General features: G+C 71.6%; 50 protein-coding genes and 1 tRNA gene (1 of these 51 running past the window's edge). 25 read left to right on the top strand and 26 right to left on the bottom strand.

Going from position 1 to position 56,687, the window contains the following annotated elements:
- The 3 genes from FNH09_RS08840 to FNH09_RS08830 form a co-directional block, all read right to left on the bottom strand.
- Window positions 1-885, bottom strand: the 5' portion of a protein-coding gene (locus tag FNH09_RS08840) for a hypothetical protein (protein WP_162468291.1). Its footprint begins 84 nt before the window's first position; 885 of the gene's 969 nt are visible here — the first part of the coding sequence; the start codon lies at window positions 883-885; its stop codon lies beyond the left edge, outside the window.
- Between the two features lie 203 nt (window positions 886-1,088).
- Window positions 1,089-2,129, bottom strand: a complete 1,041-nt coding sequence (locus tag FNH09_RS08835; protein WP_162468290.1) for an alcohol dehydrogenase catalytic domain-containing protein — start codon at window positions 2,127-2,129, stop codon at window positions 1,089-1,091.
- On the bottom strand, window positions 2,126-3,286 hold the full coding sequence (locus FNH09_RS08830; protein WP_162468289.1) for an enolase C-terminal domain-like protein: 1,161 nt from the start codon (window positions 3,284-3,286) through the stop codon (window positions 2,126-2,128). The genes FNH09_RS08835 and FNH09_RS08830 overlap by 4 nt, the downstream gene beginning before the upstream one ends.
- Before the next feature lie 297 nt (window positions 3,287-3,583).
- Between FNH09_RS08830 and FNH09_RS47570 the strand changes: the two genes are divergently transcribed.
- A complete protein-coding gene (locus FNH09_RS47570) occupies window positions 3,584-4,564 on the top strand; it encodes an SCO2400 family protein (protein WP_202919620.1) in 981 nt (326 codons plus the stop codon).
- Window positions 4,565-4,598: 34 nt separating this feature from the next.
- Here FNH09_RS47570 and FNH09_RS08820 read toward each other — a convergent pair whose 3' ends face one another.
- Window positions 4,599-5,057 carry a MarR family winged helix-turn-helix transcriptional regulator gene (locus FNH09_RS08820; protein ID WP_152886190.1) on the bottom strand — a complete coding sequence of 153 codons (459 nt, stop codon included), beginning with the start codon at window positions 5,055-5,057 and terminating at the stop codon, window positions 4,599-4,601.
- A gap of 108 nt (window positions 5,058-5,165) precedes the next feature.
- Between FNH09_RS08820 and FNH09_RS08815 the strand changes: the two genes are divergently transcribed.
- Complete coding sequence (locus tag FNH09_RS08815) at window positions 5,166-6,188, top strand: NADP-dependent oxidoreductase (protein WP_152886189.1); 1,023 nt, start codon at window positions 5,166-5,168, stop codon at window positions 6,186-6,188.
- A gap of 79 nt (window positions 6,189-6,267) precedes the next feature.
- Here FNH09_RS08815 and FNH09_RS08810 read toward each other — a convergent pair whose 3' ends face one another.
- A complete protein-coding gene (locus FNH09_RS08810) occupies window positions 6,268-7,413 on the bottom strand; it encodes a serine hydrolase domain-containing protein (protein WP_152886188.1) in 1,146 nt (381 codons plus the stop codon).
- Window positions 7,414-7,787: 374 nt separating this feature from the next.
- On the opposite strand from FNH09_RS08810, the gene FNH09_RS08805 reads away from it, so the two are divergent.
- Entirely contained in the window at window positions 7,788-8,627 is an 840-nt protein-coding gene (locus tag FNH09_RS08805) for an EI24 domain-containing protein (RefSeq protein WP_152886187.1), read from the top strand.
- A 416-nt stretch (window positions 8,628-9,043) separates the two neighbouring features.
- Here the strand turns inward: FNH09_RS08805 and FNH09_RS08800 are convergent, their stop codons facing one another.
- Both FNH09_RS08800 and FNH09_RS08795 read right to left on the bottom strand, forming a co-directional pair.
- The gene (locus tag FNH09_RS08800) at window positions 9,044-10,015 is read right to left on the bottom strand and encodes an aldose epimerase family protein (protein ID WP_152886186.1); all 972 of its coding nucleotides are present in this window, start codon (window positions 10,013-10,015) and stop codon (window positions 9,044-9,046) included.
- Between the two features lie 15 nt (window positions 10,016-10,030).
- A complete protein-coding gene (locus tag FNH09_RS08795) occupies window positions 10,031-10,921 on the bottom strand; it encodes an SGNH/GDSL hydrolase family protein (protein WP_152886185.1) in 891 nt (296 codons plus the stop codon).
- A 255-nt stretch (window positions 10,922-11,176) separates the two neighbouring features.
- On the opposite strand from FNH09_RS08795, the gene FNH09_RS08790 reads away from it, so the two are divergent.
- Window positions 11,177-11,671, top strand: a complete 495-nt coding sequence (locus tag FNH09_RS08790) for a DUF3145 family protein (protein ID WP_162468288.1) — start codon at window positions 11,177-11,179, stop codon at window positions 11,669-11,671.
- A 324-nt stretch (window positions 11,672-11,995) separates the two neighbouring features.
- Here the strand turns inward: FNH09_RS08790 and FNH09_RS08785 are convergent, their stop codons facing one another.
- The 5 genes from FNH09_RS08785 to FNH09_RS08765 all read right to left on the bottom strand — a co-directional run bounded on the left by FNH09_RS08785 (window position 11,996) and on the right by FNH09_RS08765 (window position 16,940).
- Complete coding sequence (locus FNH09_RS08785; protein ID WP_162468287.1) at window positions 11,996-13,267, bottom strand: beta-ketoacyl-ACP synthase II; 1,272 nt, start codon at window positions 13,265-13,267, stop codon at window positions 11,996-11,998.
- 85 nt (window positions 13,268-13,352) lie between these two features.
- A complete protein-coding gene (locus FNH09_RS08780; RefSeq protein ID WP_029384719.1) occupies window positions 13,353-13,601 on the bottom strand; it encodes an acyl carrier protein in 249 nt (82 codons plus the stop codon).
- Between the two features lie 101 nt (window positions 13,602-13,702).
- On the bottom strand, window positions 13,703-14,704 hold the full coding sequence (locus FNH09_RS08775; protein WP_152886184.1) for a ketoacyl-ACP synthase III: 1,002 nt from the start codon (window positions 14,702-14,704) through the stop codon (window positions 13,703-13,705).
- 22 nt (window positions 14,705-14,726) lie between these two features.
- Window positions 14,727-15,647, bottom strand: a complete 921-nt coding sequence (locus FNH09_RS08770; protein ID WP_162468286.1) for an acyltransferase domain-containing protein — start codon at window positions 15,645-15,647, stop codon at window positions 14,727-14,729.
- An 87-nt stretch (window positions 15,648-15,734) separates the two neighbouring features.
- Window positions 15,735-16,940, bottom strand: a complete 1,206-nt coding sequence (locus tag FNH09_RS08765; protein WP_162468285.1) for a helix-turn-helix domain-containing protein — start codon at window positions 16,938-16,940, stop codon at window positions 15,735-15,737.
- A 95-nt stretch (window positions 16,941-17,035) separates the two neighbouring features.
- Between FNH09_RS08765 and FNH09_RS08760 the strand changes: the two genes are divergently transcribed.
- Window positions 17,036-17,692, top strand: a complete 657-nt coding sequence (locus FNH09_RS08760) for a pirin family protein (protein ID WP_152886205.1) — start codon at window positions 17,036-17,038, stop codon at window positions 17,690-17,692.
- Between the two features lie 26 nt (window positions 17,693-17,718).
- Here FNH09_RS08760 and FNH09_RS08755 read toward each other — a convergent pair whose 3' ends face one another.
- Window positions 17,719-18,540: a serine hydrolase domain-containing protein gene (locus FNH09_RS08755; RefSeq protein WP_152886183.1), complete on the bottom strand. Its 822-nt coding sequence runs from the start codon at window positions 18,538-18,540 to the stop codon at window positions 17,719-17,721.
- Window positions 18,541-18,669: 129 nt separating this feature from the next.
- On the opposite strand from FNH09_RS08755, the gene FNH09_RS08750 reads away from it, so the two are divergent.
- A complete protein-coding gene (locus FNH09_RS08750) occupies window positions 18,670-19,155 on the top strand; it encodes a MerR family transcriptional regulator (RefSeq protein WP_152886182.1) in 486 nt (161 codons plus the stop codon).
- Window positions 19,156-19,174: 19 nt separating this feature from the next.
- Here FNH09_RS08750 and FNH09_RS08745 read toward each other — a convergent pair whose 3' ends face one another.
- The 3 genes from FNH09_RS08745 to FNH09_RS08735 form a co-directional block, all read right to left on the bottom strand.
- Complete coding sequence (locus tag FNH09_RS08745) at window positions 19,175-20,047, bottom strand: DUF4429 domain-containing protein (RefSeq protein ID WP_152886181.1); 873 nt, start codon at window positions 20,045-20,047, stop codon at window positions 19,175-19,177.
- A 66-nt stretch (window positions 20,048-20,113) separates the two neighbouring features.
- Window positions 20,114-21,331 (bottom strand): alpha/beta hydrolase, encoded by a 1,218-nt coding sequence (locus tag FNH09_RS08740; protein ID WP_162468283.1) that lies wholly within the window; start codon window positions 21,329-21,331, stop codon window positions 20,114-20,116.
- 127 nt (window positions 21,332-21,458) lie between these two features.
- Window positions 21,459-22,112 carry a TetR family transcriptional regulator gene (locus FNH09_RS08735; protein ID WP_152886180.1) on the bottom strand — a complete coding sequence of 218 codons (654 nt, stop codon included), beginning with the start codon at window positions 22,110-22,112 and terminating at the stop codon, window positions 21,459-21,461.
- A 94-nt stretch (window positions 22,113-22,206) separates the two neighbouring features.
- On the opposite strand from FNH09_RS08735, the gene FNH09_RS08730 reads away from it, so the two are divergent.
- Window positions 22,207-23,832 carry an MFS transporter gene (locus FNH09_RS08730; RefSeq protein WP_152886179.1) on the top strand — a complete coding sequence of 542 codons (1,626 nt, stop codon included), beginning with the start codon at window positions 22,207-22,209 and terminating at the stop codon, window positions 23,830-23,832.
- Between the two features lie 307 nt (window positions 23,833-24,139).
- On the top strand, window positions 24,140-24,466 hold the full coding sequence (locus FNH09_RS08725) for a small hydrophobic protein (protein ID WP_152886203.1): 327 nt from the start codon (window positions 24,140-24,142) through the stop codon (window positions 24,464-24,466).
- 127 nt (window positions 24,467-24,593) lie between these two features.
- On the opposite strand, the gene FNH09_RS08720 is transcribed toward FNH09_RS08725, so the two are convergent.
- Both FNH09_RS08720 and aceE read right to left on the bottom strand, forming a co-directional pair.
- Window positions 24,594-25,358, bottom strand: a complete 765-nt coding sequence (locus FNH09_RS08720) for a potassium channel family protein (RefSeq protein ID WP_152886178.1) — start codon at window positions 25,356-25,358, stop codon at window positions 24,594-24,596.
- A 78-nt stretch (window positions 25,359-25,436) separates the two neighbouring features.
- Window positions 25,437-28,169: a pyruvate dehydrogenase (acetyl-transferring), homodimeric type gene (gene aceE / locus FNH09_RS08715; RefSeq protein WP_162468282.1), complete on the bottom strand. Its 2,733-nt coding sequence runs from the start codon at window positions 28,167-28,169 to the stop codon at window positions 25,437-25,439.
- A gap of 363 nt (window positions 28,170-28,532) precedes the next feature.
- On the opposite strand from aceE, the gene FNH09_RS08710 reads away from it, so the two are divergent.
- From FNH09_RS08710 to FNH09_RS08685, 6 genes are all read left to right on the top strand, one after another.
- Window positions 28,533-28,970, top strand: coding sequence for a DUF3052 family protein (locus FNH09_RS08710; RefSeq protein ID WP_162468281.1), 438 nt, complete (start codon window positions 28,533-28,535; stop codon window positions 28,968-28,970).
- Between the two features lie 154 nt (window positions 28,971-29,124).
- Entirely contained in the window at window positions 29,125-29,583 is a 459-nt protein-coding gene (locus FNH09_RS08705; protein ID WP_152886176.1) for a peroxiredoxin, read from the top strand.
- A 112-nt stretch (window positions 29,584-29,695) separates the two neighbouring features.
- Window positions 29,696-30,271, top strand: coding sequence for a TerD family protein (locus FNH09_RS08700; RefSeq protein WP_162468280.1), 576 nt, complete (start codon window positions 29,696-29,698; stop codon window positions 30,269-30,271).
- A gap of 105 nt (window positions 30,272-30,376) precedes the next feature.
- Window positions 30,377-30,952 carry a TerD family protein gene (locus FNH09_RS08695; protein WP_152886175.1) on the top strand — a complete coding sequence of 192 codons (576 nt, stop codon included), beginning with the start codon at window positions 30,377-30,379 and terminating at the stop codon, window positions 30,950-30,952.
- 201 nt (window positions 30,953-31,153) lie between these two features.
- Window positions 31,154-32,299 carry a DUF475 domain-containing protein gene (locus FNH09_RS08690; RefSeq protein WP_162468279.1) on the top strand — a complete coding sequence of 382 codons (1,146 nt, stop codon included), beginning with the start codon at window positions 31,154-31,156 and terminating at the stop codon, window positions 32,297-32,299.
- A gap of 109 nt (window positions 32,300-32,408) precedes the next feature.
- Window positions 32,409-33,146: a TerD family protein gene (locus tag FNH09_RS08685; protein ID WP_152886174.1), complete on the top strand. Its 738-nt coding sequence runs from the start codon at window positions 32,409-32,411 to the stop codon at window positions 33,144-33,146.
- 207 nt (window positions 33,147-33,353) lie between these two features.
- Here FNH09_RS08685 and FNH09_RS08680 read toward each other — a convergent pair whose 3' ends face one another.
- Window positions 33,354-34,157: a TerD family protein gene (locus FNH09_RS08680; protein WP_152886173.1), complete on the bottom strand. Its 804-nt coding sequence runs from the start codon at window positions 34,155-34,157 to the stop codon at window positions 33,354-33,356.
- Window positions 34,158-34,359: 202 nt separating this feature from the next.
- Here FNH09_RS08680 and FNH09_RS08675 point away from each other — a divergent pair, with 202 nt between their 5' ends.
- The 3 genes from FNH09_RS08675 to FNH09_RS08665 all read left to right on the top strand — a co-directional run bounded on the left by FNH09_RS08675 (window position 34,360) and on the right by FNH09_RS08665 (window position 38,916).
- A complete protein-coding gene (locus FNH09_RS08675; RefSeq protein ID WP_152886172.1) occupies window positions 34,360-35,526 on the top strand; it encodes an HpcH/HpaI aldolase/citrate lyase family protein in 1,167 nt (388 codons plus the stop codon).
- A gap of 97 nt (window positions 35,527-35,623) precedes the next feature.
- Window positions 35,624-38,110, top strand: a complete 2,487-nt coding sequence (locus FNH09_RS08670; protein ID WP_152886171.1) for a phosphoribosyltransferase — start codon at window positions 35,624-35,626, stop codon at window positions 38,108-38,110.
- Window positions 38,110-38,916: an HAD family hydrolase gene (locus tag FNH09_RS08665; protein ID WP_152886170.1), complete on the top strand. Its 807-nt coding sequence runs from the start codon at window positions 38,110-38,112 to the stop codon at window positions 38,914-38,916. Before FNH09_RS08670 ends, FNH09_RS08665 begins: the two co-directional genes overlap by 1 nt.
- A gap of 264 nt (window positions 38,917-39,180) precedes the next feature.
- Here the strand turns inward: FNH09_RS08665 and FNH09_RS08660 are convergent, their stop codons facing one another.
- A complete protein-coding gene (locus FNH09_RS08660; RefSeq protein ID WP_152886169.1) occupies window positions 39,181-39,402 on the bottom strand; it encodes an FmdB family zinc ribbon protein in 222 nt (73 codons plus the stop codon).
- Window positions 39,403-40,076: 674 nt separating this feature from the next.
- On the opposite strand from FNH09_RS08660, the gene FNH09_RS08655 reads away from it, so the two are divergent.
- The 3 genes from FNH09_RS08655 (at window position 40,077) to FNH09_RS08645 (ending at window position 45,063) form a co-directional block, all read left to right on the top strand.
- Window positions 40,077-42,278: a transglycosylase domain-containing protein gene (locus tag FNH09_RS08655; RefSeq protein WP_152886200.1), complete on the top strand. Its 2,202-nt coding sequence runs from the start codon at window positions 40,077-40,079 to the stop codon at window positions 42,276-42,278.
- Between the two features lie 49 nt (window positions 42,279-42,327).
- Window positions 42,328-43,596, top strand: coding sequence for a polysaccharide deacetylase family protein (locus FNH09_RS08650; RefSeq protein WP_152886168.1), 1,269 nt, complete (start codon window positions 42,328-42,330; stop codon window positions 43,594-43,596).
- A gap of 159 nt (window positions 43,597-43,755) precedes the next feature.
- Window positions 43,756-45,063 carry an amidase domain-containing protein gene (locus FNH09_RS08645; protein WP_162468278.1) on the top strand — a complete coding sequence of 436 codons (1,308 nt, stop codon included), beginning with the start codon at window positions 43,756-43,758 and terminating at the stop codon, window positions 45,061-45,063.
- Between the two features lie 100 nt (window positions 45,064-45,163).
- Here FNH09_RS08645 and FNH09_RS08640 read toward each other — a convergent pair whose 3' ends face one another.
- Window positions 45,164-46,555, bottom strand: a complete 1,392-nt coding sequence (locus FNH09_RS08640) for a coiled-coil domain-containing protein (RefSeq protein WP_162468277.1) — start codon at window positions 46,553-46,555, stop codon at window positions 45,164-45,166.
- 220 nt (window positions 46,556-46,775) lie between these two features.
- Between FNH09_RS08640 and FNH09_RS08635 the strand changes: the two genes are divergently transcribed.
- Window positions 46,776-46,847 (top strand) — tRNA-Val (locus FNH09_RS08635).
- Between the two features lie 133 nt (window positions 46,848-46,980).
- Here FNH09_RS08635 and FNH09_RS08630 read toward each other — a convergent pair.
- The gene (locus FNH09_RS08630) at window positions 46,981-47,331 is read right to left on the bottom strand and encodes a hypothetical protein (RefSeq protein WP_162468276.1); all 351 of its coding nucleotides are present in this window, start codon (window positions 47,329-47,331) and stop codon (window positions 46,981-46,983) included.
- Between the two features lie 149 nt (window positions 47,332-47,480).
- The gene (locus tag FNH09_RS08625) at window positions 47,481-48,383 is read right to left on the bottom strand and encodes a ketopantoate reductase family protein (RefSeq protein ID WP_152886167.1); all 903 of its coding nucleotides are present in this window, start codon (window positions 48,381-48,383) and stop codon (window positions 47,481-47,483) included.
- A gap of 119 nt (window positions 48,384-48,502) precedes the next feature.
- On the opposite strand from FNH09_RS08625, the gene FNH09_RS08620 reads away from it, so the two are divergent.
- Window positions 48,503-48,733: a DUF2277 domain-containing protein gene (locus tag FNH09_RS08620; protein ID WP_152886166.1), complete on the top strand. Its 231-nt coding sequence runs from the start codon at window positions 48,503-48,505 to the stop codon at window positions 48,731-48,733.
- Between the two features lie 469 nt (window positions 48,734-49,202).
- On the opposite strand, the gene FNH09_RS08615 is transcribed toward FNH09_RS08620, so the two are convergent.
- The gene (locus FNH09_RS08615; protein WP_162468275.1) at window positions 49,203-49,820 is read right to left on the bottom strand and encodes a VTT domain-containing protein; all 618 of its coding nucleotides are present in this window, start codon (window positions 49,818-49,820) and stop codon (window positions 49,203-49,205) included.
- A 419-nt stretch (window positions 49,821-50,239) separates the two neighbouring features.
- Window positions 50,240-50,884, bottom strand: coding sequence for an HNH endonuclease family protein (locus FNH09_RS08605; protein ID WP_152886164.1), 645 nt, complete (start codon window positions 50,882-50,884; stop codon window positions 50,240-50,242).
- A 397-nt stretch (window positions 50,885-51,281) separates the two neighbouring features.
- On the opposite strand from FNH09_RS08605, the gene FNH09_RS08600 reads away from it, so the two are divergent.
- Window positions 51,282-51,863, top strand: coding sequence for a TMEM165/GDT1 family protein (locus tag FNH09_RS08600; protein ID WP_152886163.1), 582 nt, complete (start codon window positions 51,282-51,284; stop codon window positions 51,861-51,863).
- Window positions 51,864-52,087: 224 nt separating this feature from the next.
- Window positions 52,088-52,756, top strand: coding sequence for an HAD-IA family hydrolase (locus FNH09_RS08595; RefSeq protein WP_152886162.1), 669 nt, complete (start codon window positions 52,088-52,090; stop codon window positions 52,754-52,756).
- Window positions 52,757-53,036: 280 nt separating this feature from the next.
- Here FNH09_RS08595 and FNH09_RS08590 read toward each other — a convergent pair whose 3' ends face one another.
- Window positions 53,037-54,362: a peptidoglycan-binding domain-containing protein gene (locus FNH09_RS08590; RefSeq protein WP_338017513.1), complete on the bottom strand. Its 1,326-nt coding sequence runs from the start codon at window positions 54,360-54,362 to the stop codon at window positions 53,037-53,039.
- A gap of 162 nt (window positions 54,363-54,524) precedes the next feature.
- Here FNH09_RS08590 and FNH09_RS08585 point away from each other — a divergent pair, with 162 nt between their 5' ends.
- Window positions 54,525-56,561: an MDR family MFS transporter gene (locus FNH09_RS08585; RefSeq protein ID WP_152886161.1), complete on the top strand. Its 2,037-nt coding sequence runs from the start codon at window positions 54,525-54,527 to the stop codon at window positions 56,559-56,561.
- Window positions 56,562-56,687 lie beyond the last annotated feature (126 nt).

Genomic DNA, 56,687 nt, shown 5'->3' with positions numbered 1-56,687 from the left:
GAGCAGGTCCAGGGCCAGGCGGCCGCGCCGCACGCGTTCCCGTGCGGTGGACAGGGTCAGATCCCTCAAATGGTGCCCGTACGGGTAGATTCCGGGCGCCTTGGACAGGCCGAACTTGAGGTAGAGCGGTGCGCCGCGCCGGATCAGCTCGGCGACCTCGTACATCCGGACATACCCGCCGAGATCGTCGGGGGCCTCGATGTACATGTCCATGGGGGCGGCCGACACCCGGCGGATCTCGGTGAGGTGATCGAGCGTCAGATCGCTGGGCACGTTGACCGAGTCGGCGCCCAGCCCCTCGTAGACCGCGTACGCGGCCGGGTTGACCGGGCCGATGAGCGCGGACACCTTCAGGGTGGTGTCCGCCGGGATGATGCCCGCCAGGCGCGCCCGGTGCAGCGTCCACAGCACGCCCTCGTCGGCGACGAGGAGGCATTTGACGCCCAGCTCGGTGGCCCGGACGGCGTCCTCGACGCAGCCGGCGACGGCGTCGTGGCCGCGGGCGCGGGTGCCGCCGCCGCGCGAGTCGGTGCGCACCGAGCCGCCGATGTCCCAGGTGCCGCGCGGGCCGGTGAACAGGCAGAGCTCGATGTCCCGTTCACCGGTCGCGTCGACCATCTCGGTGATCTCGGCGTCGGTCAGCATCCACACGCCGCTGCCCTGGCTGATCCGGTGGACCGGTACGTCCAGGCGCGAGGCCTCCTTCAGGACGACGGCCAGCGCCTCGGGACCCTCGCAGGAGGGGATCTCGGTGCGCCAGCGGCCACCGCCCGGGAAGCTGTGGGGCGAGGCGTCGGCGGGGTCGAGGGCGGGTGCGCCCAGGCCCAGTGCGGCAAGCGCCCGCTCGCCGGGGCGACGGGCTGCCGTGGCGGAAGCGTCGGTCACAAGCTGTCCTTCTTGTTCGGTATTTCGGACGAGGTTCGCGGCTCTAGGCGTGGAAGGGCGGGATGTACGCCGGCCCGAGGGCCGTCAGGTTGCCCTCGGGCCGGCGTACGGCCGGGGGTGGAGCCGGCGGGGGTGGTGCGGGGGTCTGTGTGCCGCCGTACGGCCACGGGAGGCGCGGAGTGGACTCCGGCCCGTCCGCGGCCCTAGGGGCGCAGCAGGACCTTGCCGACCTTCGGGTCGCCGGACCCCACCAGCTCGATCGCCGCGGAGAACTCGGTGAGCGGCAGCTCGTGCGTGACCAGCGGCAGCGGATCGAGCAGCCCGGCCGCGAAGACCCGCACCGTGTGCGCCCAGGCGTCCGGCGGCGCACCGAAGACGGTGTGCACCTCCAACTGCCGTACGACCAGGTCGGTGGGGTCGAGACCGTCGGCGCCCGGCGCCGGGATCCCGGTCAGGACCAGCCGCCCGCCGCGCCGCAGCAGCGACGCGGCGGTCCGCGCGGCCGAGGCCGACCCCGCCGTCTCGATCACCACGTCGAAGTCGGCGGGCAGCTCCTGGTCCTTCGTGCGGAAGTCGGTGGCCCCGAACTGCCGGGAGAGCGCCTCCCGGTCGTCGCGGGTGCCGACCACCAGCAGCTCGCCCGGCGAGCCCGCCCGCAGGAACTGCACGGCGAACATGCCCAGCGTCCCGGTGCCGACCACCGCGACCCGCTCGCCCGGCCGCGCGTTCGCCTTGATGGCGGCGGCCGCGATGCAGGCGGCCGGCTCCAGCAGCGCGGCGGCCGTCAGGTCCGCGTCGTCCGGCAGGGCGTGCAGCAGCCGGGCCGGCAGGGTGAGGGTGGCCGCCATGGCCCCCGGCTGGGTGAAGCCGGTCTCCTCGTACCCGTCGGTGCACAGCGTCGTCTCGCCCGCGTGGCAGCGGTCGCACACCTGGCAGTTGCGGAAGCCCTCGCCCACGACCTTGCGGCCGACCAGCGACTGCGGCACCCCGGCGCCGACCGCCTCCACGGTCCCCGACCACTCGTGACCGGGGGTGAGCGGATAGCGGACGTACCCCTCGGGCCGGTTGCCCTGGTACACCTCGCGGTCGCTGCCGCAGATCCCGGTGGCGTGGACGCGTACCAGCGCCTCCCCGGCCTCCGGCCGGCGCGGCTCGTGCGCGGTGATGCGGTGCTCGCCGGGCGCCTCCACGACCACGGCGGCGCTCTGCGCGGTGTTCCCCGTGGCGTTCCCCGGGGTGCTCACTGCTGCGCGCCCTTCGGCTTGCGCTGCTCCCAGCCCTCGGCCCACAGGTCGAAGCGGGCCTGCTGCTGCGGGAACTCGGCGGCGGCGTCGACGTCCAGCTCGACGCCGAGGCCCGGCGCGTCGGAGAGGTGGAAGTACCCGTCGACGACCTGCGGGGCGCCCTTGACGACCTTCTTGATCTCCGAGTCCGCGAAGTCGTTGAAGTGTTCGAGGATCTTGAAGTTCGGGGAGGTGAAGCCGACCTGGAGGGAGGCGGCGGTCAGCACCGGCCCGCCGACGTTGTGCGGGGCGACCAGCATGTAGTGGGTCTCCGCCGTCGCGGCCAGCTTCCGGGTCTCCCAGATGCCGCCGATGTGGCCGACGTCCGGCTGGATGATGTCGACGGCCTGGCTCTCGAACAGCTCCCGGAACTCGATCCGGTCGTGGATGCGCTCACCGGTGGCGACCGGGATGTCGACCTTGGCCGCGATCTTCTCCAGCGCCTTCAGGTTCTCCGGCGGGCAGGGCTCCTCCAGCCAGGCGGGCTTGAAGGGGGCCAGCTCGCGGGCGAGGCGCACGGCCGTCGCGGGGGAGAAGCGGCCGTGCATCTCCAGCATCAGCTCGGCGTCCGGCCCGATGGCGTCCCGGACCGCCTCGATCAGCGAGACGGCGTACAGGCTCTGCTCGTGGTCCAGCTCGAAGTGCCCGGTGCCGAAGGGGTCGATCTTCAGCGCCTTGTACCCGCGCGCCACGACCTCCTGGGCGGCCTTGTGGTACGCCTCGGGCGTGCGCTCCGTGGTGTACCAGCCGTTGGCGTAGGCCTTGACCTTGTCGGTCACCTTGCCGCCGAGCAGCTGCCACACCGGCACGCCCAGCGCCTTGCCCTTGATGTCCCAGCAGGCCATCTCGACGACCGCGATGCCCGACATCACGATCTCGCCCGCGCGCCCGTAGTCGCCGTACTTCATGCGGCGCACCAGGTCCTCGACAGCGAACGGGTCGGAGCCGAGAATGTGGTTGGCCTCGGCCTCGCGCAGGTATCCGATGAGAGCGTCGGTGTGGCCCAGCATCCGGGTCTCGCCGACTCCGGTGATCCCCTCGTCGGTGTGCACCTGGACGTAGGTCAGGTTGCGCCACGGCGTCCCGACCACGTGTGTGCTGATTCCGGTGATGCGCACGACAGTTGCCCCTTGCTGCTTCGTCGGCTCGGTTGGCTGGCGTTTCGATGTGTTCGATATTTCGTCACACGTTCGAAATGCTGGCGTGACAGTAAGGACGGGGCGGTCGGGGTGTCAATGGGTCGGACGCATAACGGTTTCGATAGTTTCGAAGTCCACTTTCGGGGCAATGCCGGATGCTTCCCGTCGCCTCGGGCGCTTCGCACGGCATCTCACACGGTTAAACCTGTTCTCCCACAAAAATTCCACAGCACCCCCTAGGAACGCCGCCCTCCGGGAACTTAGTCTTCCCGCGTCATGGACTACTGCCACTCGTGCCGACGGCACCTCAACGGCGCCTTCGTGTGCCCGGGGTGCGGCACCCCTGCCGACCAGCTCCGCGCGGACGCGGACGACAACGACACCGGTGATGCCGGCGAATCGTTCCGCGAGGGTGCGCGCGAGCGCGACGGTGCCGGTTCGCAGCCGGAACCGGGCGGCCGCGCCGCCCGACGCCGGGAACAGGGCCGCGGGGGCCGCAGGCGCGGGCGGTACGAAGCGGGGCGGCCCGACGCCGGGCCGTCCGGCGAACCCGGCCGCCGGGCCGGCGAGGCGGAGCCCGCCGACGGTCACGGCTTCGAACCGGAGCACGACGAGCGGGACCACTGGGCGGACGGCGCCGGACCGTCCGACGGCCCCGGGTACCCGACGGACGACACCGGGCGGACCGAAGGGGCCAAGTACGACGACGCGGACGACGAGTACGACGAGTACGACCCGGCGGAGCCGGACCACGAGCCCGTCGTCAGCCGTCGCGATCGCAAGGCGGCCGCCCATCGACGGCGCCGTCGGCGCACCCTGCTGATAGCCACCGGCTTCGTCCTCGCGGCCGGCGGGCTGAGCCTCGCCGAGCTCGGTGTCGACGCGCCGGGCTTCTCCTCCGAACAGCCCGCGGCCGCGGTGGACCCCTCGACCCGGGGCGGCGCGTCCGACGGGGCGTCGGCGTCCGTGTCGGCCCGCACCCGCGACAGCGCGGCCACCCCCACGGTCTCGGCCCAGGCCTCCCGCTCGGCCGCCGCGGCGGCGTCGAAGTCCCCGAGCGCCGGCGCGTCCAGGTCCACCGCACCGGCCGACGGGAACAGCACCTCCCTGGCCTCGGCCGCGCCGACCGGCTCGTCGTCCTCGGCGGCGGCCCCCACGGCGGACCCGAGCGCGTCGGCCGAGCCGACGAGCGCGGACCCGGCGCCCGACCCGACCCCTTCGGAGACGTGCAGCCAGTTCCTGTGGTGGTGCACCTGAGGCTCGGGGCCGCACCGGCCGCCCGCCAGGCTCCCTAGGTCGACTTCTGCCGGGTTCCCGGTTCCAGCATGCGGCGCAGCAGTCCCCGCAGCACCACCCGTTCCTCCTCGCTCAGCCCCGCCAGTGGTTCGCGGGCGAAGTGCAGGGACTCGCGCAGGCTGCGGGCCACCTGTATGCCCTCGTCCGTGGCCGCCGCCAGCTTCACCCTGCGGTCGGCGGCGTCCGGCCGCCGCTCCACCAGGCCTCGGGATTCGAGGCGGTCGACTATTCCGGTGACGTTCGACGGCTCGCACTTCAGCTTCTGGGCCAGCTTGCGCATGGGCAGCGGCTCCAGCGAGAGCAGGTTCAGCAGCCGGGCCTGGGCGCCGGTCAGGGCGTGGTCACCGGCGGCGGCCTCGTAGTCCTCGTAGAACCGGGCCACGACCTCGCCGATCAGCTCGACTACGTCCATGGTCAGGGCGTCGGGGCGGGGCGTTCGCGGTGAGGTGGGCATGCCTCCGAGGGTACTCCGTTACTTGACATCATGAAATATTCAGGCGCATGGTTGTTTCAGGTACTGAAGTATTTGACCGTGTGAAGCACCGAGGAAGGCCCAGGTCTCATGCCCGACACCCCCACGCTCCCCGCCACCAGCCGTGAATGGCACCTGCTCAGCCGCCCGGTCGGCTGGCCCAAGCCCGAGGACTTCGCCCTGGTCGAGGCGGAGATCCGGCAGCCCGGCCCCGGCGAGGTGCTGGTGCGCAACGCCTACGTGTCGGTCGATCCGTACATGAGGGGCCGCATGAGCGCGGCCAAGTCCTATGTCGCCCCCTTCGAGCTGGGCAAGGTCATGCAGGGCGGTGCCGTCGGCGAGGTCGTCGCCTCGGGTGCCGAGGGCATCGCCCCGGGCGACCACGTGCTGCACTTCGGCGGCTGGCGCGAGTACGCCACGGTCTCCGCCGAGCAGGCCGTCAAGGTCGACCCCGAGGCCGCGCCCCTGTCGACGTACCTCGGCGTCCTCGGCATGACCGGCCTCACCGCCTACGCCGGACTGCTGCGCACCGCCTCCTTCAAGGAGGGCGACTCGGTGTTCGTGTCCGGGGCCGCGGGCGCCGTGGGCAGCCAGGTCGGGCAGATCGCCAGGCTCAAGGGCGCCTCCCGGGTCATCGGCTCGGCCGGGTCCGACGACAAGGTCAAGCTGCTCGTCGAGGAGTACGGCTTCGACGCGGCCTTCAACTACAAGAACGGCCCGGTCTCCGAGCAGCTGCGCGAGGCCGCCCCCGACGGCATCGACGTCTACTTCGACAACGTCGGCGGCGACCACCTGGAGGCGGCCATCGGCTCGCTGAACCAGGGCGGCCGGATCGCGATCTGCGGCATGATCTCCGTCTACAACAACACCGAGGCCGCCCCCGGCCCGAGGAACCTGGCCCGGCTCATCCAGACCCGCGGCCGGATCGAGGGCCTCCTCGTCGGCGACCACTACGACCTTCAGCCGCAGTTCGTCCAGGAGGTCGGCGCCTGGGTCCGCTCCGGCGAGCTCAAGTACGCCGAGACGGTCGTCGAGGGCATCGAGAACAACCTGGAGGCGTTCCTCGGGGTGCTGCGCGGCGACAACACCGGAAAGATGATCGTCAAGCTCTGACCGGCGAACCGGGCCGCGCCCCCGCAGGGCGAGGAAGGCCGCGCCCCCGGAGCCGGGGCGCGGCCTTCGCGCGGGTGCGTCACACGGCCAGCGCCGCCCGGTGCACCGCCGCCGCCAGCCCGGCGTTCTCCGGCGCGGCCCCGCCCGGGAAGGCGTTGCGCCGCCGGGTGTAGCCGTACGCCAGGCCGCTGCGCGGGTCCGCGAAGGCCTGGCTGCCGCCCGCCCCGCTGTGCCCGAACGCCCCGGCGCCCAGGAACGGGTGCCAGGTGTCCGCGGTGGCCTGGAAGCCCAGCCCGTACGACTTGTGGGCACGGGCCACCAGGTCGTACCCCACGGAGTGGAACTGCCCGAACTCCGCCGCCGTGTCCTCCTTCAGCAGCGGCGCCTTCCCGTCGATCTCGCTGACGGCCGCCGCGTACAGCCCCGCCAGCCCGCGCGCCGAGGCCACCCCGCCGACCGAGGCCGGGCCCTTGGCGCGGATCTCCGGCCGGTTCGGCAGCAGCGCGAGGTCGGTCGGCTCGGCCGTGTGCGTGTTGAAGGCGATGGACGCCAGCGTGTGCGGCCCCTGCGGCGACGCGTCGAGCAGGGCCTGCTGTTCGGCGGTCGGGAGCATCGGCTGCACGGTGCGGAAGCGCGGTTCGTGGGCCGCGGGCAGGCCCAGGAAGAAGTCCAGCCCGTACGGGGCGCGGATCCGCTCCTCGTACACCTCCTGGAGCGTGCGGCCGGTGGCGCGGCGCACCACCTCGCCCGTCAACGCGCCGATGACCAGCGCGTGGTAGCCGAAGGCGGTGCCCGGCCGCCAGAACGGCCGCTGGTCGGCGAGCCGTTCGGCGATCAGCCGGTCGTCGGCGAGCTCGGCCGCGCTGAAACCGGTGTCCGTGCCGACCAGGCCCGCCCGGTGCGCGAGCAGGTCCCGCAAGGTCAGCGACCCCTTGCCCTCGGAGCCGAACTCCGGCCAGTAGTAGGTGACTTTGCGGTCCAGTTCGAGGGTGCCCTCCTGCACGAGGAGCGCCACGACCAGATGGGCGGCCCCCTTGGTCGAGGAGTACACGCCGTAGAGGGAGTCGGGGTCGTTGCCCGCCCACAGGTCGACGACCCGCCGCCCGTGCACGTACGCGGTCAGCTGCCCCTCGTAGTCGGGCCGTTCCGCGGCGACGAGCGCCGCGAACTCCGCCCGCACCGCCTCGAAGCCGTCCGCGACGGTGCCGTGGATCTCCTGCGTCATGCGCTCTCCTCCAACTTCAGCCGCTGTGCGCGTGTGCCATGGTGATCAATGCCCGTCCGAGCTGGGGGGACTCCCCCCTTCGGGTCGTATCGGAAGTCGCCTCCGGGTGGCCCCGGAAGCCGTTCTCGGGCGGTCGCGCAGCAGGCGCTCGACGCACGCGCGCCTGTTGCGGGCTTCCCGGGATCGGTACGGCGGGACGTACCCGTTCGACTCAACAGCGACGGAAGGGCGTTGGTGTCGCCGATGCCCCGTATGGCGTACGCGCACGGCCGTGCCGGGGCCGGCGCCGGTCCGGGGGAGCGGCCGGGCGTTCGGTACCGGACGGTGACGCTCTGGCCGGAGGCCGATCGGGATTCACCCGATAGAGTTCGAGCATGCGCGATCTCGGGGTGGGTTTCAGCTATCTCCTGAAGGGCCAGCGCTGGGTGGCCCGGCACGGAAAGCAGTACGGCTTCGGCCTGCTGCCCGGTCTGATCACCCTCGTCCTCTACACGGCGGCGCTGGTGGCCCTGGCCCTGTGGGGCGAGGACCTCGTCTCCTGGTCGACCCCGTTCGCGGACGACTGGTCGAGCCCCTGGCAGGGCCTGTTCCGCGGCTTCCTCACCGCCGTGCTGTTCGCGCTCGGTCTGCTGCTGGCGGTGCTCACCTTCACCGCGGTCACGCTCCTCTTGGGCCAGCCCTTCTACGAGAACCTCTCCGAGAAGGTCGACCGTGACGTCTCGCCCGACGGCACCGCCCCCGAGTCGCAGCTGCCGCTCTGGCGCGAACTGTGGATCTCGGCGCGCGACAGCCTGCGCATCGTGGTGCGCGCCCTCGTCTGGGGCGTCCTCCTCTTCGCCCTCGGCTTCCTGCCCGTGGTCGGCCAGACGGTCGTCCCGGTGCTCGGCTTCTTCGTCACCGGCTTCTTCCTCACCGAGGAACTCGCCGCCGTCGCCCTCCAGCGCCGTGGCGTCGAGCTCCGCGACCGGCTCGCCCTGCTGCGCTCCCGCAAGACCCTGGTCTGGGGCTTCGGCACCCCGCTGGGCCTGGCCTTCCTGGTGCCGTTCGTCGCGGTGTTCCTGATGCCGGGTGCGGTCGCGGGCGCGACCCTCCTCGCCCGCGACCTGCGGGGCGAGGAGATCACCGACGGCGCGGCCCGCGAGAGCGAGGAGATCGCCGACGGCGCGACCCGCGAGAGCGAGGAGTCCCACCGGGCGCAGAACGCCACCCGCTGACCCGCCGCCTCCCGCGGCACGGCCGCGAGCGCCCGCCCGCCCGAGGTCGTACCCCGTACCACCCCCGTCACCGCCCCGTCGCCGCGTACACCGCCGGCGCCGGGGCGCCCTTGTCGTGCGCCCACGCCCGCCGTGCCGGGCGCGGCCCGTCCCGCTTGCCGCGGTCACGACGGAGGTTCCGCAGCGTTTCTTTCGAGATTTGGGATAGAAGGCGGTCTCGTGGGTATTTGTGAAGGGTTGGTACGAACTTCGCCTCGTCCGCTCGATTGCCGACCGCGGAGCGAGTACGACGGTTAACGTCTGATCCGGGCGCTTACGTCCCGGGCCCTCGGGGCCTCGGGCTCCGGCGCCCCCGAAGCAGCCCCGGTCCGGTGACCTGACCTCCGGACCGGGGCTCATTTCCTTACCGGGGCCGGTCAGCGGGTCGAGAACGCGTACACCGTCGTCGAGCGGTACACCGCATCCGGCCGCAGCTCGGTGCTGGGGAACTCCGGACGGTTCGGGGAGTCCGGGAAGTGCTGCGTCTCCAGCGCGACCCCGTCGCCGGGCGCGAACGGGGCCTCCAGGTGGTCCGCGGTGTACAGCTGCATCCCCGGCTCGGTCGTCGCCACCGTCAGCACCCGCCCGGACCCGGGGTCGTGCAGCTCGGCCACCTCCTCGACGGCCTGCGTCACCCCCTTGTCCAGGACGAAGTTGTGGTCGTAGCCGGTGCCCACCTTGCGGGCCGCGCGGAAGTCGAACCGGGTGCCCGTCACGTCCTCCAGCACACCGGTCGGGATCAGGTCCGCGTCGACCGGCGTGTAGCGCGAGGCGGCGATCCGCAGCTCGTGTCCCCCGGTGCCCCCGGTCCCGCCCAGGTCGAAGTAGCTGTGGTTGGTGAGGTTGACCACGGTCGGCTCGTCCGTGGTGGCCTCGTAGGCGATCCGCAGCGCCCCGGACGCGTCCAGGGTGTACGTCGCCGAGACCTCCAGCCGGCCGGGGAAGCCCTCCTCGCCGTGCGGGCTGACCCGGCTCAGCCGCACCCCGTGCTCGACCGGCGTGACGTCCCACACTCGCTTGTCGAAGCCACGCTCACCACCGTGCAGCGAGTTCGGCGGGGTGTTGGGCTCCAGCGCGTACGTCAGCTCGCCCAGCGGGAAACGGCCGCCCGCGATCCGGTTGGCGTACCGGCCGACCAGCGCGCCGAGATACGGTCCAGGGTGCGTCAGATAGCCGTCCAGGTCGGCGAACCCCAGCACCACGTCCCCGGGGCGCCCGTCCCGGTCGGGGACCTCCAGGGACTGCACGATCCCGCCGTACGACAGGATCCGCACCCGGGTCCCGGCCCGTTCCAAGGTCCAGACATGGACCGGGGTGCCGTCGGGAAGTGTGCCGAAAAGTTCGCTCATGTGGGAAACCCTAGGTCACGGTTCCCGCGCCGTGACGGTGCGGTAGGCGATCTCCGCGAGCCGCGCCTGCCCGTCCGTGCTCGGGTGGAACCAGTCCCAGTGGCTGAGCTGGCCCGTGTCGAAGCGGTAGTCGTACACCGCGTTCCCGTCGAAGCGGCATCGGGTGTCCTTGACGCAGACCTCCTCCAGCACCCTGTTGTACGCCTCCACCCGGCGCTGCACCGTGTCGCGCCGCGCCGTCGCCGCCGCGTCCAGCGCGTCCGCGTCGCCCAGCATGGAGGGACACAGGCCGAGCCGCCAGATCTGCCTGCCGAGCGGGTTGGAACGGCCCTGCGACCACAGTCGCTTCAGGTTCGGCACGCTCGCCACGTACACCTGCGTCCTCGGCAGCTCCTCGCGCAGGGCGCGCAGCGAGTCCTCGAAGTCCGCCCGGAAGTCCGCGATCGGCGTCATGCCCGAAACGGTGGACCGGCAGGCGTCATTGGCCCCCACCATCACCGTCACCAGCTGCGGCCGCCGGGCCGCCGCCCGTCCGAGCTGCGCGGGCAGGTCCGCCATCCGGGACCCGGTCACCGCGTAGTTCCAGCTGTGCTCGGCCGCGCCCGCCGCCCCCAGCAGCCGCACGGCGAGGCTGTCGACCTTCGCCGAGCTGCCCGTCGCCCAGGACACCTCCGGGCAGTCCGACAGCACCGCGCAGGCGTCGAAGCCACGGGTGATGGAGTCGCCGACCGCCGCCACCGAGTCCGGGCTGCGGTCCCACACCGGGGTGGGCGACGGCTTCGCCCGGGCCTGCGAACCGCCCGACCCCGGCGGGTCGCCGCCGACCGTGTCGCACCCCCCGGCACCCAGGACGGTCGCCGCCACCACGGCGACGACGGCCCGCACCCGGCTGCTTCGCTTCCGCATCCTCGGCCATCCCCTCGGTCGTCCCGTACGTCCTCCCCCTCCATCACAACGTGCGAGGGTTCCCGGCCGGCCCGGTGCAACGCCGCACCGCGTACAAGCGTCCCCCTGGGTGAATGGCAGACGATTGTGGGCACCGGGACCGACGGTACGTCACACTCCTTGCGCCGCCGCACGGTAGCCTCGCCATCAACGTGGCCGATGTGCCACTGAGCATGGCCCCAGTAGCAAGATGTCCCGCTCTGCCCGGAGGTCCCGGTGACGACACGTGGAGTTCTGTACGTGCACTCCGCGCCGCGCGCGTTGTGCCCGCATGTCGAGTGGGCCGTCGCCGGGGTGCTCGGTACGCGCGTCAACCTCGACTGGATCCGGCAGCCCGCCGCGCCGGGCACCTGGCGCTCGGAGTTCTCCTGGCAGGGCGAGGTCGGCACCGCCTCCAAGCTCGCCTCCGCCCTGCGCGGCTGGCAGATGCTGCGCTTCGAGGTCACCGCCGAGCCCTGCCCCACCGCCGAGGGCGAGCGCTACAGCTGCACCCCCGACCTCGGCATCTACCACGCGGTCACGGGTATGCACGGCGACATCCTCATCCCCGAGGACCGGCTGCGCGCGGCCCTCCAGCGCTCCCAGCGCGGCGAGACCGACCTGGAGGCCGAACTCGCCAAGCTGCTCGGCAAGCCCTGGGACGACGAGCTGGAGCCGTTCCGGTACGCGGGCGAGGGCGCGCCGGTGCGCTGGCTGCACCAGGTGGTCTGACCCGCGGCTCGCGCCGCTCCGCTGCAGTGCCCGCCGCCCCGGCGCGGCACCCGTCAGGTACGCCGTCACGTACGTTCGTCGCGCCCGCCGCACGCGGGCCCGGTACGGCGGTCTGTCGCGCGGCGCCACGCGGGTGCGGCAGCGCGCAGCGCACCCGCCCCGCGGCTTCCCGGGGCGCCCCGCGCACGACGGACGGCATCCGTGCCCGGCTCCGCACCCGCCCCGCGCGGCGCGCCCCGGAACGGACCGCGGCCCGCCGCCCGCGCCGGAGCGCGGGGGACGGGCCGTCGGAGGTCCTCGAAGTCAGCTGCGAGGACGGTGGGTTCAGATCGTGCGGAACGCCAGCACCACGTTGTGGCCGCCGAAGCCGAACGAGTCGTTCAGCGCGGCGATCCGGCCGTCGACGGGGAGCTTGCGCGCCTCGCCGCGGACGATGTCGGCGTTGGCCTCCGCCTCCGGGTCGAGGTTCTCCACGTTGATGGTCGGCGGCGCCACCCGGTGGTACAGGGCGAGGATGGCCGCGACGGACTCGACACCGCCCGCGCCACCGAGCAGGTGACCGGTCATCGACTTGGTCGCCGAGACGGCCATGTGGTCCGCGTCGTCGCCGAAGACCTTGCGCAGCGCCTTCAGCTCGGCGATGTCACCGGCCGGCGTGGAGGTGGCGTGCGCGTTCACGTGCACGATCTCCGCCGGGTCCAGGTCCGTGCTGTCCAGCAGGTGCTGGAGGGCGTGCGAGATGCCGCGGCCCTCCGGCTCCGGCTGCACGATGTCGTGGCCGTCGGCGGAGATGCCCTGGCCGACCGCCTCCGCGTACACCCGGGCACCGCGCTTGGCGGCGTGCTCGGCGGACTCCAGGACGATCACGCCGGCGCCCTCGCCGAGGACGAAGCCGTCGCGGTCGACGTCGTAGGGACGCGAGGCGCCCTGCGGGTCGTCGTTGTTCTTGGACATCGCCATCATGTTGCCGAACGCGGCGATGGGCAGCGGGTGGATCGCCGCCTCCGTGCCACCGGCGACGACGACGTCGGCACGGCCGGTACGGATCATCTCGATGGCGTAACCGATGGCCTCGGCGCCCGACGCGCAGGCGGAGACCGGCGTGTGCACACCCGCGCGGGCGCCCACGAGCAGACCCACGTTGGCGGACGGACCGTTCGGCATGAGCATCGGCACGGTGTGCGGGGAGACGCGGCGGACGCCCTTCTCCTTGAGCACGTCGTACTGGTCGAGGAGGGTCGTCACACCACCGATGCCGGAGGCGATGACGGTCCCGAGGCGGTCGGGGTCGACCGCGCCGTCCTCACCCGCGCGAGCGGTGAAGCCGGCGTCGGCCCAGGCCTCCTGGGCCGCGATCAGCGCGAACTGCGCCGAACGGTCGAGACGGCGGGCCTGCGGCCGCGGGATGACCTCGGTGGGCTCCACGGCGACCGGGGCCGCGATACGGACAGCCTGGTCGGCCGCCCATTCCTTCTCCAGGGGCTTGACGCCGGAACGACCGGCGATCAGGCCCTCCCAGGTAGAGGCTGCGTCGCCACCCAGCGGTGTGGTTGCGCCGATACCGGTGACGACCACGGTGCGATTGGTCGGGCTCACGGGAATTCTTTCTCCAACGGATACGAGGATTCAGCGGCGCCACCGCCGGGTGGCGGGGCCGGCAGCTCCCGGCCTAAGGGGTTGCTCAGGCCTGGTGCTTGAGGATGTATTCGGTCGCGTCACCGACGGTCTTGAGGTTCTTGACGTCCTCGTCGGGGATCTTGACGTCGAAGCGCTCTTCGGCGGCGACGACGACCTCGACCATGGACAGCGAGTCGACGTCCAGGTCGTCGGTGAAGGACTTGTCCAGCTGGACGTCCTCAACCGGGATCCCGGCGATCTCGTTCACGATCTCCGCGAGACCGGCGACGATCTCTTCCTGAGTGGCGGCCATGTCGGCGCTCCTTCGTAGATGTTCCAGAGGGTGTGGCTCCCACCGCGTGTGCGGCGGGTGTTGCGTTTCCCGTACCGGATGCATGATCCGGCACGGAGTGCCTAGGGGAGGGTAACGACCGTCGCGGCGTACACGAGACCCGCCCCGAAGCCGATGACGAGCGCGGTGTCGCCGCTCTTCGCCTCTCCGGTCGCCAGGAGCCGCTCCATCGCGAGCGGGATCGAGGCGGCCGAGGTGTTGCCGGTGGTGCGCACGTCACGCGCGACCGTGACGGTCTCCGGCAGCTTGAGTGTCTTCACCATCGAGTCGATGATCCGCTCGTTGGCCTGGTGCGGGATGAAGACGTCCAGTTCGTCCGAGGTGATCCCGGCCGCCTCCAGCGCCTGCTGGGCGACCTTCGCCATCTCGAACACGGCCCAGCGGAACACCGCCTGGCCTTCCTGGGTGATCGCGGGGAACTTCTCGACCTCGCCGGTGCGGTAGTCCGTCCACGGCACGGTCTGCTTGATGGTCTCGGACTTGTCGCCCTCCGAGCCCCACACGGTCGGGCCGATGGCCGGCTCCTGGGAGGGGCCCACGACGACCGCGCCCGCGCCGTCACCGAACAGGAAGGCCGTGGCCCGGTCCTCCAGGTCGGTCAGGTCTGACAGCCGCTCGACCCCGATGACCAGGACGTACTCCGCCGAACCCTCGACGATCATGCCCTTGGCGAGGGTCAGTCCGTAGCCGAAGCCCGCGCAGCCGGCCGAGATGTCGAAGGCGGCGGCCTTGGCGGTGCCCAGCTTGTGGGCGATCTCGGTGGCGACGGCCGGGGTCTGCTTGAAGTGCGAGACGGTCGAGACGACGACGGCGCCGATCTGCTCGGCGGAGATCCCGGCGTCGGCGATTGCCTTGCCGGAGGCCTCGACGGACATCGCGGCGACGGTCTCCTCGTCGGAGGCCCAGTGTCGGGTCTCGATGCCGGAGCGCGAGCGGATCCACTCGTCGGACGAGTCGATCGTCTCGAGGATCACCTCGTTCGGCACGATCCGGGTGGGACGGTAGCCGCCCACGCCGAGGATGCGCGCGTACGGGGCGCCCTTGCTGGGCTTGATCTTCGACATGATCGGTCGGCTCCTCGGGTCGTCAGGCATGCTCGGCGATGAGTTCGCGAGCCGCGTCCAGGTCGTCGGGGGTCTTCAGGGCCAGCGTCGTGACGCCGGGCAGCGCGCGCTTGGCCAGACCGGTCAGCGTGCCGCCGGGGCACACCTCGATCAGCGCGGTCGCGCCGAGCTCCTTGAAGGTCTCCATGCACAGGTCCCAGCGGACCGGGTTGGCGACCTGGCCGACCAGCCGGGCGACGACCTCGTCGCCGGTGGCGACGGTCCGCCCGTCCTTGTTGGACACGTACACGATCTTCGGGTCGGCCGGCACGAGCTCCTTCGCGGCCTCGGCCAGCTTCTCGACCGCGGGGCCCATGTGGTGCGTGTGGAAGGCACCGGCCACCTTGAGCGCGACGACCCGGCGCACGCCCTCGGGCTTGTCCGTCTCCAGCGCGGCGAGCTGCTCCAGCGTGCCCGCGGCCACGATCTGGCCCGCGCCGTTGACGTTGGCCGCGGTCAGGCCCAGCTTCTCCAGATGCGGGACGGTCGCCTCGGGGTCGCCGCCGAGCAGCGCCGACATGCCGGTCTCGGTGATCGCGGCGGCCTCGGCCATGGCCAGGCCGCGCTTGCGCACGAGGCTCAGCGCGGTGGTGTCGTCGAGGACACCCGCGAAGGCCGCGGCGGTGATCTCGCCGACGCTGTGGCCCGCGACCGCGCCCGGGGCGAGGTCCGTGACGGCACCGAGTGCCGAGGCGGACAGCAGTCCGGCGGCGACCAGGAGCGGCTGCGCGACAGCCGTGTCCCGGATCGCGTCCGCGTCGGCCTGCGTGCCGTAGTGGGCGAGGTCCAGCCCGATGGCGTCCGACCACGCGGCGAGGCGGTCGGCGGCACCGGGCAGTTCGAGCCAGGGGGTCAGGAAGCCGGGCGTCTGAGCGCCCTGGCCGGGAGCGACGAGTACGAGCACTCTCACACTCTCTCTTGGGGACGGCCACGGCCGCCCGTGGGGACAGGGACGAAGAACAGCAGGGGGTTTTGTAGGCCTTCGACAAACCTAGGTCTGGGGATCTCCATCGACCAGACGCCCCAGGATCAGCGCGATCCTCAGTGTGAACGCGGATCGTACATCGGATGGCGACCAGCCGGTGACGTCCGTCACACGTCGGAGCCGGTAGCGCACGGTGTTGGGGTGCACGAACAGCATCCGTGCGGCCCCCTCCAGGCTGCTCGCCTGCTCCAGGTAGACGCTCAGCGTCTCCAGCAGCGCGGAGCCGGCCTCCTCCAGCGGTCTGTAGATCTCCTCCACCAACTGCTCGCGCGCACCGGGGTCGCCGGCGATCGCGCGCTCCGGGAGCAGATCGTCCGCCAGCACCGGACGCGGCGCGTCCTGCCAGGCCGAACACGCCTTCAGCCCCGCCGCGGCGGCCTGCGCGGACCGGGTTCCGGCCAGCAGGTCGGGGACGACGGGACCGGCCACGACCGGTCCCTGCGCGAACGGCCCGATCAGCGACTTGGCCACCGCGAGGGGGTTGTCGCTGCCACCGGCGATCACCACGAGCCGGCTGCCCAGCACCCCGGTGAGCACCTGGAGCTTGGCGTGCCGGGCGGCCCGCCGGATGGCCTCCACGGTCAGTTCGGAGTCGCCGTCCGGGGCGGTCCCCAGCACCACGCACACATGTTCCGGCGCGTTCCAGCCCAGCGCGGCGGCCCGGCTCACCGCGCCCTCGTCGGCCTCGCCGCTGAGCACGGCGTTGACGACGAGCGACTCCAGACGCGCGTCCCAGGCACCGCGTGCCTCGGCGGCCTGGGCGTAGACCTGGGCGGTGGCGAAGGCGATCTCACGGGCGTAGACGAGCAGCGCCTCGCGCAGCACGCGCTCGTCCCCCGGGGCCGCCACCTCGTCGATCGCGCTCTCCATCACCTCGATGGTGGTGCGCACCATCTCGACGGTCTGGCGCAGGGTGATGGCCCGGGTCAGTTCGCGCGGCGCGGTCCCGAACACATCGGTGGAGATCGCCTGGGGGGCGTCGGGATGCCGGAACCACTCGGTGAAGGCGGCGATGCCGGCCTGCGCGACGAGCCCGATCCAGGAGCGGTTCTCCGGGGGCATGGCCCGGTACCACGGCAGCGTCTCGTCCATCCGGGCGATGGCCTGGACGGCGAGGGTCCCGGCGGACTTCTCCAGCCGCTTGAGGGTCGCGGCGTGCGTCCGGACGTCGTGCGCTGCGGTGCTGGACTTGCTGGTTTCGGGTTCGGGCACGGGACAAGACTGCCTTATCGGGACGCCGACGTGTGCCGCCGGGTCGGGCGCGCGGTCCGCGGCGGGTCCCGCGCGGGGCTACCGTGGTGGTCGTGATGGACGTACGGCGCGCGGGCGAGCGCTACCGCGGAGGGGATCCGCGGGCCGGGATCGAATCCCGGCACGCCTTCTCCTTCGGCCCCCACTACGACCCCGGCAACCTGCGCTTCGGCGCGGTGATCGCCTGCAACGAGGAGCGGCTCGCCCCGGGCGCCGGCTTCGACGAGCACCCGCACAGTCACACGGAGATCGTGACGTGGGTGGTGGAGGGCGAGCTGACCCACCGCGACTCCCTCGGCCGCGAGACGGTGGTGCGCGCCGGGGACGTCCAGCGCCTGAGCGCGGCCTCCGGTGTCCGGCACGTGGAGCGCAACGACGCCGCCGCCCCGCTGACCTTCGTCCAGATGTGGCTGGCCCCGCGCGAGGCGGGCGGCGACCCGGTCTACGAGATCGTCCGCGGCATCGCCGACTCCACCCCCTACGCGGTACCGGAGGCGGGCGCGATGCTGCACGTACGGCGGCTGGCCGCGGGGGAGCGGACGGCGGTGCCGGACGCGGCCCATGTGTACGTCCATGTCGTACGCGGCGCGGTACGGCTGGACGGCGCGGACCTGACGCCGGGCGACGCGGCGCGGATCACCGACGCGAAGGACCTGGAGGCGGTGGGGGTGACGGCGGCGGAACTGCTGCTCTGGGAGATGGCGGCGGCCTGACCGGCCGCCGTCTCCGGCCGACCGGGTCAGCGGGTGAGCTCGGCGAGCACCGCGTCGGTGAAGGGGGGCCACGCCTCGACGGACCAGGGGCCGAAGGGCCGGTCGGTCAGGGCGGCGCACGCGATCCCCGCGTCCGGGTCGATCCACAGGAACGTACCCGACTGCCCGAAGTGCCCGAACGTCCGCGGCGAGGACGAGGCGCCCGTCCAGTGCGGCGACTTGCCGTCCCGGATCTCGAAGCCGAGGCCCCAGTCGTTGGGGTTCTGGTGGCCGTAGCCCGGCAGGACGCCCTTCGTGCCCGGGTACTGCACCGTCATCGCCTCGGCGACGGTACGCGGATCGAGCAGCCGCGGCGCCTGCACCTCCGCGGCGAACCGCAGCAGGTCCGTCACCGTCGACACCCCGTCCTTCGCCGGGGAGCCGTCGAGGCCGGTGTCCGTCATGCCGAGCGGCTCCAGCACCGCCTGCCGCAGATACTCGGCGAACGGGATGTCCGTGGCCTTCGCGATGTGCTCCCCGAGCACCTCGAAGCCCGCGTTGGAGTACAGCCGCCGCTCCCCGGGCGCCGACATCACCCGGTGCTCGTCGAACGCCAGCCCCGAGGTGTGGGAGAGCAGATGACGGACCGTCGACCCCGCGGGGCCGGCCGGCTCGTCGAACTCGATCGCCCCCTCCTCGTACGCGACCAGCGCGGCGTAGGCGGCGAGCGGCTTGGTGACCGAGGCCAGCGGGAAGCGCCGCCCGACGGGTCCATGGGACCCCAGGACCGTGCCGTCGGCCCGTACGACACCCGCCGCAGCGGTGGGAACCGGCCAGTTCTCGATCGACGCCAAGCTCTGTGCAGACATGCCGTCGAGCCTAAGCCGCCCGGCGCCCCGGCCCGGGACCCACCCCACCGGATGGATCACGCCACACCCGTCGCCTTCTTACCGGTTCGGCTTGCCTGGAGTGCGCTCGAAGGCCATAGCGTGGAGGTCATGACGGTGATGCAGACCACGCCCGCGGCCACCGAGCAAGCCCCCACCTCCGCAGACAGCTGCTCCGCCCCGCCGCCACCGCATCCGCGCCCCGACGGCCGGGACAGCTACACCATCAGTGAGGTCGTCGCGTTCACCGGGCTGAGCGCGCACACCCTGCGCTGGTACGAGCGGATCGGCCTGATGTCCCACATCGACCGTTCGCACACCGGCCAGCGCCGCTACAACAACCGGGACCTGGACTGGCTCGGCCTGGTCGGCAAGCTGCGGCTGACCGGCATGCCGGTCGCCGACATGGTCCGGTACGCGGAGCTGGTGCGCGAGGGCGAGAACACCTACGACGAGCGGCGCGACCTGCTGGTGGCGACCCGGCACGACGTCCTGGCCCGGATCGCCGAGCTCCACGACACGCTCGCGGTGCTCGACCGGAAGATCGCCTTCTACACGGAGGCCGGGCACGGCCACGCCGCGGAGCGGGCGGGCTGACCGCCCCCGCCGGGGAGCGTCAGAACTCCGCGAGCAGCTCCGCCTTCTTCACCGAGAACTCCTCGTCCGTCAGCAGCCCCGCCCGGTGCAGCTCGCCGAGATGACGGATCCGCTCGGCGATGTCGGCGGGATCGCGGCGCGGCGCCGGGACGGCGAGCGCGGCCGCGGGCACGGCGGGCGCGGCCGGCGGCCCGCCGGCGCGCACCGCGGCCAGCACGGCCGCGGCGAACGGCAGCGACTCGTGCACCGGCCCGTACCCCAGACCGAACACCACCGCCGCCGGGTCCTGGTCGGCCTGCGCGGCCTGCTGCTCGGCCGGGTCCCGCAGCAGCAGCCGCAGATGCCCCTCGAAGACCTCGGGGGAGCGCCACTCGACCCCGGTCAGCCCGCCGACCGGGAAACTCTGGTCGCCGGCCTTCCACTTCGCCGAGGACGCGCCCGTCCAGAACCAGCGGAAGGCCACCGTCCGGCCGTCGAAGGACGCCTTCGCGTCGTACGCCTTGAACTGCCGCGGCGCCTCGGGCGCGGGCACCAGATGGCGTTCGGCCGGGCCGGACTCGGTCAGCAGGGCGCGCAGTTCGTCGGCGTAGTACTCGGCGAGCGTCGCGCGCTCGGCAGGCAGCACCAGCCGGTAGGGGTCGGAGCCCTCCTTGAGCTGTCCGTCGGCCGCCTCCATCAGCGGGTCGGCGCCCGGGCGGGGCTCGGCCCGCAGCACGACCGTGCCGCGCTTGCCGGGGGTGAGGGTCACCGCCTCGATCGCCGTGAGCGGGACGCGCCGTTCGCCCAGCGCCTGGAAGAGCTTCGGTGTGCGGATCCCCCGTTCGTAGCGGATGAGCACGGAGTCGGACTCGAACTCCCAGGCGGCATGAAATCCGGCCAGTACGTCACCCATGCGGCTCATCGTATGCGGCACGAGCTCCTCCGTCGCCTCCCCGGGCAGACCGCGATTTCTACGTCTCTACGCGCGTTCTGCCGTTGCCTTGCCGGGCAGACCCGCCCGGCACCCCTTGTCGTGGTCGGCGCACCGGACCGACCGGTACGCGCCCGTGCCGATGTCGGCGAGGTTGCGCAGGCTGTCCGTGCCCGGCTCGAAATAGCCGCTGTGCCCCTGCGCGTCACGCGCCGACAGCACCCGGGCGCCGAACGCGGGGGACACCGGGTCGGCGCCGTGGCCGAGGCCCCCGACCTCCAGGTGCGGCACGTCCTGCACCCAGTCGCTCGCGTCCCGCATCGCCCACACCCGGGCGGAGGTGCCCAGGTGGGCGACGCTGGGCACCCGCATCCCGGGGCTGGCGGCCACGGCTATGTCGACCACCCGGCGGGGCATGTCGCGCGCGGCGACCCCGCACAGCACGGAGCCGTAGCTGTGGCAGAACATGGCGACCGGCGCGTTGCCGGGCAGCGCGCGCAGCAGCGCGTTCAGCCGGACGGCGCCGTCCTCGGCGCGCATCGCGGTGGCCGAGTCGATGCCGAGTCCGGCGGGCGCGGTGTAGTCGGCCCAGGCGATCACCGCGGTACGGACCGCGGGACGCACGGCCCGCTCGGCGTGGTGGAGGGACTTGGCCATGCCGACGGGCGCCGAGTACCTGCGGTTGGTGCGCTGGAAGGTGAGCAGGTCGGTGTCGACGCCGGGGACGACGACCGAGATCCGTTCGGCCCTGGTGAGATCCCCGAACACCTCGGCGGCGCGGCCGGAGCTCTCCGGGTCGAAGGCGAGGATCTGGCGGCCGCCGCTCATCATCGACTCGAAGCGGTGCATCCTGCGGCCCGCCTCCTGCTGCCCCGCCGGGCTGAGCCGGCTGTCGTGCATGCGCGCGTGCTCGACCTCGCGGGCCTGGCCGAGCGCGACCCGGTTGGCGCGGTAGCGCAGCCGGACCGGGGCGCCGTTCATGTTGCCGACCGCGAGCGGGTAGCGGGTCGCGAGCCTGTTGCGCTCCCGCGGGGTGAGCGAGGCGAAGAACCGGGACAGCCTTGCGGGGGCCGCGTGAGGGTCGGGCAGCCGGTGTCCGCCGATGCGCCCGTGCTCCCAGGCCGTCAGGGAGGACTGGAGAGCGGTCGTCTCCCGCTGCTGGCGCAGAGCCGTCCAGCCGGTGGTCGCCAGCATCACGAACACGACGGCCAGAGCGAGCAGCGCGCGCCAGACGTTGAGTTGCGGGGAGGTGCCGAAGGAAGTCACTGGGAGGACACACTAGGAGAACGAGCGGGCCACGCGGTAACCGAGTGACAGGGATCACGTTTCGATGGGAGTGGCGATGCTCGCAGGTGACCTCGGGCACCATCGAGGCGATGTCCGGGCCGGGTTCTCAGGCGAGGTCGGCGGGGCGGCGCCAGTGTCCGGTGAGCGCCACACCGACCTGGTCGAGGTAGCGGGCCGTCAGCTCCCGGATCGCCCGCGGGCTGAAGTCCTCGCCCGTGCTCCACTGGCGTTCCGTCACCCGGATCACCCCGCCGAAGACGGCCACCGCGAGCCGGGGCCGCGGATCGGTGTCGAGGTCGAGTCCCTCGCGTTCGGCCAGCACGCGCGCGATGCGCTCCTCCGTCTCCGCGGAGCGGCGCAGATGGGCGGCGAGCAGGGCGGGCGTCGACTCGATCGTCCGGTACATCCGTACGTACAGCTCGACCGGTACGACGGCCTCGATCGCCTCGCTGAGCCGGTCCCAGTCGTCCAGCAGGGCGTTGCGCAGGGCCTCCATGGGAGCCTCCGCGGGCGGCCGCGCCGCCACCGACGCGACGAAGTGCGCCTCCGCCATCTCCTGGACGGCGAACGCCGCGTCCTCCTTGCCGGCGAAGTAGCGGAAGAAGGTGCGCTGCGAGACCTCGACGGCCTCGGTGATGTCGTCGACGGTGGTCTGTTCGTAACCGCGGCCGGTGAACAGGTCGAGGGCGGCCCGCAGCAGCGCCTCCCGGGTGCGCTGCTTCTTGCGCTCGCGCAGTCCGGGGGGTGGTGCGGTGTCCATGGGGTCTCTCCTGCCTGTTCGGTACGCGGCGTGACAGTTACCGACTTGTGAACTGGTTTGTCAATTGTCAGTGGCTGTCACTAGCCTCGAAGGCATGACTAGTCAGACCACCATCGACACGACGGGGCCGGGGGACAAGGCGCCGGCCGCCACCCCGTCCGGCTCGGCCCCGGAGGCCGCCGGACTGCGCGGGCACCCGTGGCTCACCCTCATAACCGTCGCCGTCGGCGTCATGATGGTGGCCCTCGACGGCACCATCGTGGCCATCGCCAACCCGGCGATCCAGAAGGACCTCGGCGCCACCTTCGCCCAGGTCCAGTGGATCACCAACGGCTACTTCCTCGCCCTCGCGGTCTCCCTGATCACCGCGGGCAAGCTCGGCGACCGCTTCGGCCACCGGCAGACCTTCCTCATCGGCGTCGTCGGCTTCGCCGCCGCCTCGGGCGCCATCGGCCTGTCCGACAGCATCGCGCTCGTCGTCACCTTCCGCGTCTTCCAGGGTCTGTTCGGCGCGCTGCTGATGCCGGCCGCGCTGGGCCTGCTGCGGGCCACCTTCCCGGCCGAGAAGCTCAACATGGCCATCGGCATCTGGGGCATGGTCATCGGCGCCTCCACCGCCGGCGGCCCGATCCTCGGCGGTGTGCTCGTCGAGCACGTCAGCTGGCAGTCGGTGTTCTTCATCAACGTGCCGGTCGGCGTCGTCGCCCTCGTGCTCGGCAGCCTGATCCTGCTCGACCACCGGGCCGAGAACGCTCCGCGCTCCTTCGACCTGCTGGGCATCGCGCTGCTCTCCGGCGCGATGTTCTGCCTGGTCTGGGCACTGATCAAGGCTCCGGCGTGGGGCTGGGGCGACGGCAAGACCTGGGCCTTCGTCGTCGGCTCCGCCGTGCTCTTCGCGGCGTTCGGCTTCTGGGAGACGAAGGTCTCCGAGCCGCTGATCCCGCTGGCGCTGTTCCGTTCGGTCCCGCTGTCGGCGGGCGTGGTCCTGATGGTCCTGATGGCCATCGCCTTCATGGGCGGCCTGTTCTTCGTGACGTTCTACCTCCAGAACGTGCACGGCATGAGCCCGATCGACGCCGGCCTGCACCTGCTGCCGCTGACCGGCATGATGATCGTCGGTTCGCCGCTGGCCGGCCTGGCGATCACCAAGCTGGGCCCGCGGATCCCGCTGGCGGGCGGCATGGCGGCCACCGCGATCGCCATGTACGGCATGTCCACGCTGGAGACGGACACCAGCAGCGGTGTCATGTCGGTCTGGTTCGCCCTGCTGGGCTTCGGCCTCGCGCCGGTCATGGTCGGCGCCACGGAGGTCATCGTCGGCAACGCCCCGATGGAGCTCTCCGGTGTCGCCGGCGGTCTCCAGCAGGCGGCGATGCAGATCGGCGGCAGCCTCGGCACGGCCGTCCTCGGCGCGGTCATGGCGTCGAAGGTGGACAGCGACCTGCCCGGCAACTGGACGGCCGCGGGCCTGCCGCCGCTCACCTCGGCGCAGCTGGACCAGGCCTCCGAGGCGGTCCAGGTCGGCGTGGCGCCGGTGGCCCCGGGCACCCCGGCGGCGATCGTCGCGAAGATCACGGACGTTGCGCACGACACCTTCATCTCCGGCATGAGCCTGGCGTCCCTCGTCGCCGCCGGCGTCGCGGTGGTGGCGGTCTTCGTCGCCTTCCTCACCAAGCGCGGCGAGAACGCCGAAGCCGGCATGGGAGGCGCTCACATCTGACGGGAATCCGACGGCGTTTTCACCGTAATTCCCCTATGAGGGTGACAACGCCAGGGAATCCTGTCCACCGGCAGACGCCGCACGTCACAGTGGGTCAAGTCCTCCGGTACGGCATGTTCCACAGGCATGTCCGTACGGCAAGGAGGGCGGCCGGGCTGCGGCGCGCTGCCGGAGGGGGGCAGCGCGCCGAGGCCCGCGGGCCGTCGTCTCGACGGCCCGCGGGCCGATGACTTGGCGGCCCGATCGGGGGTACCCGCACCGACGAACCCCGATGCACATCCAACTGATCCCGGGGTTCTGGGAGTTGATGATGGCGGGCTTCGGACGGCGAACAGGTGGATACCCCCGCTCGCGCGGCCGGATGGGGCCGCGATGGAGGTCCCCCCGACCGGGCGGAGCCGAGGCCGGGGGAGGGACGGACCGCGCGACCCTGGCAATCATCGGAGTCATCTGCGCGATCGCGGGCTTCTTCACCCTGGGGATCGTCCTCGGCCCCGCGGCGGTCGTCTGCGGCTGGCTCGCCATGGGCCGCACCTGGTCCGGTGCCCGGCCGATCCCGGCCCTGGTCGCCCTGGTGCTGGGTGCCATAGACACCCTCACGGCGATCATGTGGCTCGCGGGCGGCGGCCTGTAGCCGCACCGCGGCAGGACCGGACGCGCCGGAGCGCCGGCGCGACGGCACCCCACGAACACAGCGATGCCGGACGGCCGCCCGGTCCGACCGCCTCTCCCCGCGGTCTTCCGCCCCGCGTCCCCGCGGCTCAGTGCGTCTGTTCCCCGCCCACGGGCTCCCGTACGGACCCCGCCCGGGTCAGTGCCGCGACCTCCGCGCGCAGTGCGCGGACCTCCTCCGTCAGCCGCTCGATCGCCTCCGTCTGGCGCCGCTCCTCCACGTCGTCCTTCTCGAACCGGGCGATGAACCACGCGGCGATGTTCGCGGTGACCACACCCAGCAGGGCGATGCCGGACAGCATCAGCCCGACGGCCAGCACCCGGCCCATCCCGGTGGTCGGCGCGTGGTCCCCGTACCCGACGGTCGTCATCGTCGTGAAGGACCACCACACGGCGTCACCCAGCGTGCGGATGTTCCCGTTGGGCGAGTCCCGCTCCACCGAGAGCACGGCCAGCGAACCGAACATCAGCAGCCCGACGACCGCCCCGCCCACGTACGTCGTCAGCCGGATCTGGGAGGCCATCCGCGCCCGCCGGCCCACCAGCATCAGGGTCGCCACCAGCCGCAGCAGCCGCAGCGGCTGAAGGATCGGCAGCACCACCGCGCCCAGGTCCAGCCAGTGCGTGCGGACGAACTCCCGGCGGTGCCCGGACATCGCCAGGCGCACCAGATAGTCCGCGGCGAACGCCCCCCACACCGTCCACTCGGTCACCGTGCACGCGATCGTCAGCGTGCGTCCGGCCGAACTGTCCACGATCGGCACGGCATAGGCGAGGGCGAACACCACGGCCAGGGCCAGCAACGGCCGTTGGGTGCGCTGCTCCCAGCGGACCTGTCCCGATTGTTCCTGCATGAGCGCATCGTAAGGAACGCATAAGGGCGGTGGGGCCGATCGGTCCCACCGCCCCGACGTGCGCTCAGGCGCGCGGAGTCACGCGTCGCCGCCGGCCGTGCCCGGATCCGCCGCCGCCACGTCCAGCAACTGGTACCGGTCGACGGCCTGCTTCAGGACCGAACGGTCGACCTTGCCCTCGCGCGCCAGCTCGGTCAGCACCGCGACCACGATCGACGGCGCGTCGATGTGGAAGAACCGGCGGGCCGCGCCACGGGTGTCCGCGAACCCGAACCCGTCCGCGCCCAGCGACTGATAGGTCCCCGGCACCCAACGGGAGATCTGGTCCGGAACCGAACGCATCCAGTCGGAAACCGCCACGAACGGCCCCTCGGCCGTGCTCAGCTTCCGCGTCACATACGGCACCCGCTGCTCCTCCTCCGGGTGCAGCAGATTGTGCCGCTCGGCCTCCACGGCCTCGCGCCGCAGCTCGTTGAAGGAGGTCGCCGACCAGACGTCGGCGCGCACGTTCCACTCCTCGGCCAGCGTCCGCTGCGCATCCAGGGCCCAGGGCACCGCCACGCCCGACGCGATGATCTGCGCCGGGACCGTGCCCGAGGTGCCGGCGGCGATCCGGTGGATGCCCTTGAGGATGCCGTCCACGTCGACGTCCGCGGGCTCCGCCGGATGCTGGATCGGCTCGTTGTAGACGGTGAGGTAGTAGAAGACGTTCTCGCTGTCGGGGCCGTACATCCGGCGCAGGCCGTCCTGCACGATGTGCGCGATCTCGTACCCGTAGGCCGGGTCGTAGGCGACACAGCCGGGGTTCGTCGAGGCCAGCAGCTGCGAGTGGCCGTCCGCGTGCTGGAGGCCCTCGCCGGTCAGGGTCGTACGTCCGGCGGTCGCGCCCAGGACGAAACCGCGCGCCAGCTGGTCGGCCATCTGCCAGAACTGGTCGCCGGTGCGCTGGAAGCCGAACATCGAGTAGAAGACGTAGACCGGGATCAGCGGCTCGCCGTGGGTCGCGTAGGCCGAGCCGGCCGCGATCAGGGAGGCCGTGCAGCCCGCCTCGGAGATGCCGTCGTGCAGCATCTGCCCGGTCGGCGACTCCTTGTAGGCGAGCAGCAGGTCACGGTCGACGGACTCGTACTGCTGCCCGAGCGGGTTGTAGATCTTCGCGCTCGGGAAGAAGGAGTCCATGCCGAACGTGCGGTACTCGTCCGGCGCGATCAGCACGAATCGCTTGCCGATCTCCTTGTCCCGCATCAGGTCCTTCAGCAGTCGCACGAACGCCATGGTCGTGGCGATCGACTGCTGGCCGGAGCCCTTCTTCACGGTCGCGTACGTCTTGTCGTCCGGCAGGGCCAGCGGCTCGGCGCGCACCACCCGGGTCGGGACGTACCCGCCGAGTCCCTTGCGCCGGTCGTGCATGTACTGGATCTCCTCCGAGTCGCGGCCCGGGTGGTAGTACGGCGGCAGGCCGGACTCCAGCTCCTGGTCGGAGATCGGCAGGTGCAGCCGGTCGCGGAAGCCCTTGAGGTCGGCGACCGTCAGCTTCTTCATCTGGTGCGTGGCGTTGCGGCCCTCGAAGTTCGGACCCAGCGTCCAGCCCTTGACGGTCTTGGCGAGGATGACCGTGGGCTGGTCCCGGTGCTCGACGGCGGCCTTGAACGCGGCGTAGATCTTCCTGTGGTCGTGACCGCCGCGGCCCAGGTGCAGGATCTGATCGTCGGTCAGGTGCTCGACCATGGCGCGCAGCCGCTGGTCGTCGCCGAAGAAGTGGTTGCGGATGTATCCGCCCGACTCGGTGGCGTACGTCTGGAACTGGCCGTCCGGAGTCGTGTTCATCTTGTTGACCAGGATGCCGTCGCGGTCCTGGGCGAGCAGCGGGTCCCAGGTCCGGTCCCAGATCAGCTTGATCACGTTCCAGCCGGCGCCCCGGAAGACCGACTCCAGCTCCTGGATGACCTTGCCGTTGCCGCGCACCGGGCCGTCGAGCCGCTGGAGGTTGCAGTTGACCACGAAGGTCAGGTTGTCCAGGCCCTCGCGGGCGGCGATGGTCAGCTGGCCCAGCGACTCCGGCTCGTCCATCTCGCCGTCGCCGAGGAACGCCCACACGTGCGACCGGGAGGTGTCGGCGATCCCGCGCGCGTGCATGTAGCGGTTCATCCGGGCCTGGAAGATCGCGCCGATCGGACCGAGGCCCATCGACACGGTCGGGAACTCCCAGAAGTCCGGCATCAGCCGCGGATGCGGGTACGAGGACAGCCCGTACGGCGCCCTCGACCGCTCCTGCCGGAACGCGTCCAGGTTGCGCTCGCTGAGGCGGTCCAGCAGGTACGCGCGGGCGTAGATGCCGGGGGAGGCGTGGCCCTGGAAGAAGACCTGGTCGCCGCCGTCCCCCTCGTCCTTGCCCCGGAAGAAGTGGTTGAAGCCGACGTCGTAGAGCGAGGCGGAGGACGCGAAGGTGGCGATGTGGCCGCCGACGCCGATGCCCGGCCGCTGGGCGCGCGAGACCATCACGGCGGCGTTCCAGCGGGTCGCGTTGAGGATCCTGCGCTCGATCTCCTCGTTGCCCGGGAAGAACGGCTCGGCCCGGGTGGGGATGGTGTTGACGTAGTCCGAGCTGCGCATCTCCGGCACGGCCACGCGCTTCTCGCGGGCCCGCTCGATCAGCCGGAGCATGAGGTACCGGGCACGCTCCCGGCCGCGCTCGTCGATGGCCGCGTCCAGGGAGTCGAGCCACTCCTGGGTCTCTTCGGGATCGAAGTCAGGAACCTGACTCGGAAGGCCGCCAATGATGATCGGGTTTCGATCGGATCCGGAGGGCACGCTGGTCCTTACCTGTCAGAGGGCTGCTTTTGCTGTTCTTTCCCAGGTTCTCGGTCTGTCTGCGCCGCTCCCCATCGTGTACCTCGGTGCGACAAACGTCATCTCTACCGAGGGGTAACCCGGATCTGTGTCACCTCCTCCTGATTCCCAAAGGGGCAAAGGGGGCAGAAGGGTGTGGTGTGGGTCACTTCCGGCTGCTGCGGCGTGCCTGGAGTTGGGGCGACACGGCCCGGATCGTCACCGTTTCGGCGGTCTGAACCGCCGGGTACTTGCGCGATCCGCCCCGCCCGTGTGGACTACGGCCAATGCTTCGCGCACGCGCGTGGCTGAGATATTCACCAAGACATGATCAGGAGGCAACCCGTGAGCGCGACCGCGGACCACGCGGAGGAACGGACTAGCCCTGCCGTCAGGCTGGGGTTCCAGCCCGAGCAGGTGGTCCAGGAGATCGGCTACGACGACGACGTAGACCAGGAACTCCGCGAGGCCATTGAAGAAGTTGTCGGCAGCGACCTGGTGGACGAGGACTACGACGACGTAGCCGATGCCGTGGTGCTGTGGTTCCGCGACGAGGACGGCGACCTGACCGATGTGCTGGTGGACGCCACCACGTACATCGAAGAGGGCGGTGCGATCCTGCTTCTCACGCCGAAGACCGGACGTGATGGCTACGTGGAGCCGAGCGACATCTCGGAAGCCGCGACGACGGCGGGGCTGTCGGCCTCCAAGAGCGTCAGCGTGGGCAAGGACTGGATCGGCAGCCGGCTGCTGACCCCGAAGGCGGCCAAGACCAAGAAGTAGTCCCGTCCCACCCCCGGACGGGCTGGCGGTCAAGGTCGGCCAGCCCGTCCGCAGGTTCGTCGTGCCCGATGCGTAGGCTGGGCTCAGCGCTCTCAGTGTTCTCGGCGTTGTCAGCGCTCTCACCCGAGCAGCCCACCGAAAGGGAAGCACGACGATGGCGATCCAGGTCGGCGACAAGGCCCCCGACTTCGAGCTCAAGGACAACCACGGCAGCGCCGTGAAGCTCTCCGACTTCCTCGGCAGCAAGAACGTGGTCCTGCTCTTCTACCCGTTCGCCTTCACCGGTGTCTGCACCGGTGAGCTGTGCGAGCTGCGTGACAACCTGCCGCAGTTCGCCGACCGCGACACCCAGCTGCTCGCGGTCTCCAACGACTCCATCCACACCCTGCGCGTCTTCGCCGAGCAGGAGGGCCTGGAGTACCCGCTGCTGTCCGACTTCTGGCCGCACGGCGAGGTCTCGCGCGCCTACGGCGTCTTCGCCGAGGACAAGGGCTGCGCGGTGCGCGGCACCTTCGTCATCGACAAGACGGGCGTCGTGCGCTGGACCGTCGTCAACGCCCTGCCGGACGCGCGCGACCTGAACGACTACGTCAAGGCGCTCGACACCCTGTGACGGTTCGGCTCCACGCACTGCGAGGTGCGGGAACCCGTCACTAGGATCGAGTCGTTGATCCGATGCCAGAGCACGCAGGGGCTCCCCGCCCCCGGACACCAATGGAGGACTCGTGGGAGTCAGCCTCAGCAAGGGCGGCAACGTTTCGCTGACGAAGGAGGCCCCCGGCCTGACGGCGGTCATCGTCGGCCTGGGGTGGGACGTGCGCACCACCACCGGTACGGACTTCGACCTGGACGCCAGCGCGCTGCTGCTGAACACGGCGGGCAAGGTCGCCAACGACGCGAACTTCGTCTTCTTCAACAACCTCAAGAGCCCCGACGGCTCTGTGGAGCACACCGGTGACAACCTCACCGGTGCGGGCGAGGGCGACGACGAGGCGATCAAGGTCGACCTGGCGACCGTCCCGGCCGACGTCGACAAGATCGTCTTCCCGGTCTCGATCTACGACGCGGAGAACCGCCAGCAGTCCTTCGGCCAGGTCCGCAACGCGTTCATCCGCGTGGTGAACCAGGCCGGCGGCGCCGAGATCGCCCGTTACGACCTGTCCGAGGACGCCTCGACGGAGACCGCGATGGTCTTCGGCGAGCTGTACCGCAACGGCGCGGAGTGGAAGTTCCGCGCCATCGGCCAGGGCTACGCCTCGGGTCTGCGCGGCATCGCGCAGGACTTCGGCGTCAACGTCTGAGACCTGGTCCCGAACCAGGACGTTCGACCGGCGCCGTCCCGTTTACGGGCGGCGCCGGACGCGCAGGACAACCGAAGAAGCAAGACCTAGGGGAGGACCAGCATCATGGGCGTCACGCTTGCCAAGGGGGGCAACGTCTCCCTGTCCAAGGCCGCGCCGAACCTCACACAGGTGATGGTCGGGCTCGGCTGGGACGCGCGCTCCACCACCGGAGCCCCTTTCGACCTCGACGCCAGCGCGTTGCTGTGCAAGGACGGAAGAGTTCTGGGCGACGAGTGGTTCGTTTTCTACAACCAGCTCACCAGCCCGGACGGCTCGGTGCAGCACACGGGCGACAATCTCACCGGTGAGGGTGAGGGCGACGACGAGTCGATCATCGTGGACCTCTCGAAGGTGCCCGCGAACTGCGACAAGATCGTTTTTCCGGTGTCGATCCACATGGCCGACGAACGCGGTCAGACTTTCGGTCAGGTCAGCAATGCCTTCATCCGCGTCGCCAATCAGGCCGACGGTCAGGAACTCGCCCGCTACGACCTGTCCGAGGACGCCTCGACGGAAACCGCGATGATCTTCGGCGAGCTCTATCGCTACCAGGGCGAATGGAAGTTCCGGGCGGTGGGTCAGGGGTACGCGTCGGGTCTGCGGGGCATCGCCCTGGACTTCGGGGTCAACGTCTCGTAAAGCCGTGACGGCCCGCGAGCCGGGCCCGTCACCCGGCGGACCATGGCTCTTCAGGCAAAGCACATGGGCCCGCCCGTGTTGTCCGGAGAGCTCTCCCTCTAGACTTCGGGGTCAACACTTCGTAAAGCCGAGTGTGACGCGGGGGAGGCGCTTCCCCGGACTCCGTCCGGGACGTTCCCCTCACACAGGATTGGGTAGCCAGTGCTTCTGAAAACCTTCGGCTGGTCGTTCGCGGTCACCGCGCTCGGCTTGGTCGCGGCGGTCTTCTACGGGGGGTGGGAGGCCTTCGGCATCGTGGCGATCCTCTCCGTCCTGGAGATCTCGCTGTCGTTCGACAATGCGGTGGTCAACGCCGGAATCCTGAAGAAGATGAATGCCTTCTGGCAGAAGATCTTCCTCACGGTCGGTGTGCTGATCGCCGTCTTCGGGATGCGGCTGGTCTTTCCCGTCGTCATCGTCGCCATCAGTGCCAAGATCGGTCCGATCGACGCGGTCGACCTCGCGCTCAACAACAAGGACCAGTACCAGCAGCTGGTCACCGACGCCCACCCGGCGATCGCCGCCTTCGGCGGCATGTTCCTGCTGATGATCTTCCTCGACTTCATCTTCGAGGAGCGTGACATCCAGTGGCTGCGCTGGATCGAGCGGCCGCTGGCCAAGCTCGGCAAGGTCGACATGCTGTCGGTCTGCATCGCCCTGGTCGTCCTGCTGATCACCTCCTTCACCTTCGCGGCCCACGCCCACCAGCACGGCGGCGCGCATGTCGACAAGGCGCAGACGGTGCTGATCGCGGGCATCGCCGGCCTGATCACGTACATGGTCGTCGGCGGGCTCTCCGGCTACTTCGAGGACAAGCTGGAGGAAGAGGAGGAGCGCGAGCACGAGGCGGAGGAGGAGGCCGAGCGGACCGGCAGGAAGAAGCCGGCCATCGTGCTGGCCGGCCAGGCCGCGTTCTTCATGTTCCTCTACCTGGAGGTCCTGGACGCGTCGTTCTCCTTCGACGGTGTGATCGGCGCCTTCGCCATCACCAACGACATCGTCCTGATGGCCCTCGGCCTCGGCATCGGCGCGATGTACGTCCGCTCGCTCACGGTCTACCTGGTCCGCCAGGGCACCCTCGACGACTACGTCTACCTGGAGCACGGCGCGCACTACGCCATCGGCGCGCTCGCCGTGATCCTCATGGTCACCATCCAGCACCAGATCAACGAGGTCATCACCGGCCTCGTCGGCGTCGTCCTGATCGCCCTGTCCTTCTGGTCCTCCGTGCGCCGCAACCGCGCGCTGGCGGCGGCCGAGGGAGAAGCGGGGTCGGACGAGAAGGCCGAGGTCTCGTCCGGGGTGTGACGACCGGTCGACGAGGGGAACGCTTCGTGCGGGGCGGCAGGCGACAGAGGTCCGCCGGCCGCCCCGCCGGCTTTTCGGGTGTGGGTGAAGGCAGGGGTGGGGGCAGGGCATGGGCTTCTTCGACGGGCTCTGGCGCGGGCGTGCGCTCGAATTCGACTCGGGCAGCGCGGCGAGCAACGCGATCGAGCTGACCAAACGGCATCACTACGTCTCCCTCACCAAACAGGGAGCGGCCACCGGCAACCTGCGCATCAACCTGACCTGGCGGATGCGGACCTCCGACTTCGGCGGCACCCAGCGCGAGAGCCTGCTGCGGCATCCCTTCAAGGCGCTCAAGCCCCCGGAGGTCGTCGGCCACAGCCAGAGCATGGTCAACGTCGACCTCGACCTGGGCTGCCTGTACGAGCTCATGGACGGCACCAAGGGTGTCGTCCAGCCGCTCGGCGGCTACCTGGGCGACGTCAACGCCCCGCCGTACGTGAAGCTCAGCGGCGACGACCGCTTCGGCTCGGCGTCCGGCGAGACCATGTACATCAACCTCGACCACCGCGACGACATCAAGCGTCTGCTGGTGTTCGTCTACATATACGACCAGACACCCGCCTTTGACCGTACCCACGCCATCGTCACGCTGTATCCGAGCAACGGCCCGCGGATCGAGATCGGCCTGGACGAACGCCATCCGCAGGCCCGCTCCTGCGCGGTCGTGATGATCGAGAACGTCAAGGGCGAGCTGGTCGTCCGGCGCGAGGTGAAGTTCGTCTACGGCTTCCAGGCCGAGCTGGACCGGTTGTACGGCTGGGGACTGCAATGGGGGCGGGGCTACAAGACGAAGGTCGAGGGCTGACGCCCGACCCCGCCGACGGCGCGGCTCTCGGCGGCGCCGGGACGGCCTGACCGGCCTCGACGGGCCCCGGGACGGGATCCGGCGCGGCGAAGCGCCAGGCATCCCGTACAGGGCCCGTACAGGGCTCGCACAAGGCCCGTGCGGGGCCCGTACGGGCCCCGCGTCGGCGGCCGGCGAGCGGGGCGCCCCCGGCCGAGCGCGGTGCCGTCAGCGGCCGATGAACTGCGGGCCCTGCGGTGGCAGCCGGAACTCGCCGGCCGCGGCCGGGGCGACCGGGACGGGCTGGGGATAGCCGTACGCGGGCTGGCTGGTCGGATGCGGGTAGCCGTAGGCCGGCTGCGTCGTCGCGGGCGGCTGCGGATAGCCGTAGGCGGGCTGCACGGGCACGTTCGCGGGCTGCTCCGGGGGCAGCGGCTGGGAGGTGGTGGGCGGCGGAGGCTGGACGGACTGCGACTCCTGTACGGCCTCCGCCTCGTCCACGGAGATGCCGAAGTCGGTCGCCAGGCCCTTGAGCCCGTTCGAGTAGCCCTCGCCCAGGGCCCGGAACTTCCAGCCGTCCCCGCGCCGGTAGAGCTCGCCGCAGATCAGCGCGGTCTCCTCGCCCGTCTCCGGCTTGATGTCGAAATAGGCCAGCGGTTCGCCCTCGGCGACCGAGGCGTCGTACAGCACGATGCGCAGTGACCGTACGCGATCGAACGTGACGCCATCCGCCGAAGCGACCAGCAGAATCTGGCCGACGCTGGGCTCGACACCGACGAGATCTGTCTGGATCGTATCGGTGAGACCCTCGGCCACCCGCTTCTTGCCGAGCCGCCAGACCTTCCCGGAGGGGTGCCGGGGCTGGTTGTAGAAGACGAAGTCCTCGTCGGAGCGCACCCGACCGTCGGGGCCAAGGAGCAGCGCGGAGACGTCCACGTCGGGGGCGCCCTGTTCGGGCGTCCAGCGCAGCACGGCGCGCACCGTCGTGGCTTCGAGCGGGACGTTCGACCCCTTCAGCATCGCGTGCGTCATGCGGTCATCCTGCCCTCTCGGTCCTGATCACGACAATGTGGGGGTGAATCCGGGCATGGTGACCCACTGTGTTTGTCGGCGTTACCTGAACTTCACGCCCGGAGGGAACCTCCTCCTTCGATCCCTACGTACTATTACCGGCCACACGTAGACACTTCACAGGCCACATTCATGCGCCGTTCCATCACCATGGGGGAGCTCAATGCGTCATTTCGGGCATATCGCCCCTGAGGTGCGGAAGCGCCTCTTCGTCCAGGAGCCGTGCGAGTTCACCACGGACTCCCCGGCCCGGCTGCTGTCCGCGGCCCTGGGTGCCACGCTCTACAGCCCGGCGATCCGGCCGAAGCTCGCCGACGACATCGTCAAGCAGGCCGAACGCGGCGTGGTCTCGATGGTGCTGTGCCTGGAGGACTCGATCGCCGACGCGGACGTCGAGGAGGGCGAGGCGAACCTCGTCCGCCAGTTCGCCGACCTCGACGCGCGCGCCGACCTCGACCTGCCGCTGCTCTTCATCCGGGTCCGCACCCCCGAGCAGATCCCCGACCTGGTCCACCGCCTCGGTCCCACCGTCCGGCTGCTGTCCGGGTTCGTCATGCCGAAGTTCACCGAGCAGCGCGGTGTCCCGTTCCTGGAGGCGCTCTCCGCGGCGGAGTCGTCGAGCGGCCGGCGCCTGTTCGCGATGCCGGTGCTGGAGTCGCCCGAGCTGCTGTACCGCGAGTCGCGCGTCGACACGCTGGAGGGCATCGCCCGCGCCGTCGACAAGTTCCGCGACCGGGTGCTCGCGCTGCGCCTGGGCGTGACCGACTTCTGCTCCTCCTACGGCCTGCGGCGGGCCCCCGACATGACGGCGTACGACGTCCAGATCGTCGCCTCGGTGATCTCCGACGTGGTGAACATGCTGGGCCGCGCCGACGGCACCGGCTTCACGGTGACCGGCCCGGTGTGGGAGTACTTCCGCGTCCCGGAGCGCATGTTCAAGCCGATGCTGCGACACAGCCCCTTCCTGGAGGGACAGGCCGTCGAGCTGCGCGAGATACTCATAGAGCACGCCATGGACGGACTGCTGCGCGAGATCTCCCTGGACCAGGCCAACGGCCTGCTCGGCAAGACCTGCATCCACCCCTCCCACGTACCGGCCGTGCACGCGCTGTCCGTCGTCAGTCACGAGGAGTTCAGCGACGCGGCCGACATCCTGCGGCCCGAGCGCGGCGGCGGGGGAGTGTTGCGGTCGGCGTACACCAACAAGATGAACGAGGTGAAGCCGCACCGCGCCTGGGCCGAGCGGACCATGCTGCGCGCGGAGGTCTTCGGCGTGGCGCACGAGGACGTCAGCTTCGTGGACCTGCTCGCCGCGGTCATCACCAGCTGAACCGGCCGACCACCCGGCCGGCCACCCGACCGACGAACCCGACCGGCGAGATCGACCGACGAACCCGACCGACGCACCGGCTACACACAAGGGACGCATGAACAACGCAGTGAACGACGGGGTCTGGTCCGGAACCTGGGTCGCCGAACGGCTCGGGCTCGAACTGGTGGGCGACGACCAGCTGGACGATCTGCTGGGGCTGGCCCTGCGCCGCAACCCCAAGCGGGCCCATCTGCTGGTGTCGAACGTGCTCGGCAAGCACGTGCCGCAGACCCCGTCCGTCGTCTACGGCCACGGCTTCGACCTCGGCCGCCGGGTGCGCGAGCTGCTCGGCGACGAGGAGGCGGCCCGGGCGGTCGTCCTCGGCTACGCGGAGACCGCCACCGGCCTGGGCCACTGCGTCGCCGACGGGGTGGGCCTCGCCCCCTATCTGCACTCCACCCGCCGTCCGGTCGCCGGGGTGGACCAGGCGGGCGGCTTCGAGGAGTCCCACTCGCACGCCACCTCCCACCTGCTGCTGCCCGAGGACCCCGCGCTGCTGCGCGGCGACGGCCCGCTGATCCTGGTCGACGACGAGTTCTCCACCGGCAACACGGTCCTGAACACCATCCGTGACCTGCACGAGCGCTACCCGCGCAGCCGCTACGTCGTGGTCGCGCTCGTCGACATGCGCTCGGCCGCCGACGCCGGCCGGCTGGCGGACTTCGCCGCGGAGATCGGCGCCCGGGTCGACCTGGTGGCGGCCGCCTCCGGGACCGTACGGCTGCCCGAGGGCGTGCTGGAGAAGGGGCAGGCGCTGGTGGCACGGCACGAGTCCGCCGCGCCGGCCGCCCCCGCCCCGGACGGCCGGGTCGAACGCGTCGACCTGGTCTGGCCGCGCGCCGTGCCCGACGGCGGACGGCACGGCTTCACCCCGGACCACCGCGCCCGGCTGGAGTCCGCGCTGCCCGCGATGGCGGTCCGGCTCGCCGAGGCGATACCCGGCGACGCCCGGCGCGTCCTCGTCCTCGGCTTCGAGGAGCTGATGTACGCACCGCTCAGGCTGGCCCGCGAACTCGAACAGGCCGTGGCCGCCGAGGTGCGCTACTCCACCACCACCCGCTCGCCCGTCCTGGCCGTGGACGACCCCGGCTACGCGATACGCAGCCGTCTGGTCTTCCCCGCCCACGACGACCCGGCCGACGGCCCCGGCGAGCGCTACGCCTACAACGTGGCCGGCGCGGGCTTCGACGCGGTCGTGGCGGTCGTGGACTCGGCCGCGGACACCTCCGGACTGCACGCCCCCGGCGGCCTGCTCGCCCAGCTCGCCGCGCACGCCCCGCACGTCCTGCTCGTGGTCGTGCCCTCGTACGTCCCCGAACCGCCGCACGTACCCGAAAGGCCCGCCATGCTGCCCGAGCCCCTTCGCGGCCCCGCCTTCTCCTCGTACGCCCCGGAGGAGGTGGGCTGGCTGCTCCAGGACCTCTCGGACGTCACACTGGAGGCGCCGACCGAGGAGCGCGAGGAGGCCATCCAGAGCGGTGGCGCCCACTACGCCGAGTCGCTGCCGGTGGAGTACCAGCCGAGCGAGCACTACCAGCAGCTCTTCCACGCGGCGCTCGCCACCTCCGCGGACCGGATCGCCCACGCCGTCGGCGTGGTCACCGAGACCGTGCTCGCGGAGCGCGCGCAGACCCGCGGCCGGACCCGCTCCGGCGAGGCGGACGCGGCGCGCCCGGTCCTGGTCTCGCTGGCCCGCGCGGGCACCCCGGTCGGCGTCCTGATGCGCCGCTGGGCCCAGTTCCGCTACGGCCTCGAACTGCCGCACTACGCCGTGTCGATCGTGCGCGGCCGGGGCATCGACGCCAACGCGCTGCGCTGGCTGGCCGCCCACCACGACCCCGCCGACGTGGTCTTCGTCGACGGCTGGACCGGCAAGGGCGCCATCACCCGGGAACTCGCCGACGCCATCGAGGAGTTCGAGGAGTCCGACGGCATCACCGGCTTCGACCCGGAGATCGCGGTGCTGGCCGACCCGGGCTCGTGCGTACGCACCTACGGCACCCGGGAGGACTACCTCATCCCTTCCGCGTGCCTCAACTCGACCGTGTCCGGCCTGATCTCGCGGACCGTGCTGCGCGCGGACCTGGTGGGCCCGCACGACTTCCACGGCGCGAAGTTCTACCGCGAACTCGCCGGTACGGACGTCTCGGTGGACTTCCTCGACACGGTCGCCGCGCGCTTCGCCGAGGTGGTCGACGCGGTGGACGTGGCGGTCAAGGAACTGCTGTCCGCCGACCGGACCCCGACCTGGGAGGGCTGGGCGGCCGTCGAGCGGATCAGCGAGGACTACGGCATCCACGACGTCAACCTCGTCAAGCCCGGCGTCGGCGAGACCACCCGGGTGCTGCTGCGCCGGGTGCCGTGGAAGATCCTGGCCCGTGCCGGGGCCGGCGCCGACCTCGACCACGTACGCCTGCTGGCCGAACAGAGAGGCGTGCCCGTCGAGGAGGTCGACGAACTTCCCTACACCTGCGTGGGGTTGATCCACCCCAAGTTCACCCGCGGGGCGACCGGCGCCGACGGCAGGGCGGTGACGGTCTGATGCCGGTGCTGGTGGCGAGCGACCTCGACCGTACGCTGATCTACTCCGCGGCGGCGCTGGCACTGACCATGCCCGACGCCCGGGCCCCGCGGCTGCTGTGCGTGGAGGTGCACGAGAACAAGCCGCTGTCGTACATGACGGAGACGGCGGCCGCACTGCTCACGGAGCTGGGCGACACGGCGGTGTTCGTGCCGACCACCACCCGGACCCGCAAGCAGTACCTGCGCATCAACCTGCCGGGCCCGGCGCCGACGTACGCGATCTGCGCCAACGGCGGTCATCTGCTGGTGGACGGTGTCTCGGATCCGGACTGGCACGCGCAGGTGACCGCGCGGCTGGCCGACGAGTGCGCGCCGCTGGCCCAGGTGCAGGAGCACCTGGCGCGTTCGGCGGATCCGCTCTGGCTGCGCAAGCAGCGGGTCGCCGAGGACCTGTTCGCCTATCTGGTCGTGGAGCGTGAGCTGCTGCCCGAGGAGTGGGTGAAGGAGCTCGCGGCCTGGGCGGAGAACCTCGGCTGGACGGTGTCGCTCCAGGGCCGCAAGATCTACGCGGTGCCGAAGCCGCTCACCAAGAGCGCGGCCGTGCGTGAGGTCGTCCGCCGCACCGGTGCCGATCTCACCCTCGCCGCGGGCGACTCCCTGCTCGACGCGGACCTGCTGCTGGTGGCGGACCGGGGCTGGCGGCCGGGCCACGGCGAACTGGCCGACGACGACTGGACCGCCCCCGCGGTCACCGCGCTGCCCGAACGCGGTGTGCTCGCGGGCGAACGCATCCTGCGAGAGTTCCTGCGCGCCACCCGCGCCTGAGCGCGGGCTCGCGGCGTCCCCGCGGCACGGCGGGGCACAGGGCCTCCGCGGTTCAGCGGGGGCCCACGGCGCCCCCGCGGCTGTGCGCGCGGGCGGCGCAGCGTCCCCGTGGTTCAGCGTGGGCCCGCAGCGTCCGCGGCTGTGTGGGCGAGTCGCACAGTGCTCCCGCGGCTGTGCGCGGGGCTGCACGGCGTCCCCGCGGCTGTGCGCGGGCCGCGCAGCGTCCGCCAGGCCGGCAGGGTTCGGTCCCGGGCCGGTCGGCCGTCAGCCGCAGCAGCCGCCGCCGCAGCAACCGCCGCCGCCCCCGCCCGCCCTGGGCGCGGGGGCGGACGCGGCCGCCGACCCGCCCACCGCGACCGTTGAGAGCAACTTCACTGTGTCGGCGTGTCCGGCGGGGCAGTCGGCCGGATCGGCCGATTCCGCCATGGGACGGCTGAGTTCGAAAGTGTCGCCGCAGGTACGGCAGCGGTATTCGTAGCGAGGCATGGCTCAAGGCTAGGGCCTGTCCGGCGGATCAGGTCGCAGGAAGGCGGCGATGCCGTATCGGTCCAGGTGAGCGGGGTCCGCTGCGTCCGGCTGTCCGGTAGGGGACGGTGTCGGCGCGCCGGCCGCGTCGGCGACCGACGACCACCCCGCCGGGAGTTCCCCCTCCGGGGGAGGACGTGCCGGACTTCGCGTCCGCGGAGTGGTCCGTCGAACAGGCCCTCACGAGCTCGACCGGATTGTGTGGTCTTGGTCTACTGCGCGATCGCTTCTGTCTGTTTCTTGTGCGGAGAATTCGCAAAGATCGCTGGTAATTTGGCAGGGCCGCGATGAGCCGCAGGGTCTGACCCTGATCCGGTGACACAGGGGGATAACCGCCGAACAGGCGGTAGTTGTGTCGACCCGCGCGAGCACCACGGAGTGCGGAGGGAGACCCAGTCGTGACCGACGAAGGGCAGGGGGCGGAGGCCCACGGGGGTGACGGTCGGCCGCGCGGTCGCCGCGCGGTGCCGAATCGTTCCCGTCGTCGACGTGTCGAGGGGGAGGTGCCGCCCGGCGCGACCGGGGCCCATGACCAGGAGCCCCATCTGTCGGACGTCACCATGCAGTTGAGGTTCGAGCCGCCGCCGGTACCGCCGTCGGAGCCCGCGCCGCCGCCTCCGATGTCGGACGTCACCATGCAGTTGCGGTTCGAGCCGCCACCGCCGGCCGACGCCACCATGGCGCTGAGGGTGGTCAAACCCTCGGAGCTGCCCCCCCGTTCCACCGGCCGACGCGCGACCCCGTCGGCCCCGCCCGCCGCACCGACCTCGCCGGTCGGCCGCCTCGCCGTGGCGGCCGCGCCGCTCCTGGCCGCGCTGGCCCGTCTCCTGGCGCCCGTCGCCGCGCGTCTCGCTCCCCTGACGGAGCGTCTTTCTCCTTATATACGAAGGCTGGAGCCGTACGCCCGCAAGCTCAGGCCGCAGTATCCGCGCCCCGGCCGCACCGACTGGCGCCGCTGGATACCCTCCTGGCGGCAGTGGATAGGCGCCTTCTTCTCGGCCATCGGCCTGACCGGCGCGTTCCTGGTCGTCGCGTACGCGGCCACCGACATCCCGCAGAACCTCAACTCCTACGCCACCCAGCAGGACAACGTCTTCTTCTGGTCCGACGGCACGCCCATGGCCCGCACCGGCTGGGTGCAGCGGCAGGACATGCCCCTGAAGGACATACCCGAGGACGTCCGCTGGGCCGTGCTGGCGGCCGAGAACGCCAGCTTCTACTCCGACCCGGGCATATCCGTCTCCGGCATCGGGCGCGCCCTGTACCGCACGGTCGGCTCGGGCGACACCCAGGGTGGCTCCACCATCACCCAACAATACGTCAAGAACGTCTATCTGACCCAAAATCAGACCATCAGTCGCAAGTTCACCGAAGCGATGATCTCCCTCAAGCTCGACAACCGGATGAGCAAGGACAAGATCCTGGAGGGCTACCTCAATACCAGCTGGTTCGGCCGCGGCACCTACGGCATCCAGCGCGCCTCCCAGGCCTACTACGGCAAGGACGTCGGTGAACTGAACGTCAGCCAGGCCGCCTTCCTCGCCTCCCTGCTCAAGGGCGCCGGTCTGTTCGACCCGTCCCTGAGCAAGGCCAACCACGCCCGCGCGGTGGAGCGCTGGGGCTGGATCCTCGACCGCATGGTGGACCTCGGCAAGCTGTCCCCCGCCGAGCGGGCCAAGTACAAGACCTTCCCCGAGCCGCTGAAGCAGTCGAAGACCTTCTACACCGGAAGCCAGAGCGACTATCTGGTGGAACTGGCCCAGCAGTACGCCAAGAAGGCCGCAGGCATCTCGGACAAGGACTTCGACCTCGGCGGCTACCAGATCTACACGACGTTCGACCGCAAGCGGGAGACGGCGCTGACCAACGCCGTCGCCAAGGCCCGCAAGCAGGCGAAGCGGAAGGACGCGGACCTCGCCAAGGCCGCCCACTACGGCGCCTCGTCGATCGCCGCCGACGGCCGGATCCTCGCCGTCTACGGCGGCCCCGACCACCGCACCCAGGGCTACAACGAGTCCAACGCCACCACGGTCCCGGCCGGTTCGGCCTTCACCCCGTTCGTCTACGCCGCCGGACTCGAGCACGGCGTCCGCACCGCCCGCGACACCCCCGCCACCCCGATCACCGGCGACGCGCTCTACAACGGCGACGACAACGTGCCCGTCACCACCCCGGAGGGCCCCTACTGGGACCGCAGCGGCAAGAAGGTCGCCGCCCGCAACGACGGCGAGAAGTCCTACGGGCGGATCAGTCTGCACCGGGCGCTCGCCGACTCCGTCAACACCCCGTTCATGCAGCTCGGCATGGACACCGGCCTCGACACGGTGCGCGCCACCGCGGAGGCCTCCGGGCTGCTGTCCTCCAGCTTCGGCGCCCAGGTGCCCGCGCTGTCCCTGGGCAACTCCACGCCCAGCGCGATCCGGATGGCGAGCGCGTACGGGACGTTCGCCGACGCCGGCCGGCACGCCGAGCCGTACTCGGTGAGCCGGATCACCCGCAACGGGTCCAAGGTCGTGCTGAAGAAGCCCGAGTCGCGGCGCGCGGTGCGGGTGAAGGTGGCCGAGGAGGTCCGCTCCGCGCTCTCGGACGCGTTCCGCACCGCGCACCCCGGTGCCGCCTCCGCCTCGGCGGAGGTGACGGGGAAGATCGGCACCACCCAGGACGACACGGCCCTGTGGTACGTGGGCACGGTCCGGTCCGTGTCGACGGCGGTGGTGGTCTACCGCATCGATCTGGCCAAGAGCCTCGAACCGCTGCCCCTGGAGGGGATCGCGGGCACGCCCGCCGACAGCGTCCCGTACGACATCTGGTCGGGCGCCATGAGCCCGCTCGGCTGACCCGGCCCCGGGTACTCACCATCCACCCCCCACGGAGAATGAGCCGCGCATGAAGTCACCCTCCGGCCGCCGCCGCGCAGGCCGTGCCCCGCTCCGCACCACCCGGCCCGGGTTCCTCACCCTGGCGGTCCTCCTGGTCGCGGCGTCCCTGGTCGCGGGCTACCTGGTCCTGACCCGTTCCGACAGCACCGCCCCGACGGCGTCCGCGGGCAAGCAGACGGTCCCCAAGGCGAAGAAGACGCCCTGGGACGGCAAGACCAAGGTGCTCGGGGACGGATCCACCTCCTACACCGGGCCGCAGCAGGGCGAGTTGAAGCCCGTACCGCTCAAGAAGGGCGAGAAGCCGCCCCAGTTCGTCGTCTTCTCCTGGGACGGCGCCCTCCAGGGCGACGACGAGCTCTTCTCGCACTACCGGGAGCTGGCCAAGGAGTACAACGCCCACATGACGTTCTTCCTCACGGGCATCTACCTGCTGCCCAAGAGCAAGAGCGACCTCTACAACCCGCCGCAGCACCCGCGGGGTTCGGCCGCGATCAGCTACGCCACGGACGAGCACATCCGCACCACGCTGGAGCAGCTCGGCGAGGCCTGGAAGGACGGCAACGAGATCGGCACCCACTTCAACGGGCACTTCTGCGGCACCAAGGGCGGCGGCGACTGGAGCGTCGATGAGTGGAAGAGCGAGATCGACCAGTTCTACGACTTCGTGGAGCACTGGAAGACCAACACCGGCTTCAGCGACATCCCCCCGCTGCCCTTCGACTTCAAGAAGGAGGTGACCGGCGGCCGCGCCCCCTGCCTGGAGGGCCAGGCGAACCTGCTGAAGGCCATCAAGAGCTACAAGTGGGCCTACGACGCCAGTTCGGCCGGCGACTTCCAGATATGGCCCAGGAAGAAGGACGGCATCTGGGACTTCCCGCTCCAGATGCTCCCGTACGAGGGCGGCAAGTACCAGGGCCTGTCCATGGACTTCAACTTCCTCTACAACCAGTCCGAGGGCGAGACCGAGGGCGACGCGGCCAAGTACCCCGAGTGGGAGCAGGAGACCGTCAACTCGTACATGGCGGGCTTCAACCGCGTCTACTACGGCAGCCGGGCACCGCTGTTCGTGGGCAACCACTTCGAGGACTGGAACGGCGGCATCTACATGAAGGCCATCGACCAGGTCATCAAGAACGTGTGCACCAAACCGGGCGTCAAGTGCGTGTCCTTCAAGGAGTTGGCCGCCTGGATGGACGTACAGAAGCCCGAGACCCTGGACCGCCTGCGCAGCCTGGACCCGGGACAGTCGCCCGACTGGTCGACGGTGGTGGAGTGACGGCCGTGACGGACAAGGCAGTTGCGGCAAATGCGGACGTCGTGACAGCCCTGAAGCGGTAATCAAACCTCAACCGCAGCCCCCTTCACAGGAGCCACACACGGCGTGCGAAGATGCCGTTCCCGGCGTCCCCAGTGCCGGGTTAGAGGGGAAACATCAGTGAAGTCAAGGAAATTGAAAGGTACGCGCCGTCGCGCCACGATAATCGGGGCGGCCGCCGTCTCGGTCGTCGCCGGCGCTGCGCTGCTGCCCAACTGGATGGCCGGCGCGGCGGTCGTCGACGATCCCAAGGTGGACGCCAAGACTAAGGCGACCTTCCAGCGGCTGGCGGACGCGGTCTTCACCGACCGTACGGACGCCCTGGTCACCGGCAAGCAGGGCAACAGTGCCAAGCCGCTGACCAAGACCTTCTCCGGGGGCGTCCGGATGTCCTCCGGGCAGGCCCACAAGCAGGACTCGGCCCTGTCCACGCTGGACCAGCGCAAGGACCTGCTCGCCAAGCTCGGAGAGAAGTACAGCAAGGGCAGCACCACCGTCACGCTGGACGCCACGAACGTGAAGGGCCGCACGGCCAAGGCCGCGGTCACCGAGACCACGACCCTGACCTACGCCAAGGTCCGCGGCAACGAGCCGAAGACCACCGGCTTCCAGGCCCACCACGAGCTGACGTTCACCGCGGACAGCCACGGCAACTGGCAGCTGACCGGCATCAAGGAGACCGACACCGGTTACCTCGCCGTCAACCAGGTGGCCAACCCGGCCGCCAACCCTGCGGTCAAGGCCTCGCCCTCCCCGACGGGCAAGGCGACGGCCAAGGCTTCGGCCTCCCCGACGGTGAAGGCCTCGGCCTCCCCGACGGTCAAGGCTTCGGCGTCCCCGACGGTGAAGGCCTCGGCCTCCCCGACGACCGCCGACACCACCACGCCGGACGCCCCGCGCGCGGCCACCACCCGGCCGGCGCCCGCCAACCCCAAGAGCTTCACCGGAACCACGTACGACTACAAGGCCATGGCCGCGTACGCGGAGAAGTACTGGAGCACCTACAACACCGACTACCCGGACTACAACGGTCACGGGGACGGCGGTGACTGCACCAACTTCGTCAGCCAGTCGCTGAAGGCGGGCGGCTGGAAGCACGTCCCCGGCTACGTGTACGACTACACCAAGTGGTTCGGCAACGCCGACATCCAGTCGGACTCGTTCGTCGGTGTCAACGAGTTCTCGTGGTTCGCGCAGAACTCGAAGCGGGTCACCCCCCTCGCGAACGTCTACCAGGCGGACATCGGTGATGTCATCCAGATGGACTTCGACAAGGACGGGTCCAAGGACCACTCGATGATCGTCACCTACCGCAGCCCCGACGGCGTGCCGTACGTGACGTACCACTCCACCAACACCTTCCGCCGGTCGGTGGCGAGCCTCGTCGCGTCGTACCCCAACGCCGCGTTCTACGCCTACCGCACCTGAGAAGACCGCGCCTGCCGCGCCTGCCGCGCCCGCCGCGCCCGCCCGGTCCGCACGGACCGTCCGGGACGGCGGGCGTTCGCGTGGGACCGGCCCGGGCCGCTCAGTGGCCCGCGCCGCGCTCCTCGCGGATCCGCGAGACGACCTGGGCCGCCGACCGCCGCACCGCCTCCGTCTCGGTCAGGAAGTGCCAGTAGTCGGGGTGACGCCCCTCCAGGGTGCCGATCGCCCGCTCCAGCCGGGCCACCGCCTCGTCCAGCGGCCGCGCGTCCCGCGGATCCGGCGTCGTACGCCCCGACATGGCCAGCCGCTGGGCGTCCCGCAGGGCGAACCGGGTGCGCTCGATCTCCTGCTTCGGGTCCTTCTGCACGGCGTTCAGCCGGGTCAGCCGGTCACCCGCGGCCGACACCGCCTCGTCGGTGGTGTTCAGCAGCGCCCGCGCCGTGGACAGCAGCGCCGTGGCCTCGGGCCAGCGCTGCGCCTCCCGCGCGGCCTGCGCCTCCGTCAGCTTCGCCTCGGCCTGCCGTACGTTCTGCGCGGCCTGTTCCGGCACTCCCTGGAGGTCCTGCCAGCAGGCGGCCGTGAACCGCCGCCGCAGCTCGCTGAGGACCGGGTCGACCTGCTCGGCACGGGTGGTCAGGGCCTGGGCCCGGGTACGCAGCGACACCAGCCGGTGGTCGATCTCGGCGGCCTTCTCCGGCAGCCGCCCGGCCTCCGCGCGGATCGCCTCGGCCTCCCGGCAGACCCGCTCGGCCCGCTCCAGGGTCCCCGCGACCCCGTGCTGTCCCGCCCCCTGGTTCAGCCGGGTCAGCTCCGGCCCGAGCGCGGCCAGCCGGGCGGCCAGGTCGTCCGCCCGCAGCCCGGCCGCGCGGGCGCCGTCGAGGGCGTTCGAGGCGGCCAGCAGGGCCTGGCGGGCCCGCTCGACGGCGGGCGCGAGCCGGGCCAGCTGGGTCTCGGCCTTGCCGAGCAGCGGGCCGAGCCCGTCCGTGAACCGGTCCAGCTCCCGCTTGACCCGGTCCAGTTCGTCCTTGGCCCGGGTGAGTTCGGTACGGGCGCGGACGGCTGCCGACGCCTCCAGGTCGTCCCGGTCGAGGTCGTGCGCGTCGACGGTGTTGATGTACTGCTGACTGACCTCGTCGATCCGCCTGCCGAGCGCCTCGAAGTCGGCGACGGCGCGCCGGGCCGCGGGGCTGCCGTCGACGGCCGTGATCGTCTCGATGGAGATGCGCAGATCGCGCTGGGCGGTGTCCAGTTCGTAGAACGCGGACGCGGCGGCGTCCTTCGCGGCCTGCGCCTCGGCGCGCTGGCTCTCCGCCCGCCCGCCGAACCAGCGCCGGGTGCCGCCCCCGGCGAACGCGGCGGGCAGCGCCAGGGCGACGACGAGCGGCAGGCCCATCAGCGTCAGGGTGTCCCGCACGCCCCGCAGTGCGCGGCGCGCGGGACGGGGTGCCCCCGGCACCGACGGCGAGTACGGCTGTCCTGGTGTCGCCGTCACATCCCTCTCCCGTGCTGTGGTCCGCCCTGCCCGGTGTCATTCTCCCACCGGTGGAGGACGAACACACCGGCCGGTCGGTTCACGGTACGGGCCGCGACTTTCCTCCCGGCCGGCGCGTGCCGGTCCGCCACCGGGCGACGGCGGCCCCCGGACCCGCAGGTTCCCGCGATATGCGTTTGCCGGACAGCGCCCCCGGCAATGTAGGCTGTCGACTCGTCCTGGGTGCGTAGCTCAGGGGTAGAGCGCCTGCCTTACAAGCAGGATGTCGGCGGTTCGAAACCGTCCGCGCCCACCGGGACCGGCCGAAGTGCCGGTGCGAGAGGCCCCCGCGGAGTCCGCAGGGGCCTCTCGTGTGTTCCGGCGCCCGCGTGTCCCGTCGGCTTCGCGGGGGCCGGCGCCGTAGCGTGTTCCGGTGGCGGGGACCGTCAGGGGGCGGTGTCGTCCGCGGGCGTGGTCCCGTGGGCGTGCTTGAGCCGGGTGCGTGCCTCCATCCGGTCCCCGGCCGCGATCTCGGCCCAGAACCGGTGACAGGTGACGAACACCGCGAGCTCGTGCTCCCGCTGCCGCAGCTTCTCCACCTCGGCCTGTTCGTCCGCCGTCCAGCCCGGGGAAGCGGGGCGCTCCACCTTGCGCCAGCCGTTGTGGTCGCTGAAGCCGTCCAGCGGCTCGACCGACCAGGGGAGCCGCTTCAGCAGGGCCGACAGCTCGGCCCGGACCTGATGCAGCTCCTCCTGGCCGGCGCGGAGGTCACTGGGGAAGTCATAGGTCGTAGCCACGCGGCAATGCTACGCCTGTTCGATTTTGCGGTGCGAGTTCCTTCCGGGGGTTCATACGAACGAGTGTGCCGAACACGTGTTCGGTTAAGTGGGGGGTGCGCCACCGAGGCCCCGCGGAACCCGCCGCGGGGCCTCGGTGGCTTCCGCGGTCAGTGCCCGGCGTCCGCCAGCTGCCCCACCAGCCGGGTCGCCACGGGTGCGGAAATGCCGTGCCGTCCGGCCGCCCGCAGCAACGCCCCGCCGATCGCGTCCAGTTCGAGCGGACGGCCCGCTTCGGCGTCGCGCTGCATCGACGATCTGGTCCGCGCCGGGAAGGCGTCGTAGCGGGCCAGTGCCGCGGCCGGGTCGGACGGGCCGCCGCAGGCCCGGCTCACCGCGGCCGTCTCCGCCACCAGGGCCGCCAGCTCCTCGCGGTGCCCGGTACGGATGTCGCCCAGGGGAAGCCCGTACCGGGTGGTGAGCAGGGCGAGGGGGGCGAGGAACGACATCTTCGCCCACAGCGCGGCCGCCTCGTCGGGCAGTACGCGGGTGACCGGTCCGGCGGCCGCGAAGGCCTCGGCGAGCCGGTCCAGGCGGGCCCGCGGGACCGGGTCGCCGGTCAGGTCGACCTCGGCGAACGGGCTGTCGTGTTCGATCACCCCGGGCGCGACCCGGGTCGACTCGACGCGGATGACGGCGGGCGCCACCCGGTCGGGGCGGTGGTGCGCGCGCAGGGCCGCCGGGTGCTCCACGCCGTTCAGGAACGGTACGAGGAGGGCGTCGCCGAGGGCCGGGGGCGCGATCCGGGTCAGGGCCGCGTCGAGCGCGGTGTGCTTGACGGCGATCAGGCAGGCGTCGACCGGCTCGTGCAGCTCCGCGGCCGCTTCGACCCGGGCCGTGAAGTCGCCGTACAGCCCGCTGCGGACGCGGATCCCGTCGGTACGCAGGGTACGGGCCGTCTCGTCGCCCGCCAGACAGATCACCCGGTGCCCGGCGCGGGCCAGCAGCGCGGCCAGCAGGCCGCCCACGCCGCCCGGGCCCAGGACGGCCACGGTGAGTTCGTCGTTCGCCATGATGGATGGCTCCTCTCGTCGGTCGGCCCCGTCACGGTGGCCGCCTCGCCGAGGATCATCGCAGCGGTCGTCGCGGCGACTTGCTGCGGGGCCCGCGAGCGGGGGGCCACACTGGAGTCATGTGCCGCAGCATCAAGACGCTCCGTCCGCCCGCGCTGCCCGAGGAGGCCACGGAGGAGGAGATCCGTGCCGCCGCCCTCCAGTACGTGCGCAAGGTCTCCGGGTTCCGCGCGCCCGCCGCCCACAACCAGGAGGTGTTCGACCGCGCAGTGGAGGCCGTCGCCCGGGCCACCGCGGAACTCCTCGACGACCTGGAGGTCCGCGGCCGGACGGCCCGGCAGGCGGGCTGAGCACCGCGGAACCGGGGCGGGTCCCGGCGGCTGGGCCGGGTGTGGGGTGGCCGGGCGGACCGGGTGCGGGGCGGCCGGACGGACCGGGGCGCGCTGTTGGGCCCGTGCGTGCGCTGGGCGCATCCGTGTGTGCCGGGCGCGTGCGTGCGCCGGACGCGTGTGGGTGCCGGACGCGTGCGTGCGCTGGACCCGGGTGTGTCCCGCGCGGGTGCTCGGGGCGTGTGTGTGCCCGAGTCGGCCCGCGCGTGCGCCGGGCGCGTGTGGGTGCCGGACCCGTGCCTGCGCCGGACCCGGGTGTGTCCCGCGCGGGTGCTCGGGGCGTGTGCGTGCCCGAGTCGGCCCGCGCGTGCGTCGGGCGCGTGCGGGTGCCGGGCGCGTGCGTGCGCCCGGCCCGTGTGCGTGTCGGACGCGCGATCGGGACGGGCGCGAGAACGCGTCGGATCCGGCGCGGGATCCGGGTGCCCGGGCCCTACGACGCCGGCTGGCGGCGCATCAGGAGCGCGGCTCCGGAGCCGGCCCCGAACAGCGCCAGCACCGACACGCCCGTGGCCAGCCAGGTGGCGCCCAGCCACTGGGCGCCGAAGTAGCCGAGCGCGACGCTGTAGACGGCCCAGGAGATACCGGCCAGCGCGGACCACGGCAGGAAGTCGCGGACGCGACGGCGGGCGGCACCCGCCCCCAGCGAGACGACCGAGCGGCCGGCCGGGGCGAAGCGGGCCAGCACGACCAGGGCGCCGCCGCCCCGGGCGAGGGCCGCGCCGAGCCGCTCCTGCGCCACGCGCAGCCGGCGCGAGCGGGCGATCGCCCGGTCCAGGCGTTCACCGCCGCGCCAGGCCAGCCGGTAGGCCGCCATGTCGCCGAGGACCGAGGCGGTCGCGGCGGAGAGCGTCAGGAACAGGATGTCGGGGACCCGGGCGGGCACCTCCCCGGCGACCGCGGCGCCCGAGCCCGCGGCAGCCGCCGTGGCGGCCGTGATCACCAGGACGCCGCTCGGCAGTACCGGCACGAACACATCGAAGAGGACCGATACGGCCACCATGGCGTATATCCATGGGCTGCCCGTCAGCGCCCCCACAACCTCCAGCACCGCAAACTCCCTGCTATTCCCCCGTGGCCCTACCGCGCCGCGATGTCGCGGGGGTGCGGCAGGGGCGGCCATGACAGCCATACAGCGTACGCCGGAATTGTGGCAGGAGTTCCAGGTGGGGCGGGTGGATTTTCGATAAGGGCATGCACGGCACGCAATGCCTGTAACCGGCAAAGGGGACGTACGCCCCCGATTCCAGGAACCGGGCACCGCGCCGCCCGTCGGATGGGCGACGGGCGCCTGGACACCCGTATCCAGGTCCGGGGCGGCGGCGAACTCGTGGATCCGGCGGGCACCTTCAACGAGATCGCCGCCGAACCGGGGCGGACCGTCGGCGAGTTGCGGGTGGCGGAGGCCCGCGCCCTTCTCCGGTGTCCCGAGCCGCACGGGACACCGGAGAAGGGCGGGAGGCAGCCCGCTCAGCAGCCGTTGAGCACCGAGGTCAGCTTGGTCTTCTCGGCGGAGTCGATCTTGAGGTTGTAGTAGTACTTCACCTGCACCCAGGCGCGGGCGTACGTGCAGGCGTACGAGCTGAGCGGGGGCATCCACTCGGCCGGGTCCTTGTCGCCCTTGGACTGGTTGACGTTGTCCGTGACGGCGAGCAGCTGCGGGCGCGTCACGTCGTTGGCGAAGGCCTGGCGCTGGGCCGTGGTCCAGGCGCTCGCGCCGGAGTCCCAGGCCTCGGCCAGCGGGACGAGGTGGTCGATGTCGACGTCGGAGGCGGCGGTCCAGGTGGCGCCGTCGTACACGGAGTACCAGCTGCCGCTGGTGGCGACGCAGGCGGAGTCGGTGGTGACGTTGGAGCCGTCGCGCTTGAGGATGTACTCACGGGTGTTGCAGGTCCCGCTGATGGTGATCCAGGTCGGGAACAGGTCCCGCGAGTAGCCGGTGCGGTTCTCGGTCGCCACGGTGAGCGAGGCGAGGTAGGTGCGGGCCGTGGCGGCGCTGACCGGGGTGGGGAGGGCGGCGGAGGCGGTCGGGGAGTTGAAAAGTCCGGCGGAGGCTATGAGCCCGGTGAGCGTGGCGAGTATGCTCAGCCGTCGACGCGCGTAGAACTTCGACATGCGAACTCCCTTGGGGGGCAGGGGTGTTGGTGTGCGAGCGACTGAATGCTCGCGGCGCCGCGTTGCGTGGAGGTGTGCGCCCGGTAAGAAGTTAATGACGTGAACATGACACAACAAGAGGGCGGCAGGGACTTTCGTCCCTGGGGGCCGGCCGGGGCATCGCGTACGATGGTGCGAGCAGAAGGGGAGTAGCTCTTCGCCGGACCGTCGACATACTGCTCAGCTCGTCTGAGCCGGCGCCCGGAGGCAGGCCTCGATCACGAGGTCGGCCAGCGAGACCTTCGGCAAGCAGTGCACGCCCGTACCCGTCGGTGCGGGTCCCGTGTGCTGCCGTGCCGAGGTGTCGTGAAGCAGAGCGCAGCACTCTCGGCGGGGCAGCCCGACCGATTGAGGAACCTTGATCAGCCTTACCGTGACGGCACTCGTCTTCGGCATCGTCTTCCTGGCCGAGCTGCCGGACAAGACCGCCCTCGCTGGCCTCGTCCTCGGCACCCGCTACCGCGCCTCGTACGTCTTCGCCGGTGTCGCCGCCGCGTTCACCCTGCACGTCGTGCTCGCCGTCGCGGCGGGCAGTGTGCTGACGCTGCTGCCCCAGCAGATCGTGCACGCGCTGACGGGTGTGCTCTTCCTGGGCGGCGCCGCGGTGCTGCTGATGAAGAAGGACGACGGCGAGGAGGAGATCCGCAAGCCGGAGAACCAGTCGTTCTGGAAGGTCGCCGGAGCCGGCTTCATGCTGATCCTGGCCGCCGAGTTCGGTGATCTCACCCAGATCATGACCGCGAACCTCGCGGCCCGTTACGACGACCCGCTCTCCGTCGGCCTCGGTGCGGTGCTCGCGCTCTGGGCGGTCGCCGGACTGGGCATCGTGGGCGGAAAGGCCCTGATGAAGCGGGTTCCGCTGGCGCTGATCACCAAGGTCGCCGCGCTGCTGATGGTGGCGCTCGGGGCGTGGAGCCTCTGGGAGGCGATCGCGGGCTGAGTCCCGACGCCCGGGCCCCGGGCCGGCCCCGGCTCAGGCCCCGGTCCGGGGGCCGGTCCAGGGCTCGGCCCGGCCCCGGCGCGGCTGAACATCGGGTGAACGCTGCGCGGGCCGGTGGCGCGAAGCCCGATTTGTTTTGTACCGTAGAGAAACAAAGTGGCCCCCGCTCGTTTTCCCTGACCGGCGAGCGGGGCCGCCTTGTCCCCCACGCTTGGAGTCTGCCGATGACGGCCACCGCCGCACCCACCGTTCTCACCGCCCGCGCCTTCCTGCTGGACATGGACGGCACCCTCGTCAACTCGGACGCCGTCGTGAACCGCGTCTGGCGCGCCTGGGCCGACCGGCACGGACTGGACGGCGACGAGGTCATGAGCGTCGTCCACGGGCGACAGGGGTACGCGTCGATGGCCCTGCTGCTGCCCGACCGGCCCATGGAGCAGAACCACGCGGAGAACGCCTGGATGCTCGCCGCCGAGACCGCCGACATGGACGGCGTCGTGCCGGTGCCCGGGGCGCCGGAGTTCCTCGCCGCCCTGAGCGGGGTGCCGCACGCGCTGGTGACGTCGGCGGACGTGGACCTGTCCACGGCACGGATGGCGGCGGCCGGGCTGGCACTGCCCGGCGTCCGGATCACCGCCGAGTCCGTCGGGGCGAGCAAGCCGGACCCCGAGGGCTTCCTGAAGGGCGCCGCCGAGCTCGGGATCGCCCCCGCCGACTGCGTGGTCTTCGAGGACTCGGGCGCCGGGATCGCCGCGGGACGCGCCGCGGGGATGCAGGTCGTGGGCGTCGGACCGAGGGCCGGGCTGCACGCGCCCGACGTGGTCGTACAGGACCTCACGCAGGTACGGGTGGAACCGACGGGCGACGGAACGGTGCGGCTGCACATCGGCTAGCGGACGGCCCGCGCCGCCCGCCGTGAGCCTCCGGCAGGCGCGACGCCGCGCCCCGTCCGCCGTGGCGCCTGTGGGCGCCGCGCCGGGCCATGAACCACCCCGCGGCACCGGGAGCGCCTGTCGCCGCGCGTACGGGCCCACAGGCGCCGGTCACGGGCCCGCGCGGGCGTCGCCATGTGCTCGCTCCCGTGCGGTCGCACCTGCGCGGACCTGACGCCGAGCACCCGCGAGCGCGACCCTGCGCGCCCGCGGGCGTCCGATCACGGCCGTGGGCGTCCGATCACGGCTGCGAGGTCTCCGCCTCCAGCATCGCCCGGGTCTCCGCGCCGTACACGCCCGGCGCGTCGGTGCGCACACCCCTGGCCCACTGGTAGGTGCGCAGGGCGTAGTCGACACGGTTGGTGAACCGGCCGTCGATTCTGCCGTTGTAGAGGCGCAGCTGCTCCAGCCGCTGCTGTAGTTCGGCCACCTCCGGGCCGCGGTCGCCGAGGCGCAGGACCGGGGCCGCGCTCTGACCGCCGCCCCCGGGCCCCGGGGAGGCCGTCGTGCCGGTGCTCGTCGCGGTCGCGGTCGGCTCGGCCGGGCGGGACGGCGAGGGGGAGGCGCTGGGCGCGGATTTCGACTCCGACTCCGACGGCGACGCCGAGGCGCTCTCGCTCGGCGACGACGACGCGGACGGCGAGGCGGACGTCGACGGCTGCGCGGAGTCCGCGGTCGCGTCGGCGGAGTCCGCGCCGGCCCCGTCGGCCGAGGCGTCCGGCGCGGCCACCTGCACGTCGGCCGAGGCCGCGGCCTCCTGCGTGGGCGTGTCGGAGGAGAACAGCCCGCCGGTGAGACCGGCCGCCGCCGCCACCGCCACGACCGCACCCGCCCCGAGTAGTACGGCGCGGCGACGGCGCCCGGCCCGCGGCCCGGGGGTGTCGTACCGGGTGTCGTACGTCACGTCGAACGCGGACGCTCCCGCCCGCGGCTCCCGCTGCGCCCCCTCGGCCCCCTCGAACAGGCTCAGATCGTCGGCGTCCGGCGCGCCCGGCGACGGTGCGAGGGGCGTGGGCAGCCCCCGGGCCGCCTTGACCCGGCGCAGGGTGGTGGTGACGTCCGCGCCGGCCGGCGGCACGGTCGCGGGCTTCCGCACCGAGTCGTCCGGTGCCGCCGCGGGTTGCCCGGCCTGCCCGGTCAGCTCGCTCGGTCCTGACCCTTCGGGGTGGGCGGAGTGCCGGCCGAGGTCGGCCAGGCCGTCCTCCGGTTCGACGTACGGCCGTATTCGCGTCGGCGGGTCGAAGCCCTCCGCCGCGGCAGCCTCCGTCGCTCGCGCGTCGTGCGGCGCGTCGCCCGGCTGCCTGGCGCACAGGCAGGACGGGGTGTTGTCCGCGGCCCGCGGCTCGCCGCACCACGGGCACCATCGCCCGCCTCCGTGCCCGCCCTGGTACGGGCCGGCCGCGCCGTCGGTCTCACGTTCGTCCACGTGTTCGCCCGGCTGCCGGGCGCACAGGCACGACGGGGTGTTGTCCGCGGCCCGCGGCTCGCCGCACCACGGGCACCATCGCCCGCCTCCGTGCCCACCCTGGTACGGGCCGGCCGCGCCCTCGGTCCCACGATCGTCCACGTGTTCGTTCCCTCCCCATGCGAACTCCAGAGATTATGCAGATCCTTCACACGGCCGCTGACCGGACGCCCCCCGGAATGCGAGATTCCGGAAGGGCTCAACAGGCCATAAACGGTCAGACCCACCACGATGGAAAGGTCACGATTGGCTCAGGAGGTCTCCATGGCCGTGGACGAGCACGCCAGGACGGGGGACGCGGCGCAGCAGCACGTGTCCGGCAACATCCTCGTATCGATCGGCGCCCTGCTGCTCGGCATGTTCCTCGCCGCCCTCGACCAGACCATCGTGTCGACGGCGCTGCCCACCATCGTCAGCGATCTGGGCGGCCTGGAACACCTGTCCTGGGTGGTCACGGCGTATCTGCTGGCCTCCACCGCCGCGACCCCGCTGTGGGGGAAACTGGGCGACCAGTACGGGCGCAAACGGCTGTTCCAGACCGCGATCGTGATCTTCCTGGTCGGCTCGGCGCTGTGCGGCATGGCGCAGAACATGCCGGAGCTGATCGGCTTCCGCGCGCTCCAGGGCCTGGGCGGCGGCGGGTTGATGGTGCTGTCGATGGCGATCGTGGGCGACATCGTCCCGCCCCGGGACCGCGGCCGCTACCAGGGCCTGTTCGGCGCGGTCTTCGGCGCGACCAGTGTGCTCGGCCCGCTGCTGGGCGGGCTGTTCACCGAGCATCTGAGCTGGCGCTGGGTCTTCTACGTCAACCTGCCGGTCGGCGTCGTCGCGCTCGCGGTGATCGCGACCGTCCTGCACATCCCGCGCAGGTCCACCCCGCACGTCATCGACTACCTCGGCACCTTCCTGATCGCCACCGTCGCCACCTGTCTGGTGCTGGTCGCCTCGCTCGGCGGCACGACCTGGGCGTGGGCCTCGCCGCAGATCATCGGCCTCCTGGTGGTGGGCGTGGTCCTGGCGGTGGCGTTCGTACTGGTCGAGCGGCGGGCGGCCGAACCGGTGCTCCCGCTCAAACTCTTCGGCATCCGCACCTTCACGCTCGCCGCCGTCATCAGCTTCATCGTCGGCTTCGCCATGTTCGGCGCGATGACCTACCTGCCGACCTTCCTCCAGGTCGTCCACCACATCTCCCCGACCGTCTCCGGCCTCTACATGCTGCCGATGGTGATCGGCATGCTGCTGTCCTCGACGCTCTCCGGGCAGATCGTCAGCCGCACCGGCCGCTGGAAGGTGTTCCCGGTCGCGGGCACCGGCGTCACCACCATCGGCCTGCTCCTGCTGCACCAGCTGGACGAGAACAGCTCCACCGCCGAGATGAGCGTCTACTTCTTCGTCTTCGGCCTGGGACTCGGCCTGGTCATGCAGGTCCTGGTCCTCATCGTGCAGAACGCCGTGCCCTACGAGGATCTCGGCGTCGCCACCTCCGGCGCCACCTTCTTCCGCTCCATCGGCGCCTCCTTCGGCGTCGCCATCTTCGGTTCGATCTTCGCCGGCCGGCTGGCCGACAAACTGGCCGACGCGTTCCGCGGCGCGCATCTGCCGCCCGGCCTCTCGGCGAACTCGTTGCAGGCCGATCCGCGCGGCATAGCCGCCCTGCCGGCCCCGCTGCGCCCGGCCGCCCTGCACGCCTTCGCGTCCTCCATCACCGACGTCTTCCTCTACGCGGCTCCCGTCGCGCTCCTCGGCTTCGTCCTGGCCTGGTTCCTGAAGGAGGACCCGCTGCGCGGCTCGGTCACGGCGCCCGACCTCTCGGAGACCCTCGCCGCCAACCCCGTCGAGCGTTCGTCGTACGACGAGGTGTGCCGGGCGCTGTCCACGCTCGGCACGCGCGAGGGACGGCACGAGATCTACCGGAAGATCACCGAGCGGGCGGGCTACGACCTGCTGCCCGCCGCGAGCTGGCTGCTGCTGCGGATGAAGAAATACGGCTCGGTCGAGCCGGGCGTGCTCGCCGAGCGCACCTCGATCCCGATGACGGTCGTCATCGACGCCGCCCGGCAGACGGAGGAGCGCCGTCTGGCCGTACGCGAGGGCCTCGACCTCAGCCTGACCGCGCAGGGGCGCGAGGTCGCCGACCGGCTGGCGAAGGCCCGCGAGGAGTCGCTGGCCGAGCTGCTCGGCGACTGGTGGGGGCCCGACCGGCCCACCGACCTGATCCAGCTGGTCAAGGAGCTCAACGACGAACTGTGCGGCTCGGACCAGGAACAGCCGCACACCGGGGCGTCCCCCCGCGTCAAGTAAGCCCCGGCCCCTTCCGGTGCCCCGGGCCCTTCCGGTGCCCCGGGCCCTTCCGGTGCGCCCCGGCCGCTTCCGGCGCGCCCCCGGCGCCCGCGGGGCGTCCTCCGGCGTCAGCTGAGCCCCCGGCCC

The organism is Streptomyces adustus (assembly GCF_009377175.1).
GTDB lineage: Bacteria > Actinomycetota > Actinomycetes > Streptomycetales > Streptomycetaceae > Streptomyces > Streptomyces adustus.
The sequence above is the reverse complement of the archived record's forward strand: the minus strand, read 5'-3'. Positions and strand labels throughout refer to the sequence as shown.

Excerpts from the sequence above, each read along its gene's own strand:
- FNH09_RS47570 (WP_202919620.1), top strand. The coding sequence starts at position 3,584 with ATGGACTACTGCCACTCGTGCCGACGGCACCTCAACGGCGCCTTCGTG.
- FNH09_RS08820 (WP_152886190.1), bottom strand. The coding sequence starts at position 5,057 with ATGCCCACCTCACCGCGAACGCCCCGCCCCGACGCCCTGACCATGGAC.
- FNH09_RS08815 (WP_152886189.1), top strand. The coding sequence starts at position 5,166 with ATGCCCGACACCCCCACGCTCCCCGCCACCAGCCGTGAATGGCACCTG.
- FNH09_RS08810 (WP_152886188.1), bottom strand. The coding sequence starts at position 7,413 with ATGACGCAGGAGATCCACGGCACCGTCGCGGACGGCTTCGAGGCGGTG.
- FNH09_RS08805 (WP_152886187.1), top strand. The coding sequence starts at position 7,788 with ATGCGCGATCTCGGGGTGGGTTTCAGCTATCTCCTGAAGGGCCAGCGC.
- FNH09_RS08800 (WP_152886186.1), bottom strand. The coding sequence starts at position 10,015 with ATGAGCGAACTTTTCGGCACACTTCCCGACGGCACCCCGGTCCATGTC.
- FNH09_RS08795 (WP_152886185.1), bottom strand. The coding sequence starts at position 10,921 with ATGCGGAAGCGAAGCAGCCGGGTGCGGGCCGTCGTCGCCGTGGTGGCG.
- FNH09_RS08780 (WP_029384719.1), bottom strand. The coding sequence starts at position 13,601 with ATGGCCGCCACTCAGGAAGAGATCGTCGCCGGTCTCGCGGAGATCGTG.
- FNH09_RS08775 (WP_152886184.1), bottom strand. The coding sequence starts at position 14,704 with ATGTCGAAGATCAAGCCCAGCAAGGGCGCCCCGTACGCGCGCATCCTC.
- FNH09_RS08760 (WP_152886205.1), top strand. The coding sequence starts at position 17,036 with ATGGACGTACGGCGCGCGGGCGAGCGCTACCGCGGAGGGGATCCGCGG.
- FNH09_RS08755 (WP_152886183.1), bottom strand. The coding sequence starts at position 18,540 with ATGTCTGCACAGAGCTTGGCGTCGATCGAGAACTGGCCGGTTCCCACC.
- FNH09_RS08750 (WP_152886182.1), top strand. The coding sequence starts at position 18,670 with ATGACGGTGATGCAGACCACGCCCGCGGCCACCGAGCAAGCCCCCACC.
- FNH09_RS08745 (WP_152886181.1), bottom strand. The coding sequence starts at position 20,047 with ATGGGTGACGTACTGGCCGGATTTCATGCCGCCTGGGAGTTCGAGTCC.
- FNH09_RS08735 (WP_152886180.1), bottom strand. The coding sequence starts at position 22,112 with ATGGACACCGCACCACCCCCCGGACTGCGCGAGCGCAAGAAGCAGCGC.
- FNH09_RS08730 (WP_152886179.1), top strand. The coding sequence starts at position 22,207 with ATGACTAGTCAGACCACCATCGACACGACGGGGCCGGGGGACAAGGCG.
- FNH09_RS08725 (WP_152886203.1), top strand. The coding sequence starts at position 24,140 with ATGATGGCGGGCTTCGGACGGCGAACAGGTGGATACCCCCGCTCGCGC.
- FNH09_RS08720 (WP_152886178.1), bottom strand. The coding sequence starts at position 25,358 with ATGCAGGAACAATCGGGACAGGTCCGCTGGGAGCAGCGCACCCAACGG.
- FNH09_RS08705 (WP_152886176.1), top strand. The coding sequence starts at position 29,125 with ATGGCGATCCAGGTCGGCGACAAGGCCCCCGACTTCGAGCTCAAGGAC.
- FNH09_RS08695 (WP_152886175.1), top strand. The coding sequence starts at position 30,377 with ATGGGCGTCACGCTTGCCAAGGGGGGCAACGTCTCCCTGTCCAAGGCC.
- FNH09_RS08685 (WP_152886174.1), top strand. The coding sequence starts at position 32,409 with ATGGGCTTCTTCGACGGGCTCTGGCGCGGGCGTGCGCTCGAATTCGAC.
- FNH09_RS08680 (WP_152886173.1), bottom strand. The coding sequence starts at position 34,157 with ATGACGCACGCGATGCTGAAGGGGTCGAACGTCCCGCTCGAAGCCACG.
- FNH09_RS08675 (WP_152886172.1), top strand. The coding sequence starts at position 34,360 with ATGCGTCATTTCGGGCATATCGCCCCTGAGGTGCGGAAGCGCCTCTTC.
- FNH09_RS08670 (WP_152886171.1), top strand. The coding sequence starts at position 35,624 with ATGAACAACGCAGTGAACGACGGGGTCTGGTCCGGAACCTGGGTCGCC.
- FNH09_RS08665 (WP_152886170.1), top strand. The coding sequence starts at position 38,110 with ATGCCGGTGCTGGTGGCGAGCGACCTCGACCGTACGCTGATCTACTCC.
- FNH09_RS08660 (WP_152886169.1), bottom strand. The coding sequence starts at position 39,402 with ATGCCTCGCTACGAATACCGCTGCCGTACCTGCGGCGACACTTTCGAA.
- FNH09_RS08655 (WP_152886200.1), top strand. The coding sequence starts at position 40,077 with ATGCAGTTGCGGTTCGAGCCGCCACCGCCGGCCGACGCCACCATGGCG.
- FNH09_RS08650 (WP_152886168.1), top strand. The coding sequence starts at position 42,328 with ATGAAGTCACCCTCCGGCCGCCGCCGCGCAGGCCGTGCCCCGCTCCGC.
- FNH09_RS08625 (WP_152886167.1), bottom strand. The coding sequence starts at position 48,383 with ATGGCGAACGACGAACTCACCGTGGCCGTCCTGGGCCCGGGCGGCGTG.
- FNH09_RS08620 (WP_152886166.1), top strand. The coding sequence starts at position 48,503 with ATGTGCCGCAGCATCAAGACGCTCCGTCCGCCCGCGCTGCCCGAGGAG.
- FNH09_RS08605 (WP_152886164.1), bottom strand. The coding sequence starts at position 50,884 with ATGTCGAAGTTCTACGCGCGTCGACGGCTGAGCATACTCGCCACGCTC.
- FNH09_RS08595 (WP_152886162.1), top strand. The coding sequence starts at position 52,088 with ATGACGGCCACCGCCGCACCCACCGTTCTCACCGCCCGCGCCTTCCTG.
- FNH09_RS08585 (WP_152886161.1), top strand. The coding sequence starts at position 54,525 with ATGGCCGTGGACGAGCACGCCAGGACGGGGGACGCGGCGCAGCAGCAC.